55 protein-coding genes (1 of these 55 running past the window's edge) are annotated in these 57,671 nt (G+C 46.8%); 35 read left to right on the top strand and 20 right to left on the bottom strand.

Annotated features, from left to right (window positions below; genetic code table 11):
- Positions 1–195: 195 nt before the first annotated feature.
- Genes hemG through EX191_RS17190 form a run of 3 tightly spaced genes read right to left on the bottom strand, consistent with a single transcriptional unit; the run spans position 196 to position 2,860 of the window.
- Positions 196–723 carry a menaquinone-dependent protoporphyrinogen IX dehydrogenase gene (hemG, locus tag EX191_RS17180; RefSeq protein WP_193448135.1) on the bottom strand — a complete coding sequence of 176 codons (528 nt, stop codon included), beginning with the start codon at positions 721–723 and terminating at the stop codon, positions 196–198.
- A 9-nt stretch (positions 724–732) separates the two neighbouring features.
- On the bottom strand, positions 733–2,190 hold the full coding sequence (locus tag EX191_RS17185; protein WP_006743175.1) for a TrkH family potassium uptake protein: 1,458 nt from the start codon (positions 2,188–2,190) through the stop codon (positions 733–735).
- Positions 2,191–2,236: 46 nt separating this feature from the next.
- A complete protein-coding gene (locus EX191_RS17190) occupies positions 2,237–2,860 on the bottom strand; it encodes a YigZ family protein (RefSeq protein WP_193448136.1) in 624 nt (207 codons plus the stop codon).
- A 261-nt stretch (positions 2,861–3,121) separates the two neighbouring features.
- On the opposite strand from EX191_RS17190, the gene fadB reads away from it, so the two are divergent.
- The 3 genes from fadB to acuI all read left to right on the top strand — a co-directional run bounded on the left by fadB (position 3,122) and on the right by acuI (position 7,745).
- Positions 3,122–5,293, top strand: a complete 2,172-nt coding sequence (gene fadB, locus EX191_RS17195; RefSeq protein WP_193448137.1) for a fatty acid oxidation complex subunit alpha FadB — start codon at positions 3,122–3,124, stop codon at positions 5,291–5,293.
- Positions 5,294–5,307: 14 nt separating this feature from the next.
- The gene (fadA, locus tag EX191_RS17200) at positions 5,308–6,483 is read left to right on the top strand and encodes an acetyl-CoA C-acyltransferase FadA (protein ID WP_006743176.1); all 1,176 of its coding nucleotides are present in this window, start codon (positions 5,308–5,310) and stop codon (positions 6,481–6,483) included.
- 281 nt (positions 6,484–6,764) lie between these two features.
- On the top strand, positions 6,765–7,745 hold the full coding sequence (acuI, locus tag EX191_RS17205) for an acrylyl-CoA reductase (NADPH) (protein WP_085344399.1): 981 nt from the start codon (positions 6,765–6,767) through the stop codon (positions 7,743–7,745).
- Between the two features lie 51 nt (positions 7,746–7,796).
- On the opposite strand, the gene EX191_RS17210 is transcribed toward acuI, so the two are convergent.
- On the bottom strand, positions 7,797–8,741 hold the full coding sequence (locus EX191_RS17210) for a LysR family transcriptional regulator (protein ID WP_005378881.1): 945 nt from the start codon (positions 8,739–8,741) through the stop codon (positions 7,797–7,799).
- A 166-nt stretch (positions 8,742–8,907) separates the two neighbouring features.
- Positions 8,908–9,090: a hypothetical protein gene (locus EX191_RS17215; protein ID WP_005394131.1), complete on the bottom strand. Its 183-nt coding sequence runs from the start codon at positions 9,088–9,090 to the stop codon at positions 8,908–8,910.
- A 133-nt stretch (positions 9,091–9,223) separates the two neighbouring features.
- On the opposite strand from EX191_RS17215, the gene tusA reads away from it, so the two are divergent.
- Positions 9,224–9,472 (top strand): sulfurtransferase TusA, encoded by a 249-nt coding sequence (tusA, locus tag EX191_RS17220; RefSeq protein WP_005394130.1) that lies wholly within the window; start codon positions 9,224–9,226, stop codon positions 9,470–9,472.
- 42 nt (positions 9,473–9,514) lie between these two features.
- Here tusA and EX191_RS17225 read toward each other — a convergent pair whose 3' ends face one another.
- Positions 9,515–9,775 (bottom strand): hypothetical protein, encoded by a 261-nt coding sequence (locus EX191_RS17225; protein ID WP_031780377.1) that lies wholly within the window; start codon positions 9,773–9,775, stop codon positions 9,515–9,517.
- Positions 9,776–9,981: 206 nt separating this feature from the next.
- The gene (locus tag EX191_RS17230; protein ID WP_012841256.1) at positions 9,982–10,536 is read right to left on the bottom strand and encodes a TMEM165/GDT1 family protein; all 555 of its coding nucleotides are present in this window, start codon (positions 10,534–10,536) and stop codon (positions 9,982–9,984) included.
- A gap of 162 nt (positions 10,537–10,698) precedes the next feature.
- Here EX191_RS17230 and EX191_RS17235 point away from each other — a divergent pair, with 162 nt between their 5' ends.
- The 5 genes from EX191_RS17235 (at position 10,699) to EX191_RS17255 (ending at position 17,795) form a co-directional block, all read left to right on the top strand.
- Positions 10,699–10,842, top strand: a complete 144-nt coding sequence (locus tag EX191_RS17235; RefSeq protein WP_012841258.1) for a hypothetical protein — start codon at positions 10,699–10,701, stop codon at positions 10,840–10,842.
- Between the two features lie 178 nt (positions 10,843–11,020).
- A complete protein-coding gene (gene glyQ / locus EX191_RS17240; RefSeq protein ID WP_006743179.1) occupies positions 11,021–11,938 on the top strand; it encodes a glycine--tRNA ligase subunit alpha in 918 nt (305 codons plus the stop codon).
- Positions 11,939–11,950: 12 nt separating this feature from the next.
- A complete protein-coding gene (gene glyS, locus EX191_RS17245; RefSeq protein ID WP_193448138.1) occupies positions 11,951–14,017 on the top strand; it encodes a glycine--tRNA ligase subunit beta in 2,067 nt (688 codons plus the stop codon).
- 218 nt (positions 14,018–14,235) lie between these two features.
- Positions 14,236–16,320, top strand: a complete 2,085-nt coding sequence (locus tag EX191_RS17250) for an alpha-amylase (RefSeq protein WP_193448139.1) — start codon at positions 14,236–14,238, stop codon at positions 16,318–16,320.
- A 221-nt stretch (positions 16,321–16,541) separates the two neighbouring features.
- Positions 16,542–17,795: a valine--pyruvate transaminase gene (locus EX191_RS17255; RefSeq protein ID WP_114324064.1), complete on the top strand. Its 1,254-nt coding sequence runs from the start codon at positions 16,542–16,544 to the stop codon at positions 17,793–17,795.
- 83 nt (positions 17,796–17,878) lie between these two features.
- Here EX191_RS17255 and EX191_RS17260 read toward each other — a convergent pair whose 3' ends face one another.
- The 6 genes from EX191_RS17260 to dnaA form a co-directional block, all read right to left on the bottom strand.
- Positions 17,879–18,316 (bottom strand): Hsp20 family protein, encoded by a 438-nt coding sequence (locus EX191_RS17260; RefSeq protein WP_005394114.1) that lies wholly within the window; start codon positions 18,314–18,316, stop codon positions 17,879–17,881.
- 533 nt (positions 18,317–18,849) lie between these two features.
- A complete protein-coding gene (locus tag EX191_RS17265) occupies positions 18,850–19,266 on the bottom strand; it encodes a GreA/GreB family elongation factor (RefSeq protein WP_005394112.1) in 417 nt (138 codons plus the stop codon).
- A 346-nt stretch (positions 19,267–19,612) separates the two neighbouring features.
- Complete coding sequence (gyrB, locus tag EX191_RS17270) at positions 19,613–22,030, bottom strand: DNA topoisomerase (ATP-hydrolyzing) subunit B (RefSeq protein ID WP_005394109.1); 2,418 nt, start codon at positions 22,028–22,030, stop codon at positions 19,613–19,615.
- A gap of 13 nt (positions 22,031–22,043) precedes the next feature.
- Positions 22,044–23,123 carry a DNA replication/repair protein RecF gene (gene recF, locus EX191_RS17275; protein WP_005394107.1) on the bottom strand — a complete coding sequence of 360 codons (1,080 nt, stop codon included), beginning with the start codon at positions 23,121–23,123 and terminating at the stop codon, positions 22,044–22,046.
- A gap of 9 nt (positions 23,124–23,132) precedes the next feature.
- Positions 23,133–24,233 carry a DNA polymerase III subunit beta gene (gene dnaN / locus EX191_RS17280; RefSeq protein ID WP_005394106.1) on the bottom strand — a complete coding sequence of 367 codons (1,101 nt, stop codon included), beginning with the start codon at positions 24,231–24,233 and terminating at the stop codon, positions 23,133–23,135.
- Between the two features lie 63 nt (positions 24,234–24,296).
- Positions 24,297–25,703, bottom strand: a complete 1,407-nt coding sequence (dnaA, locus tag EX191_RS17285; protein ID WP_005378835.1) for a chromosomal replication initiator protein DnaA — start codon at positions 25,701–25,703, stop codon at positions 24,297–24,299.
- Between the two features lie 412 nt (positions 25,704–26,115).
- On the opposite strand from dnaA, the gene EX191_RS17290 reads away from it, so the two are divergent.
- The 23 genes from EX191_RS17290 to glmU all read left to right on the top strand — a co-directional run bounded on the left by EX191_RS17290 (position 26,116) and on the right by glmU (position 46,352).
- Positions 26,116–26,862, top strand: coding sequence for an amino acid ABC transporter substrate-binding protein (locus tag EX191_RS17290; RefSeq protein ID WP_193448140.1), 747 nt, complete (start codon positions 26,116–26,118; stop codon positions 26,860–26,862).
- Between the two features lie 114 nt (positions 26,863–26,976).
- Positions 26,977–27,648 (top strand): amino acid ABC transporter permease, encoded by a 672-nt coding sequence (locus EX191_RS17295; protein WP_182037148.1) that lies wholly within the window; start codon positions 26,977–26,979, stop codon positions 27,646–27,648.
- Entirely contained in the window at positions 27,645–28,382 is a 738-nt protein-coding gene (locus EX191_RS17300; protein WP_193448141.1) for an amino acid ABC transporter ATP-binding protein, read from the top strand. Before EX191_RS17295 ends, EX191_RS17300 begins: the two co-directional genes overlap by 4 nt.
- 242 nt (positions 28,383–28,624) lie before the next feature.
- Complete coding sequence (gene rpmH, locus EX191_RS17305; RefSeq protein WP_005378825.1) at positions 28,625–28,759, top strand: 50S ribosomal protein L34; 135 nt, start codon at positions 28,625–28,627, stop codon at positions 28,757–28,759.
- A gap of 46 nt (positions 28,760–28,805) precedes the next feature.
- Positions 28,806–29,129: a ribonuclease P protein component gene (gene rnpA / locus EX191_RS17310; RefSeq protein WP_005394102.1), complete on the top strand. Its 324-nt coding sequence runs from the start codon at positions 28,806–28,808 to the stop codon at positions 29,127–29,129.
- Positions 29,096–29,353 (top strand): membrane protein insertion efficiency factor YidD, encoded by a 258-nt coding sequence (gene yidD, locus EX191_RS17315; RefSeq protein ID WP_005378822.1) that lies wholly within the window; start codon positions 29,096–29,098, stop codon positions 29,351–29,353. Before rnpA ends, yidD begins: the two co-directional genes overlap by 34 nt.
- Before the next feature lie 2 nt (positions 29,354–29,355).
- Positions 29,356–30,978, top strand: a complete 1,623-nt coding sequence (gene yidC, locus EX191_RS17320) for a membrane protein insertase YidC (RefSeq protein ID WP_005383834.1) — start codon at positions 29,356–29,358, stop codon at positions 30,976–30,978.
- Positions 30,979–31,095: 117 nt separating this feature from the next.
- Positions 31,096–32,457, top strand: a complete 1,362-nt coding sequence (gene mnmE, locus EX191_RS17325; protein ID WP_193448142.1) for a tRNA uridine-5-carboxymethylaminomethyl(34) synthesis GTPase MnmE — start codon at positions 31,096–31,098, stop codon at positions 32,455–32,457.
- A gap of 100 nt (positions 32,458–32,557) precedes the next feature.
- Positions 32,558–32,992, top strand: coding sequence for an FMN-binding protein MioC (gene mioC, locus EX191_RS17330; protein ID WP_005394096.1), 435 nt, complete (start codon positions 32,558–32,560; stop codon positions 32,990–32,992).
- 477 nt (positions 32,993–33,469) lie between these two features.
- Complete coding sequence (mnmG, locus tag EX191_RS17335) at positions 33,470–35,365, top strand: tRNA uridine-5-carboxymethylaminomethyl(34) synthesis enzyme MnmG (protein ID WP_193448143.1); 1,896 nt, start codon at positions 33,470–33,472, stop codon at positions 35,363–35,365.
- The gene (gene rsmG, locus EX191_RS17340; RefSeq protein ID WP_005394093.1) at positions 35,365–36,000 is read left to right on the top strand and encodes a 16S rRNA (guanine(527)-N(7))-methyltransferase RsmG; all 636 of its coding nucleotides are present in this window, start codon (positions 35,365–35,367) and stop codon (positions 35,998–36,000) included. Before mnmG ends, rsmG begins: the two co-directional genes overlap by 1 nt.
- Positions 36,001–36,010: 10 nt before the next feature.
- Positions 36,011–36,784 carry a ParA family protein gene (locus EX191_RS17345; RefSeq protein WP_005383838.1) on the top strand — a complete coding sequence of 258 codons (774 nt, stop codon included), beginning with the start codon at positions 36,011–36,013 and terminating at the stop codon, positions 36,782–36,784.
- 24 nt (positions 36,785–36,808) lie between these two features.
- Positions 36,809–37,690, top strand: a complete 882-nt coding sequence (locus tag EX191_RS17350; protein WP_164667034.1) for a ParB/RepB/Spo0J family partition protein — start codon at positions 36,809–36,811, stop codon at positions 37,688–37,690.
- 189 nt (positions 37,691–37,879) lie between these two features.
- Positions 37,880–38,269 (top strand): F0F1 ATP synthase subunit I, encoded by a 390-nt coding sequence (locus EX191_RS17355; protein WP_005378921.1) that lies wholly within the window; start codon positions 37,880–37,882, stop codon positions 38,267–38,269.
- Positions 38,270–38,277: 8 nt separating this feature from the next.
- Positions 38,278–39,090: a F0F1 ATP synthase subunit A gene (atpB, locus tag EX191_RS17360; RefSeq protein ID WP_005378922.1), complete on the top strand. Its 813-nt coding sequence runs from the start codon at positions 38,278–38,280 to the stop codon at positions 39,088–39,090.
- Between the two features lie 57 nt (positions 39,091–39,147).
- On the top strand, positions 39,148–39,402 hold the full coding sequence (gene atpE / locus EX191_RS17365; protein ID WP_002540812.1) for a F0F1 ATP synthase subunit C: 255 nt from the start codon (positions 39,148–39,150) through the stop codon (positions 39,400–39,402).
- Between the two features lie 74 nt (positions 39,403–39,476).
- The gene (gene atpF, locus EX191_RS17370; protein ID WP_031780375.1) at positions 39,477–39,947 is read left to right on the top strand and encodes a F0F1 ATP synthase subunit B; all 471 of its coding nucleotides are present in this window, start codon (positions 39,477–39,479) and stop codon (positions 39,945–39,947) included.
- Positions 39,948–39,961: 14 nt separating this feature from the next.
- A complete protein-coding gene (gene atpH, locus EX191_RS17375; protein ID WP_005394085.1) occupies positions 39,962–40,495 on the top strand; it encodes a F0F1 ATP synthase subunit delta in 534 nt (177 codons plus the stop codon).
- A gap of 13 nt (positions 40,496–40,508) precedes the next feature.
- Positions 40,509–42,050 (top strand): F0F1 ATP synthase subunit alpha, encoded by a 1,542-nt coding sequence (atpA, locus tag EX191_RS17380; RefSeq protein WP_005394084.1) that lies wholly within the window; start codon positions 40,509–40,511, stop codon positions 42,048–42,050.
- Positions 42,051–42,094: 44 nt separating this feature from the next.
- On the top strand, positions 42,095–42,961 hold the full coding sequence (gene atpG / locus EX191_RS17385; protein ID WP_005394082.1) for a F0F1 ATP synthase subunit gamma: 867 nt from the start codon (positions 42,095–42,097) through the stop codon (positions 42,959–42,961).
- A gap of 35 nt (positions 42,962–42,996) precedes the next feature.
- Positions 42,997–44,400 (top strand): F0F1 ATP synthase subunit beta, encoded by a 1,404-nt coding sequence (gene atpD, locus EX191_RS17390; protein WP_005383849.1) that lies wholly within the window; start codon positions 42,997–42,999, stop codon positions 44,398–44,400.
- An 18-nt stretch (positions 44,401–44,418) separates the two neighbouring features.
- On the top strand, positions 44,419–44,841 hold the full coding sequence (locus tag EX191_RS17395; RefSeq protein WP_005378937.1) for a F0F1 ATP synthase subunit epsilon: 423 nt from the start codon (positions 44,419–44,421) through the stop codon (positions 44,839–44,841).
- 149 nt (positions 44,842–44,990) lie between these two features.
- A complete protein-coding gene (gene glmU, locus EX191_RS17400; protein WP_005394079.1) occupies positions 44,991–46,352 on the top strand; it encodes a bifunctional UDP-N-acetylglucosamine diphosphorylase/glucosamine-1-phosphate N-acetyltransferase GlmU in 1,362 nt (453 codons plus the stop codon).
- Positions 46,353–46,433: 81 nt separating this feature from the next.
- On the opposite strand, the gene EX191_RS17405 is transcribed toward glmU, so the two are convergent.
- Positions 46,434–47,174, bottom strand: a complete 741-nt coding sequence (locus EX191_RS17405) for an amino acid ABC transporter permease (protein ID WP_031780374.1) — start codon at positions 47,172–47,174, stop codon at positions 46,434–46,436.
- 114 nt (positions 47,175–47,288) lie between these two features.
- Between EX191_RS17405 and EX191_RS17410 the strand changes: the two genes are divergently transcribed.
- Positions 47,289–48,065, top strand: coding sequence for a transporter substrate-binding domain-containing protein (locus EX191_RS17410; RefSeq protein ID WP_047010280.1), 777 nt, complete (start codon positions 47,289–47,291; stop codon positions 48,063–48,065).
- 45 nt (positions 48,066–48,110) lie between these two features.
- Here the strand turns inward: EX191_RS17410 and punC are convergent, their stop codons facing one another.
- The gene (gene punC, locus EX191_RS17415; protein ID WP_193448144.1) at positions 48,111–49,316 is read right to left on the bottom strand and encodes a purine nucleoside transporter PunC; all 1,206 of its coding nucleotides are present in this window, start codon (positions 49,314–49,316) and stop codon (positions 48,111–48,113) included.
- A gap of 152 nt (positions 49,317–49,468) precedes the next feature.
- Here punC and punR point away from each other — a divergent pair, with 152 nt between their 5' ends.
- Entirely contained in the window at positions 49,469–50,371 is a 903-nt protein-coding gene (punR, locus tag EX191_RS17420; RefSeq protein ID WP_193448145.1) for a DNA-binding transcriptional activator PunR, read from the top strand.
- A 55-nt stretch (positions 50,372–50,426) separates the two neighbouring features.
- Here punR and ilvA read toward each other — a convergent pair whose 3' ends face one another.
- From ilvA to ilvG, 5 genes are read right to left on the bottom strand one after another with little or no spacing between them, the layout of a single operon-like run.
- The gene (ilvA, locus tag EX191_RS17425) at positions 50,427–51,974 is read right to left on the bottom strand and encodes a threonine ammonia-lyase, biosynthetic (protein WP_104971093.1); all 1,548 of its coding nucleotides are present in this window, start codon (positions 51,972–51,974) and stop codon (positions 50,427–50,429) included.
- Between the two features lie 2 nt (positions 51,975–51,976).
- Positions 51,977–53,818, bottom strand: coding sequence for a dihydroxy-acid dehydratase (gene ilvD, locus EX191_RS17430; RefSeq protein ID WP_193448146.1), 1,842 nt, complete (start codon positions 53,816–53,818; stop codon positions 51,977–51,979).
- Between the two features lie 14 nt (positions 53,819–53,832).
- Positions 53,833–54,771, bottom strand: coding sequence for a branched-chain-amino-acid transaminase (ilvE, locus tag EX191_RS17435; RefSeq protein WP_005378953.1), 939 nt, complete (start codon positions 54,769–54,771; stop codon positions 53,833–53,835).
- Positions 54,772–54,783: 12 nt separating this feature from the next.
- Positions 54,784–55,068, bottom strand: coding sequence for an acetolactate synthase 2 small subunit (ilvM, locus tag EX191_RS17440; RefSeq protein ID WP_005378958.1), 285 nt, complete (start codon positions 55,066–55,068; stop codon positions 54,784–54,786).
- A gap of 11 nt (positions 55,069–55,079) precedes the next feature.
- The gene (gene ilvG / locus EX191_RS17445; protein ID WP_104971091.1) at positions 55,080–56,726 is read right to left on the bottom strand and encodes an acetolactate synthase 2 catalytic subunit; all 1,647 of its coding nucleotides are present in this window, start codon (positions 56,724–56,726) and stop codon (positions 55,080–55,082) included.
- Positions 56,727–57,190: 464 nt separating this feature from the next.
- Here ilvG and EX191_RS17450 point away from each other — a divergent pair, with 464 nt between their 5' ends.
- A protein-coding gene (locus tag EX191_RS17450; RefSeq protein ID WP_193448147.1) for a YifB family Mg chelatase-like AAA ATPase crosses the window boundary here: on the top strand, positions 57,191–57,671 show its 5' end (the start). Its footprint extends 1,043 nt past the window's final position; 481 of the gene's 1,524 nt are visible here — the first part of the coding sequence; it begins with the start codon at positions 57,191–57,193; its stop codon lies off the right edge, out of view.

The raw sequence follows: 57,671 nt of genomic DNA on the forward strand, positions 1-57,671 counted from the left end.
ACTTTCTTCAAGCGTTTCCGCTTGGCTAATTTGGCTTGCTAACCTCGACTTCGTTTCTTTCGAAGCGTTGCCGTGTCAGCGAGGTGGCATTATAGAGATTGCGATCACATTGGCAAGCCCTTTTTCACGTTTTTTTTGATTTTTTTATCGTTCGGATAAATTTGCATCAAAAGCGGTCAAAAGAGCACGTTATTTCTACAGTTCTCTGAATTTATCTGCGAAAAGAGCCACTTTTTCCCAATTGGTGTATTCCACTTCTTTGGTCGTATCGGTTTCGCCACCTGTCATCGACATAATGAACCTAATCATAGTTCTGTCGAACCAGCCGTAACGTGGGTAATAAAGTGCACCAGCAAAAACACCGATTAGCGTTGGTTTCCAAGGCGACTTAATTAGGAACTTGCGAATGTAGGCACTACCTTCAGGTGTATCCTTTCCTTGGTCCTCTTTACGAGCGGTTAGGTTTACGCAGAAAAATGCCACTTTATTTTGCTCCAATTGATTGAGGTTTCGCTCAATAAACTGGTATAGCTTTTTATTAAGATGGCCATAGCGAATAGAGGCGCCTATCAATACTCTGTCGTATTGGCTGAAGTCAATCGTCTCGACATTATGTAAATCCAACAGCTCACAATCGAAGTCTGGAAGTTGTTCATCTATATAGTGAAGAATTTTTTTAGTCTGCCCTTCGCGGGAAGAGTATAGAAATAATGCTTTTGCCACGATTTCCCCTTAGCTACGCCAAAACGTCGGCGTAAGTAGAATAAGTAAGGTAAAGATTTCCAAACGACCAAACAACATAGAAACAATCAATACCCATTTTGCTTTGTCGTTAACATCACCAAAGTGAAGCGCCACTTCTCCCAAGCCAGGACCGAGGTTGTTCAGAGTCGCAGCCACCGCCGAGAACGCACTTAACTCGTCCATCCCTGTAGCAATCAAGCCCAACATACAAACCACAAATACCAATGCGTATGCGGAGAAGAAGCCCCAAACCGCATCAACAACACGTTGCGGTAGGGCACTGCCACCTACTTTGATGGTGTAAACCGCGCGTGGATGGACTAAACGTTTTAGTTCACGCGCACCTTGTAAGGTAAGAAGCAGGATACGGATCACTTTCATGCCGCCGCCTGTTGAACCAGCACAACCACCTATAAAGGAAGAGAACAATAACAGCACAGGTAAGAAGAGCGGCCAATCCGCAAAACCTGTTGTCGTAAAGCCCGCTGTTGTGGATATTGATACGGTTTGGAACAGAGCCTGATCGAAAGCATCGTATGTCGATGTGTAAGAGTGATGTTTCAGTAATAATAGAAAGCAAATGACAAAGAGCAGCACTTGAATAAACAAGAAGGCGCGAAACTCAGGATCTTTCCAGTAATACTTGGGATGTACACCACCTGATGCAAATGCAGCAAAGTGCAGCGTGTAGTTACATGCAGATATAAGCAGAAAAACCACCGTAATCAGGTTAATCGCGTAACTATCAAAGTATCCAATGCTGGCATCGTGGGTAGAGAAGCCACCAATGGCAATGGTGGAAAAGCTGTGACTGATGGCGTCAAATGGCGTCATACCAGCTAACCAAAAAGCCGAAGCACAGGCGATAGTCAGGCTCAAATAGATGTACCAAAGCGCCTTAGCAGTTTCTGCTATGCGCGGAGTCACTTTAGTGTCCTTGACTGGACCAGGGATCTCGGCGCGGTAAAGCTGCATACCACCAATGCCAAGTACTGGCAAAATCGCCACTGCTAATACGATGATTCCCATACCGCCAAACCACTGCAATAACTGTCGATAGAATAGAATTGCTTTAGGTAACTCATCCAAACCAACAATAACGGTCGCCCCAGTCGTAGTGAGAGCAGAAAATGATTCAAAAAACGCATCCGTGACTGAAACGTTCGGGTTGTCAGCTATTAGAAAGGGGATCGAGCCTGCGCTGCCAAGTACTGTCCAGAACAGAACGACAATAAGAAAGCCATCGCGAGCTTTAAGCTCGTGCTTATACCTGCGGTTTGGGTACCAACAAACGGCCCCGCAAAACAGCAGAACAAAAAATGTCGTGACAAAAGGCACACCTGCACCATCTCGATAAATCAGCGCAACGAGTGCTGGCGCAAGCATAGTGACACTAAAAAGTGCGAGCAGTAGCCCGACGATTCGAATAATTGAACGAAATTGCATGGATAAATTGACTAGCGAAGCTGTCCCTGTTGCTTCCTGTTTTTCATTATTGTCCGTCTAGCGGAGTGACAATTGCCTTTGCCCCGCTTTTATTGATGATTGCTTGGGTAAACGCGCTCACTTCTCGAAGCTCAATTTCCACCACTAATACGACCTGATCGCTGTATTCAGCCTCGACTTCTACCGCACCAAATTGCGGCATGATTGACTGTGCGATCGGCATAAACCCATAGTCTAACGTTAGTCTGAGCTTTGTGGTTATTTTTTTCTCAATAGTTTGAAGCAGCTTGAGCGCTTGTTGTACCCCACCCCCATACGCTTTAACCAAGCCGCCTGTACCTAACTTGATTCCACCAGAGTATCGCGTGACCACTGCCGTGATTTCCCCCACCCCAGAGCCAGACAGCTGCGCCAGGATCGGTTTGCCTGCAGTTCCGGACGGCTCCCCATCATCACTAAAGCCCCATTTCATTGAATCTTCCGGGCGACCAGCAACAAAGCCCCAACAGTTATGTCTGGCATCAGCGTGTTTAGCTTTGATTTGATCAACAAATGCTTTTGCAGCTTCGATACTTGGCGTGTGTGCCAAATAAGTAATGAAGACGCTCTTTTTAATTTCTTCTTCAAATTGAGCGGGCTCTGCTGGAATCAGATAAGGCTTGTCATTCATAGGATTATGGATTCAGGTCTATTTGCCTGAAGTCTATCACGAGTGTGATTTACCCGTCGCATAAGATCTGCCACAGCGCACAATGTTAAACACTTGTTTAAAAAATGTATTGAAATTAGACAATCCACGATCCAAACTAACTTTACTGGTCAAACCAGAACAAAAATAAAACGACTTCCTCGATACCTATTTGCCGAGGTACACGGCGTCGTTGAAATAGGTATACAGACAATCCACGATTGTATGTCATGGAGATAGACAATGATTTACCAAGCCGAAACCCTACAGGTAAAGGAAATACAAGATGGTATTGCAGAGCTAAGCTTCTGCTCTCCAAAATCCGTCAACAAACTCGACCTAGCGACATTAGAATCGCTAGATAAAGCTCTTGATGCGCTCATTGCCCATCAAGGCCTCAAGGGGTTGTTGCTCACTTCAGATAAAGACGCATTCATTGTAGGCGCAGACATTACCGAGTTTTTAGGTTTGTTTGCTAAAACGGATGCCGAGCTCGACCAATGGCTGCAATTTGCTAACAGCATCTTTAACAAACTAGAAGACTTACCCGTTCCGACCATCTCAGTGATCAAAGGCCACGCTCTTGGTGGCGGTTGTGAATGTGTGCTAGCAACAGACATGCGTATTGGTGACAAAACCACCAGCATCGGCCTACCAGAAACGAAACTGGGAATCATGCCGGGCTTTGGTGGTTGTGTACGCTTACCTCGCGTTATTGGCGCAGACAGCGCAATGGAAATCATCACCCAAGGCAAAGCATGCCGAGCTGATGAAGCATTGAAAATTGGCTTACTCGATGCTGTTGTAGAGACTGATGCTTTATACGAATCAGCACTACAAACTCTTAACTCTGCAATTAATGAAAAACTTGACTGGCAAGCACGCCGAGCACAGAAAACATCTCCGCTAACGCTGAGTAAGCTAGAATCGATGATGAGCTTCACCATGGCGAAAGGTCTAGTAGCACAGAAAGCTGGTCCTCACTACCCTGCCCCAATGACAGCCGTTATCACGATTGAAGAAGGTGCTCGCTTTGCACGTAATGAAGCGTTAGACATTGAACGTAAGCACTTCGTGAAATTGGCTAAATCGGAAGAAGCAAAATCACTGGTTGGCCTATTCCTTAACGATCAATACATCAAAGGCATTGCGAAAAAAGCAGCGAAGTCAGCAAGTAAAGACACGCAACGTGCAGCCGTATTAGGTGCAGGTATCATGGGTGGCGGCATTGCTTACCAATCAGCGCTAAAAGGTGTGCCTGTCTTAATGAAAGACATCGCACAAGCGTCGCTCGACCTAGGCATGACTGAAGCATCTAAGCTGCTGAATAAACGCTTATCTCGCGGTCGCATTGATGGCTTTAAGATGGCGGGTATTTTAGCGTCAATCACACCGAGCCTACATTACGCAGGTATTGAAAACTCTGATGTGATTGTTGAAGCTGTCGTTGAAAATCCGAAAGTAAAAGCGGCGGTTTTGAGTGAAGTCGAATCCCATGTCGGTGACGACACCGTTATCACCTCAAACACCTCGACGATTCCTATCAACCTATTGGCAAAATCACTAAAACGCCCAGAAAACTTCTGTGGTATGCACTTCTTCAACCCAGTGCATCGTATGCCTCTTGTTGAGATCATCCGTGGTGAGCACACCTCTGATGAAACCATCAATCGTGTTGTGGCGTATGCTGCGAAAATGGGCAAATCACCAATTGTCGTTAATGACTGCCCAGGGTTCTTCGTTAACCGCGTATTGTTCCCATACTTTGGCGGCTTCAGCATGCTACTTCGTGATGGTGCTGACTTTACGAAAATCGACAAAGTCATGGAGCGTAAGTTTGGCTGGCCGATGGGACCGGCGTACTTGCTTGACGTAGTCGGCATTGATACCGCGCACCACGCACAAGCTGTGATGGCAGAGGGTTTCCCTGAGCGTATGGGTAAACAAGGTCGTGATGCGATTGATGCACTATTCGAAGCAGACAAATATGGTCAGAAGAATGGTAATGGCTTCTACAGCTACACCATAGATAAAAAAGGTAAGCCGAAGAAAACCTTCTCTGAAGCGATCTTACCAGTACTTGCTGACGTTTGTGCCGATAAGCAGGACTTTGACGATGAGACCATCATTCAACGTATGATGATTCCAATGATCAACGAAGTTGTGCTGTGCCTTCAAGAAGGCATCATCGCTACTCCGCAGGAAGCAGACATGGCATTGGTTTATGGTCTTGGTTTCCCTCCATTCCGCGGTGGCGTATTCCGCTACCTAGACAGCGTGGGTATTGCTGAATACGTTGAAATGGCAAAACAACACGCCGAGCTAGGTGCGATGTACCAAGTACCGCAAATGCTGATTGATATGGCGGCGAAAGGTGAAAGCTTTTACGGTGCACAACAGCAAGGTTCTATCTAAGGAGGGATTCTAAAATGACTAATCAAACAAGAAATGTTGTCGTAGTCGATTGTCTACGTACTCCAATGGGTCGCTCTAAAGGTGGTGCTTTCCGTCATACACGAGCAGAAGATCTATCCGCGCGCCTAATGAAAGGCATTCTTGCGCGTAACCCACAAGTGAACCCAAGCGAGATTGAAGACATCTACTGGGGCTGTGTACAACAAACACTAGAGCAAGGCTTTAACGTTGCACGTAATGCCGCGCTACTCGCGGGCCTGCCGATTGAAATTGGCGCTGTAACGGTTAACCGTTTGTGTGGCTCATCCATGCAAGCGCTGCATGACGGTACACGTGCCATCATGACTGGCGATGCTGAAATCTGCCTAATTGGTGGCGTTGAGCACATGGGGCATGTGCCAATGAACCACGGTGTAGACTTCCACCCAGGTATGTCAAAGAACGTAGCAAAAGCTGCGGGCATGATGGGCTTAACGGCTGAAATGCTTGGTAAATTACATGGCATTAGCCGTGAGCAACAAGACGAGTTTGCTGCACGTTCTCACGCTCGTGCGCACGCAGCAACCGTAGAGGGTCGTTTTAAAAACGAAATTCTACCAATTGAAGGCCACGCAGCAGACGGCACACTGTTCACTCTGGATTACGACGAAGTGATTCGCCCTGAAACATCCGTTGAAGGTCTGTCTCAGCTTCGCCCTGTTTTCGATCCAGCAAACGGTACAGTAACAGCCGGTACATCATCGGCTCTGTCTGATGGTGCATCAGCGATGTTGATCATGAGCGAAGAGAAAGCCAACGAGCTTGGCTTGAAGATTCGTGCACGTATCAAAGGCATGGCCATTGCGGGCTGCGATCCATCCATCATGGGTTACGGTCCGGTACCGGCGACGAAAAAAGCGCTCAAGCGTGCCGGTCTTTCAATTGAAGACATGGATGTGGTTGAGCTAAACGAAGCATTTGCAGCGCAGTCTCTGCCGTGTGCTAAAGACTTAGGTCTGCTTGATGTGATGGATGAGAAGGTCAACCTTAACGGTGGTGCGATAGCATTGGGTCATCCACTAGGCTGTTCTGGTTCACGCATCTCAACAACGTTGATCAACCTAATGGAAGCGAAAGATGCGAAATATGGTCTGGCCACTATGTGTATCGGTTTGGGTCAGGGTATAGCGACCGTATTTGAGAGGCCTTAACGCTTGAGGTGAAGTAGGCTCAAAACGACGATGGTCGTAGTGATCTACTCAACAACCAGCATGAAATGAATAAATACTAAAATAATTTAGTATTACACTTAAGGGCGACATCAGATGTCGCCCTTTGTTTTACGCCAAACACAGTAAATATGCATACAAAGCATACATAAAATGAGTAACTTTCATTTTATTCATAGATAGAGAAGACATAGACTTATAGACAGTTAATATCTTGCTGTATGTGGCAACTGAGTCACGCTAACGCAATTTCGGAGAACCTTATGTTTAATGCTCTAGTTCTAAACCAAGAAGACAAACGCACTATCGCTAGTATCGAGCAAATCGATGAAACACAACTGCCGGAAGGTGACGTTCTGGTTGAAGTCGATTACTCATCGTTGAATTACAAAGATGGTTTGGCGATCACAGGTAAAGGTAAAATCATCCGTAACTTCCCGATGGTACCTGGCATTGATCTAGCGGGTACGGTTGTAAGTTCTGAAGATTCGCGTTACCAAGCTGGTGACAAAGTGGTCTTAACTGGCTGGGGCGTGGGTGAAAACCATTGGGGTGGCATGGCTCAACGTGCTCGTCTAAAAGCGGATTGGCTAGTGCCACTACCAAAAGGTCTAGACAGCAAAAAAGCAATGATGGTTGGTACTGCTGGCTTCACTGGTATGCTATGTGTTCAAGCACTGCTTGATGCAGGCATCAAACCTGAAGCTGGTGAAATCCTAGTAACGGGCGCAAGTGGCGGCGTAGGCTCGGTTGCAGTAACGCTCCTAGCACAGCTTGGCTACAAAGTTGCTGCAGTGACAGGACGTGTAGAGACAAACGGCCCGCTACTTGAAAAACTAGGTGCTAGCCGCATCATCGACCGTACTGAATTTGAGGAACCAGCACGTCCACTTGAAAAGCAAGTATGGGCAGGTGCGGTAGATACCGTCGGCAGCAAAGTACTAGCAAAAGTACTGGCGCAAATGGATTACAACAGTGCAGTCGCCGCTTGTGGTCTTGCAGGTGGTTTTGATCTACCAACTACAGTGATGCCGTTCATCCTACGTAACGTTCGTCTACAAGGTGTGGACTCAGTAATGTGTCCAACAGAGAAACGCATCGCAGCATGGGAAAAACTGGTTGAACTACTACCAGACAGCTATTTCGAGCAAGCGTGTACTGAAGTAGAACTAGCAGAAGCACCAAAATACGCAGAAGACATCACCAACGGTCAAGTAACAGGTCGTGTGGTTATCAAGCTATAAACACTGACTCAGCGTAAACAAACGAAGAGCCGGCATTGCTGGCTCTTTTTGTTAGCAGTTTAGTCCCATATCTTCGATACGCTTAGCTATTAGACGGCTACATTCTTCACGCACAATCGTTCTTAACCATTCTTGAGCAGGAGAATGCTCGCAACGCGCATGCCAAATCATCGAATACTCAAATGGAGTAAATTGGAATGGTAATGGTTTCACCACCAAGTCATAACGCTCGGCAACCAGATACGCCAAGTCCGCTGGCACTGTGATGATAATTGGCAAGGTATCCATGATCGCCAATGCGGCTTCTAAATGATAAGCCCGCAGAACCATTTTACGCTTAGGTTTCTCCATCAAAGCTTGTTCGATCAGTGCCTTAACACCATCACTGATGGCGATCATGGCATGTGGATGACTCAGATAATCATCCAAGCTCATTTCTTTATCCGCTAATGGATGCTGTTTTGAAAGCATACACAGCACCCCCACTCGCCCCAACACTTCACTGCGTAGCGGCTCCACCGGACCTGTCGGGCGACAAATCGCTAAGTCTGCACCTTCATAAGTGAGCTGATCTGATAAACGGTCGTGTTGCAGTGGTAAGAAGTTAAAAGACACGTTTGGCGCTTCTTGGTAAATTCTCGGCAAAGCAAACGGCAGAATGGTTTGCATGGCATAGTCGGTGGTCACGATGTTAAAAGTCTGTACGCATTGCAATGGGTCAAACTCAACCGGAGATAACAACTGACGTAAAGACTCTAATGGCTCGCCTAATGAGCGATCGATCTCTAACGCTTTCTGAGTTGGGATCAAATGCTGCCCCTGACGAGTAAACAGCGGGTCTCCCAATAAGTCACGCAGACGACCAAGCACACGACTCATTGCCGATTGACTCAAATTCAGACGTGTTGCCGCCTTACTGACACTGTTTTCTTCTATCAGTACTCGCAACGCAACCAGTAAATTTAAATCTCGGCGATAGATGTCTTCCAGTTCCACGAATTAGCCACTTATTTTGTATGTGTTTGGGTAAATTGTACTCTTCAGGCAAAAAAAATCCCGCCTTTCAGCGGGGAAGCCCAAGAAAAATGGGGATAGTGTCGGAATGAAGTGTCGGTAAAAATAGGTGAGCGTTATTAAAGTATTCTGATCGAAGCAAAAAGCGCTAATTTTCTTGCTCAGATGCACCTGACCATTTGCGCATCTCGATCCAAATCCCAATAATAGTGGCAACCATGCCTACAAGAGGCATCAAAGAGGTGTCAGCTGGCGTTCTGAGTACCAAAGCACAAAACGAGATAAAACAAAGTACGGAGTAAATCGTAAGTCTGTCTAACGCTGTTAACATTGCCTCTCCCTTACCAGTTGTTACCAAATTGTTAATTTAAGGTAAAACAAAAAATTCCGTTTGCCAAGTGGTTATTGAATATTTTTTCAACGAACGTAGAATTCACCGCTAAGTTAGTTACGAGAATCACACTATGAGCTTTAATCCTGAACTGGCAACAAAGACATTAGAGGCGGAAGGACTGCGCTGCCCAGAGCCAGTGATGATGGTCAGGAAGACAATTCGCAACATGCAAGATGGTGAGATTTTGCTGGTCAAAGCAGATGACCCATCCACAACTCGAGACATTCCGAGTTTCTGCCGTTTTATGGATCACCAATTAATTGCAGCACAAACGGAGCAAGTTCCGTATCAGTACCTGATCAAGAAAGGATTGGAATAATCTGGTCGAATTAAAAACGGCAGCCGATTGGCTGCCGTTTGTTTATTCATCGTATTCGAGTGTGCGAACTTCTGATTGGAGCTTGTTGAGTTGTTTTTTCATTGCCCGCATCTCTTCATGCATAGGAATGATGTGGGCTACGCGAATCCACGCCTCTACTGTTAATCCAGTAAGAACGAACGATCCTGCCACAATCGGCAACCACATATCAGTCAGTACCATCGCTAACAAGCAAAGCGCCAAACCAAAGGTGAATAAATAACTCTGACTCTTTGGGGTCATCCCCATGTAACGTGTAAGCATAAACTTGCCCTCTCGCTATCATTCACACCATTAAACTACCATGACAAGTATGACACTAATATGTCATCCGTCACGCTACGGAGCGATTTTAAGTCAGAGTTTGAGCTACGCCACTAATTCGCTAGTTATTGATTATTTGCATCATTTTAACGATTGTTCGCGGATAACATTTTCCATTTTCAGGCTGCGTTATCCGCCTAAAAACATTAAAAGAAGGCCGCACCAATCGCCAACAACACGAACAAAATAGCGGTGACTTTACGAATCAAACCCAGGGGCATCTTGTCTGCTGAAAGCTTACCAATTAATACCACAGGCACGTTAGCCAACAACATACCAATGGTCGTGCCAAGTATGACCCAACTCAGCGCATCCGCGTATTGCGCGCCTAGGATAGAAGTGGCGATCTGAGTTTTATCACCGATTTCAGCCACAAAGAAAGCAATAAAGCTGGCAATGAAAGGACCTCGGTTTGAAATCTGTTCGTCATCATCCAACTTATCAGGAATCAACACCCAAGCCGCCATCGCGACAAAACTGACCACCAGCACCCACTTTAAAATATCAGGTGATAAATAGTCAGCAACAACCACACCTAACCATGCAGCCAAAGCGTGGTTGGCAATGGTTGCCAAAAAGATTGCTGCAATAATTGGTATTGGTTTGCGGTAACGACTTGCGAGTAATAGAGATAGCAATTGGGTCTTATCGCCAATTTCTGCTAACGCTACAGTAGTAATTGAAATAGCTAAAACGCTCACGACATGCTCATTGGGGCAGGGATTATTATATTTAACCAAAGACAAACCTCACGCCCCTACCCCGGTTCGTGATGATTTGTCTAAGGTCTTGCTAAACTTGAAAGGCTTCAAGTCTCGAACGCCATGGTGATTTTGCACCAATTATGTTGACGGACGAACCAGATGAAACAGAAACTTCATCAGGTAAGCTACTCCCCAAAGACAGGCGCAATTCTAGCCACCTTTGTTGCGCTTCTCAAGAGCCAAAGCAGGCAAAAACTCCCTTTTAAGAAAAATACAGCAGATAACGCGGTAAAAATTCATTAAAGGAGAAAATCGCCCACGAATTAATCAAGATTAGCTCTACTCCCATGCTCAATATCTGGTTATACTAGATTGTTAATTTATTCAACCGTAATTACTCTTTATCGCCGTTGTTAGAGTTGAAAAACTCGGCATAGATGACGAATTAACGAGTAACAAGAGAATCGCGCGAACCTGACTTATGCAAAAATACGATATCAAAACCTTCCAGGGAATGATCCTCGCGCTGCAGGATTATTGGGCTCAAAATGGTTGTACCATTGTTCAACCGCTAGATATGGAAGTGGGTGCGGGTACCTCTCACCCAATGACCTGTCTACGAGCGCTTGGCCCAGAGCCAATGTCGACAGCTTACGTACAACCTTCACGTCGTCCTACTGATGGCCGTTACGGTGAAAACCCTAACCGTCTTCAGCACTACTACCAATTCCAAGTAGCGCTAAAACCATCGCCTGACAATATTCAAGAGTTGTACCTTGGCTCCCTTGAAGTTCTTGGTATTGACCCTCTTGTACACGACATCCGTTTCGTAGAAGACAACTGGGAAAACCCAACACTAGGCGCATGGGGTCTAGGCTGGGAAGTTTGGCTAAACGGCATGGAAGTGACTCAGTTTACTTACTTCCAACAAGTTGGCGGCCTTGAGTGTAAACCAGTCACTGGTGAGATCACTTACGGTATCGAACGTCTAGCAATGTACATCCAAGAAGTAGACTCGGTTTACGACCTAACTTGGAACATCGCGCCAGACGGCAGCAAAGTGACTTACGGTGATATCTTCCACCAAAACGAAGTAGAGCAATCGACTTACAACTTCGAGCACGCAGACGTTGAATTCCTATTTGGTTTCTTCGAGCAGTGTGAGAAAGAGTGTAAAGAGTTGCTTGAGCTTGAAAAGCCACTGCCATTACCTGCTTACGAGCGCATCCTAAAAGCAGGTCACGCATTCAACCTACTAGACGCGCGTAAAGCGATCTCAGTAACTGAGCGTCAGCGTTACATCCTGCGCATTCGCGATCTGACTAAGTCAGTAGCAGAAGCATACTACGCATCGCGTGAAGCTCTTGGCTTCCCAATGTGTAAGAAAGAACAAGCGTAAGGGGTAGAGAACATGGCAAAAGAATTTCTAATCGAGCTAGGTACAGAAGAGCTACCACCAACGCAACTTCGTACGCTAGCTGAAGCATTCGCAGCAAACTTCGAAGCAGAACTAAAAAGCGCTGAGCTTGCTCACGAAGGCGTGAAATGGTTTGCGGCTCCTCGTCGTCTTGCACTTAAAGTCGCGGCACTAGCAGAAAGCCAGTCTGACAAAGTGGTTGAAAAGCGTGGTCCTGCGGTTTCTGCAGCGTTTGACGCGGAAGGCAACCCAACCAAAGCAGCTCAAGGCTGGGCACGCGGTTGTGGTATTTCTGTTGACCAAGCAGAGCGCATGGTTACAGACAAAGGCGAATGGCTACTGTTCAAACAAGAAGTGAAAGGTCAGCCAACGTCTGAGATCGTTGTTGAACTTGCAGCGAAAGCACTAGCAAACCTACCTATCGCAAAACCAATGCGTTGGGGTAACAAAACGACTCAATTTATCCGTCCAGTTAAGACGCTAACCATGCTAATGGGCAGCGACCTAATCGAAGGCGAGATCCTTGGTGTCGCTTCTGACCGCACTATCCGTGGTCACCGCTTCATGGGTGAGCAAGAGTTCACTATCGATTCTGCTGAGCAATACCCTGCGATTCTAGAAGAGCGCGGTAAAGTAATGGCAGATTACGAAGCGCGTAAAGCAATCATCCTAGCTGACGCACAAAAAGCGGCAGCAGCGGTTGGCGGTATCGCTGACCTAGAAGATGACCTAGTAGAAGAAGTCACGTCTCTGGTTGAATGGCCAGTAGTACTTACAGCGAAGTTTGAAGAAGAGTTCCTAAAAGTGCCTTCTGAAGCGTTGGTTTACACCATGAAAGGTGACCAGAAGTACTTCCCTGTTTATGACGAAAACAAGAAGCTACTACCTAACTTCATCTTCGTATCGAACATCGAATCAAAAGAGCCTCGTTACGTAATCGAAGGTAATGAGAAAGTGGTTCGTCCTCGTCTTGCTGACGCAGAATTCTTCTTCAACACAGACCGTAAGCGTCCGCTTATCGACCGTCTGCCTGAGCTAGAACAAGCGATCTTCCAAAAGCAACTGGGCACGATCAAAGACAAAACAGACCGCATCACAGAGCTTGCTGGCTACATTGCTGAGCAAATCGGTGCTGACGTTGAGAAATCAAAGCGTGCTGGTCTACTAGCAAAATGTGACCTAATGACCTCAATGGTATTCGAATTCACGGATACTCAAGGTGTGATGGGTATGCACTACGCTCGCCACGACGGTGAAGCAGAAGAAGTTGCAGTCGCACTGAACGAGCAATACATGCCTCGTTTCGCAGGTGATGAACTGCCATCAAACGGCGTTTCAACCGCAGTTGCAATGGCAGACAAGCTAGACACTATCGTAGGTATCTTCGGTATTGGTCAAGCGCCTAAAGGCAGCGACCCATTCGCACTACGCCGCGCATCTCTAGGTGTACTACGTATCATCGTTGAATACGGCTACAACCTAGATCTTGTTGACCTAGTAGCGAAAGCGAAGTCACTGTTTGGCGACCGCCTAACCAACGACAACGTTGAACAAGACGTTATCGAGTTCATGCTTGGTCGTTTCCGCGCTTGGTACCAAGACGAAGGCTTCAGCGTAGACATCATTCAAGCAGTTCTAGCGCGTCGCCCGACTAAACCAGCAGACTTCGACCAACGAGTTAAAGCGGTTTCTCACTTCCGTGAACTGGAAGCGGCAGAGTCTCTAGCAGCAGCGAACAAACGTGTTGGTAACATCCTAGCGAAATTCGACGGCGAACTAGCAGCAGACATCGACCTAGCACTTCTACAAGAAGACGCAGAGAAAGCACTAGCAGAAAGCGTTGAAGTAATGACGGAAGCACTAGAGCCTGCATTTGCGACCGGTAACTACCAAGAAGCCCTAAACAAGCTAGCAGATCTACGTGAGCCAGTGGATGCGTTCTTCGATAACGTAATGGTAATGGCAGACGACGAAGCACTTAAGAAGAACCGTCTGACATTGCTGAACAACCTGCGTAACCTGTTCTTACAGGTCGCAGATATCTCTGTCCTTCAAAAGTAATTCATTACTGATTCAGAAGTGATTAAGAGATAAGTAAAGGGAAGCGTCGGCTTCCCTTTTTTGTTGTCTTTAAACGGAGATAATCGGTTCTTATTATTCATTTTGTGAACAAGGCAAAAATTTGTAGGGTGAGACACGTTTAACTTGTTGGTGCAGAGCTCGGATTGTAGAGGCTCAGTTTTGCTATAACTGGACTGTTTATTCGGGGGAAGGACACAATGAAAAAAACAATTCTCGCACTCTCTATTGGACTATTGAGCGCCTGCAGCCAGATTCCAGAAAATGCTATCGTACTGAGCGTTGGAGACGATACAGCCGTCTTCGAACCAAACTCTAACGGCTTACTTGTCGCCGAGCAAAAACTCGAAAAAGGCAGCTACACCTTTACCATTGCCGACAGTAATCAAAGCTGTGGAAGTAGTTTTGCTTTGGCAGAAGAAAGCCGCATCAAATTCAATCGTCCATTAAAAATGGATAATTGCGCCACAGATGCCCAAATGCCGCTGCGCATCTTCAAAGCCAACACCTATCAATTTACGCTCAACCCAACCACTAACGAGCTAACTGTTAGGCTCAAACCCAAAAAGAATCAAGACATCACCTACTCTTGCCCTGTCGCAACCAATACGCCAAAAACCATCAACGTTGAGCAAACCTTTAATGATGGCACTGTCGTTCGCGATGCCTTAACCGGACAAGAAACTATAGTTACAGATGGCAGCGTAACCATGCAGCCGGGCCCTATGAGCCAAGGTCTGTTGTTACTAGAAGAGGTTGAGCAACAAGCAGAAAAACCTTTCAGTTGGGACAACGCGACGGTGTACTTCGTCATGACTGACCGCTTCTATAACGGCAACCCAGACAACGACAACAGCTACGGTCGCAGCAAAGACGGGAAATACGAGATTGGTACCTTCCATGGTGGTGACTTAGCGGGTCTGACGAAAAAACTCGATTACATCGAATCACTTGGTGTCAATGCTATCTGGATAACCTCACCACTGGAACAAATCCACGGCTGGGTTGGCGGCGGCGATAAAGGCGACTTTAAGCACTACGGCTACCACGGCTACTACCATCAAGACTGGACCAAGCTTGATGCCAACATGGGTACCGAAGATGAACTCAGAACCTTCGTCGATACCGCTCACAAGAAAGGCATCCGCGTGATTTGGGATGTAGTCATGAACCACACAGGTTATGCGACATTAGCAGACATGCAGGAATTCGGCTTTGGTCAGCTTTACCTAGATGACCAAGAAGCCAAAGAAGTCCTTGGTGAAAAATGGACCGACTGGCAGCCGAAATCAGGACAAAGCTGGCACAGCTTCAACGACTACATCAAATACGGTGATAGCGAAGCGTGGGATAAATGGTGGGGCAAAGATTGGATCCGCACCGACATTGGTGACTACGATGCTCCGGGCTACAACGACATCACCATGTCTTTGAACTACCTACCGGATCTAAAAACCGAATCGACTCAGAAAACCGGACTACCAAACTTCTTCCGCAATAAAGACACCAATGCGCAAGATGAGCTACAAACCCCACGTGAACATCTGATTACGTGGTTATCCGACTGGGTACGCGACTACGGCATTGATGGCTTCCGCGTTGACACGGCCAAACACGTTGAAATGGAAGCGTGGGCAGATCTGAAAGCCAGCACCACCCAAGCGCTTGCCCAGTGGAAGCAAAACAACCCAGATAAAGCCTTGGATGACCTACCTTTCTGGATGACGGGTGAAGTATGGGCGCACAGCGTGGTGAAAAGCCCGTATTTCGATAACGGTTTCGATTCGATCATCAACTTTGAGTTCCAATCCGACGTGGCACCCAAAGCGCTGAAATGCTTTGCGCAACTCGATAGCGATTATCGCCGCTACGCGGAACGTATTAACTCCGATCCTGAGTTCAACGTGTTGAGTTACCTGTCTTCGCACGATACTCAACTGTTTTGGTCGGCACGCAGCCGCAGCTTCGATGACCAAGCACGCGCTGCCAATGCACTAATGCTGACGCCGGGTGCAGTGCAAATCTATTACGGCGATGAGATTGCTCGTGATTTTGGTATTACCGGTTCCGACCCTACTCAAGGTACTCGCTCTGATATGCCATGGGATAAGATTCATGGCGAACGTGAAGACTTGCTGCAACATTGGCAAAAACTCGGCGAGTTCCGTCAACGCCACCCAGCGGTTGCGCAAGGCAAACACATCACTCGCAATCAAGAAGAGTATTACGCGTTCGAGCGCCAATACCACGACGACAAAGTGCTGATCGTCTACACTGGCGAATAGCCGATTCACTCCACCAGCAAGGGAAGCATTTCGCTTCCCTTTTTTATTCACTGCTCATATCCCCATCATCTGGTCTGATGACAAACTTTTTTCTTCTTCGAGTAAATTCACACTTTGCGTCGTAATAACATTAGGGTAAGGTCAAGTATTACTCTATAAGCTGATGTTTCATCAGCATTCAATACACATAAGCAATCACAATGAATTAGGTATCAGTCAGCATGCAGTTCTCAAAGTTTGGTGAAAAATTTAATCAGTATTCAGGTATCACGCAGTTAATGGACGATTTGAATGATGGTCTACGCACACCAGGTGCCATCATGCTCGGTGGAGGCAACCCAGCCGCCATTCCTGCCATGCTCGATTATTTTCACCAAGCCAGTGAGGAAATGCTCGCCAGTGGAGAGCTCGTCGCCGCCCTAGCCAACTACGATGGCCCACAGGGTAAAGATGCGTTCGTGAAAGCGCTGGCTCAGTTATTCCGTGAAACTTACGGTTGGGACATTTCAGAGAAGAACATCAGCCTAACTAACGGCAGCCAAAGTGGCTTCTTCTACTTGTTCAACTTACTCGCAGGTAAACAGCCTGACGGTTCGCATAAGAAGGTGCTACTGCCTATCGCGCCTGAGTACATCGGCTATGGTGATGCTGGCATTGATGAAGATATTTTTGTCTCTTACCACCCAGAAATCGAGCTGTTAGATAACGGATTGTTTAAATACCACGTCGATTTTGAACAGCTAACCGTCGACGATTCTGTTGCGGCAATCTGCGCATCTCGCCCAACCAACCCAACGGGTAACGTACTGACAGACGAAGAAGTGCGTAAACTGGACAAACTCGCACGTGAAAACAACATCCCACTGATCATCGATAACGCCTACGGCTTGCCGTTCCCGAACATCATCTTTGAAGATGTCGAACCGTTCTGGAATGAAAACACCATCTTGTGCATGAGCCTATCCAAACTTGGCTTGCCTGGCGTGCGTTGCGGGATTGTGATTGCGAGTGAAGAAATCACTCAAGCGTTAACCAATATGAACGGCATCATCAGCCTAGCACCAGGCAGTGTGGGTCCAGCGCTGGCAAACCACATCATCGCTAAAGGCGACCTGCTTAAACTGAGTTCAGAGGTGATTAAGCCGTTTTACAAGCAGAAGTCGCAACGTGCGGTTGAACTGCTGCAAGAAGCGATTACCGATGAGCGCTTCCGTATTCACAAACCGGAAGGCGCTATCTTCTTGTGGTTATGGTTTGATGAACTGCCAATAACAACAATGGAACTGTACCAACGCTTGAAAGCGCGTGGGGTATTGATAGTCCCGGGTGAATACTTCTTTATTGGCCAGAAAGACGAATGGGACCACGCTCATCAGTGCTTACGCATGAACTACGTTCAAGACGATGAGATGATGCAGAAAGGGATTGCGATTATCGCGGAAGAAGTTGAAAAGGCTTACCAACAAGGTCAGTAAAGCAAACTCCCACATCAAAGACACAAATTAAAAAGAGCGCCAACTGGCGCTCTTTCTCACTCTATAAGCAAATTACTTGCTGATTAGTTATTTTCTAGCAGGTTGTTGCTGCCGATAGCAATTTTACGTGGTTGCATTGCTTCTGGGATTTCACGAACCAAGTCAATGTGTAATAAGCCATTTTCCATTGATGCACCAGTCACTTTGACGTAATCCGCTAGCTGGAATTTACGTTCAAAGTCGCGCTCAGCAATGCCTTGGTACACGTAGTTTTTGCCTTCTTCTGCTTTGCGTTCGCCCTTCACAATCAACATGTTTTCGTTTTGAGTCAGATCGAGTTGGTCTTCAGAGAAGCCAGCAACTGCCATAGTAATACGGTAGTTATGCTCGTCTTTTTGCTCAATGTTGTACGGAGGGTAACCGCCAGAAGTATTTTTCGCTGTATTCGCTTCCATCAGGTTTAGCAGACGATCAAAGCCAATTGCATTACGGTATAGTGGTGAGAAATCTACGTTACGCATAAATCTATCCTCTTAATTAAGCAATAGTCTTAGTTCGGATGAACTTCATCCTACTGGCGTGTTTATGCAAAAACCGACGCCGAACTAAGAGATTCTTATCATTCCACTGGCCTTGGTTTGGCTCGGAGACATGATATTGAATCTAAAGGTTTAAGTTGTGTGCTAAAACGCCATATCCTCTTTTGAGCGATCTCGTTTTAGCGATTCCAGAGGGCTGTCTTCTAGTCTCTAGCAAGCCAGTCATCCTCTTCACAACTAGATATAAGGTCGTCAAAAATGACTTTCAAGGGAAAAAATAAAAAATTTTAAGTGCGCTCGCTATCTCCCCCAGAAAGGTCAGTTTACCCTCGCTTTGCGATCGGTATTAAAAAGCCCACCTTTCTGGTGGGCTCAATCTGCACTCTACTTACGGGAGGATTTACGCGCTTTTACAACGCTCTTTTCTGCCGCTTTTTCCTGTTTTAACTTACGCTTTTCTTTCAGACTCAACTGTGGTTGTTTCTTGTCTTTCTTACTCATGACTTCACCTCTATTTATTGGCACAACAGACAGCCACACAGCATTCTCTGCGCTGGTGGCTGCGATTGATGAACAATTTCAGTAATCACAAAGCAGCGTCGCTGATTAAAAATTTCCACTTCGAGCGCATCATTTTTAGCTCGACCTAACAATCGAGACCCCAAATAAGAATCGACCGCGAGCATACCTGTCATCGGTTGCCCCTTGCGCGAGCTAACTAACGTCATGCGATATTGATAGGCGCGTTCAACATCCACTAAGCGAACCGTGTCCCCAACCGCAATACGAGCTCGGTTACGGCAATGGGCCTGTTGCTCGCAGGTTTCAAATAGCGATAACAACCTTAGTGGTGATTGATAGGTTAAAAAGCGACTGGTTAACCACCAAGTTCGCAGCGCCAAACAGTACGCCGAGAACCAGCGTTCAAACATGATTATTTCCTTCTTAATGCCTTGTCTTACAAATAAATTCAGTGCATTGAACCGGAAGTGCATCACCTCCGGCTTAGTTCAGGAAAGTCATCACCATTTTCTCAACCTCCTTATTCATCAGCTCTTCAGCACTATAGCGAGCAGAAAAAAGAAAGCAAAAGCGCCCAAGCGAACAAAATGGCGAGAAAAAAAGAAAACAGAAATAAAATGGCAAGCTTGATCAGGTTATTGGCAATTAGCACCAGAAAAACCAAAGTCTTGGCAGAAAGTGGCGATTTTCATTGGTGGTTAAAACAAAAAAAAGCAGCGATTTCTCGCTGCTTTTTTCTATTAAGATAAGTTGTCGTTACACGTCTAAGTTCGCTACTTTCAGCGCGTTTTCTTCGATGAAGTTACGACGAGGTTCTACTTGGTCACCCATCAGTGTTGTGAACAATTGGTCTGCGCCTACCGCATCCTCAATCGTTACTTGCATCATGCGACGCGTTTCTGGGTCCATAGTCGTTTCCCACAGCTGATCTGGGTTCATCTCACCTAGACCTTTGTAACGCTGACGGCTCAGACCACGCATTGACTCTTTAACCAACCAATCAAGCGCTTCTGCAAAGCTTGCTACTGGCATCGTACGCTCACCACGTTTGATGTACGCACCTTCTTCCAGAAGCCCATCCAGTGCTTCTGATAGATCAGCCAACTTGCCGTACTCTTTCGAGTTTAGGAAGTCGATGCTAATTGCATGTTCGTGCGTCACGCCGTGAGTACGAACCACGATCTTAGGCAAGTTTAAGCCTAGTTCTTCGTGCTGTTCAACTTCGTAGCTGTATTGGCTCGCACCCACTTCTTTCGCATTCAGCTGCTCAATAAGCTGCTTCGTCCACGCTTCAACAACTGATGCGTCATGGCATTGCTCAGGAGTTAGACGAGGAGTGTAAATCAGCTCGTTTACCAAAGCACTTGGGTAACGACGGCTCATACGTTCCGCCAGTTTAATACCCGCATTGTACTGTTGAACAAGCTTCTCTAGTGCTTCACCTGCCAATGCTGGTGCTTCTGCGTTTACGTGTAGCGATGCATTATCCAGAGCCAATGATACTTGGTATTGGTTCATCGCTTCTTCGTCTTTGATGTACTGCTCTTGTTTGCCTTTTTTCACTTTGTAAAGTGGTGGCTGAGCGATGTACACGTAACCACGCTCGATAAGCTCTGGCATTTGACGGTAGAAGAAGGTCAATAGTAGCGTACGGATGTGCGAACCATCGACATCGGCATCGGTCATGATGATGATGTTGTGGTAACGCAGCTTGTCCGGGTTGTACTCGTCACGACCGATACCACAACCAAGTGCCGTGATCAGAGTAGCCACTTCTTGCGAAGACAGCATCTTGTCGAAACGTGCTTTTTCTACGTTAAGAATCTTACCTTTTAGCGGTAGGATGGCCTGATTCTTACGGTTACGGCCTTGTTTTGCGGAGCCGCCTGCCGAATCACCCTCCACTATGTATAGTTCAGAGAGTGCCGGATCTTTTTCCTGACAGTCTGCAAGTTTACCTGGAAGGCCAGCCAGGTCTAGTGCACCTTTACGGCGCGTCATTTCACGAGCTTTACGCGCTGCTTCACGTGCACGTGCTGCATCGATGATTTTCGAACAAACCATCTTCGCTTCTGTCGGGTTCTCAATCAGGAACTCAGACAGTTTTTCACCCATTGCAGACTCAACAGCTGATTTCACTTCAGAAGAAACCAGTTTGTCTTTAGTTTGGCTTGAGAACTTAGGATCTGGCACTTTCACCGAAACAACCGCAGTTAGACCTTCACGCGCATCGTCGCCTGAAGTCGCTGTTTTCGCTTTCTTCGAGAAACCTTCTTTATCCATAAAGCTGTTCAATGTACGTGTTAGCGCAGCACGGAAACCAGCAAGGTGAGTACCACCATCACGCTGTGGGATATTGTTGGTAAAGCAGAAGATATTCTCTTGGAAACCATCGTTCCATTGCATCGCCACTTCAACTGAAATGCCGTCTTCACGCTCAGAGTTAAAGTGGAAGATTTTTTCGATGATTGGCGTTTTGTTGGTGTTTAGGTGATCAACGAACGCTTGAATACCACCTTCATACATGAAGTGATCATGTTTGTCCGCTTCACGTTCATCAACCAATTTGATCGACACACCAGAGTTCAGGAATGACAGTTCACGCAGGCGTTTCGCCAGAATGTCATAGTGAAACTCAGTGTTAGAGAACGTCTCGGCACTTGGCCAGAAACGAATTTGTGTACCGGTTTTATCCGTATCACCCACAACGGCTAGTGGCGCTTGAGGCTCACCATGGCGGTAGGTTTGCGTATGGATATGGCCACCACGATGAATCGTCAGCTCAACTTTCTCAGATAGAGCGTTTACCACTGAAACACCTACCCCGTGAAGACCACCCGATACTTTGTATGAGTTATCGTCGAACTTACCACCCGCGTGAAGTACCGTCATGATTACTTCTGCTGCAGATACATTTTCCTCTGAGTGGATTTCTGTTGGAATGCCACGACCATCATCGCTAACGGAAACCGAGTTATCCTCATGAATTGTCACAACGATGTCTTTACAGTGACCTGCCAACGCTTCATCAATTGAGTTATCCACCACCTCGAAAACCATGTGGTGAAGGCCGGTGCCGTCGTCCGTATCGCCGATGTACATTCCTGGACGCTTACGTACCGCATCCAGACCCTTCAGTACCTTAATACTCGATGAATCGTAATTTTCAGACATGAGTTTCTCTCTTCTAGTTTGACTCTATCCTGCCATGTTCCACATGAAACAATTTACCGTTATCGTCCAACATATCGGCGATTTGGCTTTCAGTGATAGAGCTTACAAATACTTGTGCGCCCGTCTCTTTTAAGCAGTCAGCAAGACGCTTGCGACGTTGGCTATCTAATTCCGACGCAAAGTCGTCAATTAGGTAAATGCATTGTTTACCGGTCATCTCTGTCAGGTGTTGCCCTTGCGCGACACGCAATGCACACACCATGAGTTTTAATTGACCGCGTGACAGAACATCTTCAACGGGCGTTCCGTTCACTTTAATGCGCAAATCAGCTTTGTTTGGGCCACTAAAGGTGTATCCCAATGCCTGATCACGCTCAAAATTCTTTTCTAGTATCTCGTGGTATGGGGTGTCTTTATCCCAGCCACGATAATACTTCAATTGGATCTCAAATTCTGGCAAAAATGTCTGACAGATAGTTTCTGCGACGGTTTTCATCTGTTCGATGTAACTTGCTCGCCATTGGCTGATGTTTTCAGCCAACCCTGCCATTTCCTGATCCCAATAACTGAGTTCACGATAACTATTGGCGGTTTTCAACAACGCGTTGCGCTGCTTGTTCAGGCGCTTGAACCTTCCCCATGCTTGATAAAAAGCGGGCTCGGTATGAAACACGCCCCAGTCAATAAACGCACGACGATGTTTAGGGCCATCTGTCAGTAAATCAAACCCTTCTGGGTGTATCAACTGCAGAGGCAGAACTTGTGCCAACTGCGCTAATTTTTGTCCAGATTGACCGCCTATTTTAACCTCTGTTGAGCCATCACGCTGCTTATTAATGCCGATAGGTAGCTCAAATTGATCCGAGTTCAAAAAACGACCATGAACAAACAGTTCGTCACACTCATTTTGTATCACTCGTCCGGTGAGAGAACTCTTGAATGAGCGGCCATGCCCGAGCAGGTAAACCGCTTCTAAGACACTGGTTTTACCGCTGCCGTTCGGCCCGATAAGAAAGTTAAAGCCTGCTGATAACTCAATATCACAGGCTTTAATGTTTCGAAACTGCTGAATGATGAGACGAGAAAGAGGCATTCAGTTGGCTTATAGACGAATTGGCATCACCACGTACATGGCACTGTCATCGTCGGCATTTTCAATCAATGCGCTAGCGTTAGCATCCGACATCGACACACGTACATTTTCACAACGCAACGTGTTCAGAACATCAAGCACATAGCTTACGTTAAAGCCGATTTCGATGGCGTCACCTTCAAAGGTCACATCAAGCATCTCTTCCGCTTCTTCTTGTTCTGGGTTATTCGCGGTTATGCGCATTTCAGTATCAGCCAGATTCACACGCACGCCACGGAATTTTTCGTTGGAAAGAATCGCAGCACGAGAGAAGGCTTGGCGCAACTCGTCACAACTTGCTATTAGGGTCTTATTGGTGCTCTGAGGCAAGACGCGGCGGTAGTCAGGGAAACGACCATCAACCAACTTGGAGGTAAAAGTAAAGTTATTCACCTCAGCACGAACATTGGAGCTACCGATCTGAAGTACTACAGGTTGCTCTGGCGCGTCCATCAACTTCACTAATTCTTGCACACCTTTGCGTGGCACGATGATTTGCTTCTGCGCAAAATCCGCACCCAGCTGAGTTTGCGATACCGCCATACGGTGGCCGTCCGTCGCCACGCTGCGTAGCGTGGTACCGTCAATTTCAAACAACATGCCGTTGAGGTAGTAACGAACGTCTTGATTCGCCATCGAGAACTGAGTTTTGTCGATCAGCGTACGTAGATCGGCTTGGCTCAGTGATACTTCCACTTCACTTTGCCAATCTTCAATATTAGGGAAATCGTTCGCAGGAAGCGTTGCCAATGAGAAACGGCTGCGACCAGAGCGAACTTGTACGCGATCACCTTCTAATACAAATGTGATGATCGCATCGTCCGGTAAACCACGGCAGATATCGAGAAACTTACGCGAAGGAACGGTAATGCTGCCCGCTTCAAAATCACCTTCTAGCGTCACTTTGCTTACTAACTCTACTTCAAGATCGGTTGCCGTCATCGACAATACGTTCTCTTCTACTTTAAGAAGTAGGTTACCCAGGATTGGCAGAGTTGGTCGGCCACCTAAAGCGCCCGAAACCTGCTGTAGCGGTTTGATTAAATGACTACGTTCAATGGTAAATTTCATGCTTGGCTCTTTACGCTGTCAGCTCAATAAATGATTTGCTTAGAATACCGTTATTCTAACCGATTACGAGGACAGGGTGCGAATCAAGTTAGAGTAATCTTCTTTAATATCGTGGCTCTCTTCACGCAGCTGCTCAATCTTGCGACACGCATGAAGTACGGTCGTATGATCGCGGCCACCAAACGCATCACCAATTTCAGGCAGGCTGTGGTTGGTTAGCTCTTTTGCTAACGCCATGGCCAACTGACGAGGACGCGCTACAGAACGAGAGCGACGTTTGGACAGCAAGTCAGCCACTTTTATCTTGTAGTATTCCGCCACCGTCTTTTGAATGTTGTCGATAGTTACCAGCTTCTCTTGCAGAGCGAGCAGATCGCGCAGCGCTTCACGAACAAAATCAATCGTAATTGGGCGGCCAGTAAAGTTCGCGTTAGCGATAACGCGGTTCAGTGCACCTTCTAGCTCACGAACGTTCGAACGCAGACGCTTGGCAATAAAGAATGCCACTTCATCAGCAAGGTGGATTTGGTGATCTTCGGCTTTTTTCATCAAGATCGCCACACGCGTTTCAAGCTCAGGCGGCTCGATCGCAACAGTAAGACCCCAACCAAAGCGAGATTTAAGACGATCTTCAACGCCATTAATCTCTTTAGGATAACGGTCAGACGTTAAGATGATCTGCTGGTTACCTTCCAATAGTGCGTTGAAGGTATGGAAGAATTCTTCTTGCGAACGTTCTTTATTAGCAAAGAATTGGATGTCATCGATAAGGAGTGCATCCACACTGCGGTAGTAGCGTTTGAATTCTTCAATCGCATTGTTTTGCAGCGCTTTTACCATGTCTTGCACAAAACGCTCTGAGTGCATGTAGACCACTTTCGCGTTCGGGTTGTTATCCACAATCGCGTTACCCACCGCATGCAATAAGTGGGTTTTACCCAAACCCGTGCCGCCGTATAGGAATAGTGGGTTGTAAGCTGCACCTGGGTTATCCGATACCTGACGCGCCGCAGCCAAACCCAGTTGGTTCGACTTACCTTCAACAAAGTTGTCGAACTTGTGTTTTGGGTTCATGTTTGAGCGGTGATTGATCGCCGCAATCGCTTGAGCGTCGTCATCCCAGGTTTTGTGTACTGGCTTACGCGCCTGTAATTGCGCAGGCGCAGATGACTCGGCAGCCACATCTGCAGGCGTACGTGTCGGCGCTGGTTTTGGAGCAGAGACAGGTCGACTCCCCACTTCAAAGCGTAAGTTAGGAATATCGCCACCGCAGTATTCCTGCAGTAAGCGAGTAATATTGTTCAGATACTTATCACGCACCCAGTCCAACACAAAGCGGTTTGGCGCGAATAGAGTGAGAGTATTGTCATTGAGCTCCGCTTGTAGCGGACGAACCCACATGCTGAATTCTGTAGCTGGTAGCTCTTCTTGAAGCTGCTGCAAACATTGCAGCCAAAGCGAAGATGACACGGTGCCCCCACTGAGTAATTGAATTATCGGAAAAGACTGGCAATTTTACCTGTTGATAACCAAGATCGCCAGCGATTGATCGACGATCCAGTGAATAAGATCCAAGTTATTCACAATTATTTCTGCAAACTTGATGAGATCAACACACCTTGCCCCAAATTTGCCCACACAACGATCCACAATTGGGCAAAATTCACAAGATCGAGCGATTGGTGATAAGTCTGTGTATTATTTTATTCCCAATGCTGATTTTGTCGATCATTTCGCTAGGTTCAGTTCGCATTTTCGTCACATTTAACATTCTTCTTCTATTATCTAATAACTCACAGGTCTAGGTTATTGCTCTTGGTTATTTATTTAATTGAGCTAACTAACAGTAGTATTTCCAACCATAAAATTATGGAGATGTATTATGAAAAACTGGATTAAGGTTGCCGTTGCAGCCATTGCACTGTCGGCAGCAACCGTACAAGCCGCTACTGAAGTCAAAGTTGGTATGTCAGGTCGCTACTTCCCGTTTACTTTTGTAAAGCAAGATAAGCCACAAGGCTTTGAAGTCGACATGTGGGATGAAATCGGCAAACGCAACGATTACAAAATCGAATACGTAACCGCTAACTTCTCTGGTTTATTTGGTCTGCTAGAAACCGGTCGCATCGATACGATCTCCAACCAAATCACCATGACTGATGAGCGTAAAGCCAAATACCTATTTGCTGACCCTTACGTTGTAGATGGCGCACAAATTACCGTGCGTAAAGGCAACGACAGCATCAAAGGTGTTGACGATCTTGCGGGCAAAACCGTTGCTGTGAATCTAGGATCCAACTTCGAGCAACTGCTTCGTCAGTACGACAAAGATGGCAAGATCAACATCAAAACGTACGACACTGGTATCGAACATGATGTGGCACTCGGTCGTGCAGATGCATTTGTAATGGATCGTCTTTCTGCATTAGAGCTGATTAAGAAAACCGGTCTTCCTCTGGAATTGGCGGGCGAACCGTTTGAGACCATTCAAAACGCATGGCCTTTCGTGGACAACGAGAAAGGTCGTAAGCTGCAAGAAGAAGTAAACAAAGCACTGGCTGAGATGCGCGCAGATGGTACAGTAGAGAAAATTTCCGTGAAGTGGTTTGGCGCTGACATCACGAAATAAGAACTCTTTGTACTTTAAGCCGCAAAGTGGTATCACTCTCGGACTAAAATAAACTTACGTAAAGGTGGAACTTGTTTTCCACCTTTTCTTTTCTCTAGCCTTTAGGTAAGCCGTATGGGATTTGACTTTAATTACATGTTGGAACTGCTGCCGATATTGCTGAAATATCTTGGCACTACCATGGAAATGGCGACGTGGGGATTGGTGTTTTCACTGATTTTATCCGTCATTTTAGCCAATATTCGCGTATTTAAACTGCCAGTTCTGGATCAATTAAGCCAACTGTACATCAGCTTCTTCCGTGGCACCCCTCTCTTAGTTCAGCTTTTCCTGCTTTATTACGGCTTACCACAAATTTTCCCATTGATGGTGGGTATCGACGCCTTCTCAGCAGCGGTGATCGGTTTAACGCTGCACTTTGCCGCTTATATGGCGGAAAGCATTCGTGCCGCCATTATTGGTATTGATCGCAGCCAGATGGAAGCCAGCTTATCGGTGGGTATGACGACATCCCAGGCGATGCGCCGCGTCATTTTGCCTCAAGCAACGCGTGTGGCGCTGCCTTCACTGATGAACTATTTCATCGATATGATCAAGTCAACGTCTCTCGCCTTTACGCTTGGTGTGGCTGAAATCATGGCGAAAGCACAGATGGAAGCCTCATCAAGCTTCCGTTTCTTTGAGGCTTTCCTTGCGGTTGCTCTTATTTACTGGGGTGTGGTGGTGGTTCTGACTCGCGTACAAATCTGGGCAGAAGCAAAACTGAATAAGGCGTACGTACGATGATCAAATTAGAAAATATTCACAAACGTTTTGGTGAGACTGAAGTGCTGAAAGGCATTGATCTCGATATTCAGCAAGGTGAGATCATTGTGATTATCGGTTCAAGTGGCACGGGTAAATCAACCTTGCTGCGTACGGTGAACTTTCTAGAACAGGCAGATGAAGGTCGTATCACGATAGATGACGTCTCTGTTGATACTCAAAAACACACAAAAGCCGAAGTATTAGCGCTGCGTCGTCGAACTGGCTTTGTGTTCCAAAACTATGCCCTGTTTGCCCATATGAATGCGCGCCAGAATATTGCCGAAGGTCTAGTGACCGTTCGAGGATGGAAAAAAGCCGATGCTCTCAAACGAGCGCAACAAATTCTGGATGACATAGGCCTTGGGGATAAAGGCGATAGTTATCCAGCGGCATTGTCTGGCGGCCAGCAACAACGTGTGGGTATCGGCCGAGCGATGGCGCTGCAACCAGAACTGCTGTTATTTGACGAACCAACTTCGGCGTTGGATCCGGAATGGGTTGGAGAAGTTCTCTCATTAATGAAGAAGTTAGCTAATCAGCATCAAACCATGCTGGTGGTGACGCACGAGATGCAATTCGCGAAAGAAGTCGCTGATAGAGTGATCTTCATGGCAGAAGGCAATATCGTTGAGCAAGGTTCTCCACAGGATATCTTCGATAATCCACAAGATCCTCGTTTGAAAAAATTCCTTAACCAAGTAGGAATGGAGTAACGATCAAGCATCAGGATCGATTGATCCTTGAGATTTTACTCACACTACGTATAATCGCCCGGCCGGAATTTCGTACTCATTGAGTCATTGACACATTATGTGAGTGTGATTACAATTCCGCCTCTTTGTTGAGAGGCGTCGGTTGTCCTTCTCTATATAAAGAGCTTCTTTATATAAGAAAGCAAATACCCACGCCGGGTTTAACAAGAACCTAAAACTACTGATCAGTAAAGGTAATTATCATGAAACGCACTTTTCAACCTACAGTTCTAAAGCGCAAGCGTACTCACGGCTTCCGTGCTCGCATGGCAACTAAGAACGGTCGTAAAGTTATCAACGCACGTCGTGCAAAAGGCCGTGCGCGCCTATCAAAATAATCGCTAGTTTATTTTGAACACGTACGCGTTTAATCGGGAGTTACGTTTGTTAACTCCCGAGCATTATCAAAACGTCTTCCAGCAAGCTCATCGAGCTGGCTCGCCTCATTTCACCATCATTGCTCGCAATAACAAACTTTCTCATCCACGATTAGGTTTAGCGGTTCCCAAAAAGCAAATCAAAACGGCTGTCGGTCGTAACCGATTTAAGCGTTTGGCTCGTGAAAGCTTTCGTAACAATCAACATCAGCTTCCAAACAAAGATTTTGTTGTGATTGCGAAGAAAAGCGCGCAAGATTTAAGCAATGAGGAAATTTTTAAGTTGTTTGATAAGCTATGGCAACGCCTGTCTCGCCCTTCACGTGGATAGCCATTGGGCTCGTTTATCTGTATCGCTGGTTTATCAGCCCTTTGATTGGTCCTCGTTGCCGGTTCACACCAACCTGTTCCACTTACGCGCTAGAAGCTTTGAGAGCTCACGGTTTTGTAAAAGGATGTTGGTTATCAGGCAAACGTCTATTAAAATGCCACCCTTTGAATGAAGGGGGGTATGACCCCGTTCCACCAGTCCAAAAACAAGACAGAGATAACTAACGATGGATTCTCAACGTAATATCCTGCTCATCGGTTTGGCCCTGGTTTCTTTTTTGCTGTTTCAACAATGGCAAGTAGCAAAGAATCCAGAACCTCAAGCAGTTGAACAGGCTCAATCAAGCAGCACTCTACCTGCACCATCTTTTGCTGATGAACTTGACCCAGTTCCTGGCCAACAGCAAGCTTCTGCAAAAACTATCACAGTAACGACTGATGTTTTAACTCTGTCGATCGACACCGTTGGTGGCGATGTGGTACATGCCAACCTTAACGAATACTCTGCTGAGTTAGATTCATCAGATTCCTTTGTTCTGCTTAAAGACGCTCAAGGTCACCAATTTATCGCTCAAAGCGGTCTAGTGGGTCCTCAAGGTATCGACTTGAGCAGCACAAACCGCCCTCACTACAACGTAAGTGCAGACAGCTTCACAATGGCTGACGGTCAAGATGAACTTCGCGTTCCGATGACATTCACTGCAAACGGCATCGAATACACCAAAACTTACATCTTTAAACGCGGCAGCTACGCGCTTAACGTTGAATACGATGTAGTAAACAACTCAGGCAATAACGCAACATTTGGTATGTACGCTCACCTACGTCAAAACTTAATGGACGATGGTGGTAGCATCACAATGCCTACTTACCGTGGTGGCGCATACTCAACAGAAGATACGCGTTACAAGAAGTACAGCTTTGATGATATGCAGGATCGCAACCTGTCTCTTAACCTAGCCGATGGCCAAGGTTGGGCAGCAATGATTCAGCACTACTTTGCCGCAGCTTGGATCCCACGTAACGAACCAGGTACTAACCTATACACTCGTGTAATTGGCAATCTAGGCGATATCGGCGTTCGTATGCCGAACAAAACTATCGCAACAGGCGATCAGGCTAAGTTTGAAGCAACACTTTGGGTTGGTCCAAAACTGCAAGATGAAATGGCAGAAGTGGCGCCTAACCTAGACCTAGTAGTGGACTACGGCTGGTTATGGTTCATTGCGAAGCCTCTTCATATGTTGCTTTCATTCATCCAGAGCTTTGTTGGTAACTGGGGTGTGGCAATCATCTGTCTGACCTTCATCGTTCGTGGTGCAATGTACCCACTAACAAAAGCGCAATACACGTCTATGGCGAAAATGCGTATGCTTCAGCCTAAGCTGCAAGCTATGCGTGAGCGCATCGGTGATGACCGTCAGCGTATGAGCCAAGAAATGATGGAACTGTACAAGAAAGAGAAAGTAAACCCACTAGGTGGCTGTTTACCTCTTATCCTACAGATGCCTATCTTCATCGCGCTATACTGGGCGCTAATGGAATCGGTAGAGCTTCGTCACTCACCATTCTTTGGTTGGATTCACGACTTGTCAGCGCAGGACCCTTACTACATCCTGCCGCTATTGATGGGTGCGTCTATGTTCCTAATCCAGAAGATGAGCCCGACAACGGTAACGGATCCAATGCAGCAGAAGATCATGACCTTTATGCCGGTTATGTTTACCTTCTTCTTCTTGTTCTTCCCATCAGGTCTCGTTCTGTACTGGTTGGTGTCGAACATCGTAACGCTTATCCAGCAAACTCTGATCTACAAAGGGTTAGAGAAAAAAGGCTTACACAGCAAGTAACCTTTTAGGAAATGATTGAGAAAGGCGGCCAAAAGGTCGCCTTTTTGTTTTTGGCTGATTACAATTCAGCTAACTAAAGTTATGGCTCAATTTGAGCCCAGCTCAAAAGGCAAAATTATGACTACAGATACGATTGTCGCTCAAGCGACCGCGCCTGGTCGTGGCGGTGTCGGTATTATTCGAGTATCAGGCCCTAAAGCCAACCAAGTGGCGTTAGAAGTCACGGGTAAGACACTAAAGCCCCGCTATGCAGAGTACCTGCCGTTTAAGTCAGAAGGTGGCACTGTGCTTGATCAGGGCATCGCTCTGTACTTCCCTAACCCGCACTCATTTACAGGTGAAGACGTACTTGAGCTGCAAGGCCATGGCGGCCCCGTCGTGATGGATATGCTGATAAAACGCATTCTAGGTATTGATGGTATTCGAGCAGCTCGCCCTGGTGAGTTCTCTGAACGCGCGTTCCTGAACGATAAACTCGACCTCGCTCAAGCAGAAGCAATTGCAGACCTTATTGATGCAAGTTCTGAAGAAGCAGCAAAATCGGCGCTGCAATCCTTACAGGGAGCCTTTTCAGGGCGCATTAATACCTTAGTTGAGTCGCTGATTCATTTGCGTATCTATGTTGAGGCAGCCATCGACTTCCCAGAAGAAGAGATCGACTTTCTGGCCGACGGCAAAGTGGCTGGTGACCTACAAGCCATCATCGACAACCTAGATGCGGTGCGTAAAGAAGCCAACCAAGGCGCGATCATGCGTGAAGGGATGAAAGTCGTGATTGCGGGTCGTCCAAATGCGGGCAAATCAAGCCTACTGAACGCGCTATCAGGCAAAGAGTCTGCAATCGTAACCGACATCGCAGGTACCACGCGTGACGTCCTGCGCGAGCATATCCACATTGATGGTATGCCACTGCACATCATTGATACAGCAGGTTTGCGTGATGCCTCCGACGAAGTCGAGAAAATCGGTATCGAGCGCGCGTGGGATGAAATAGCTCAAGCAGACCGCGTCTTGTTCATGGTGGATGGCACGACAACCGATGCCACCGATCCGAAAGATATCTGGCCAGACTTTGTGGATCGCCTACCCGACAATATCGGCATAACCGTGATCCGAAACAAAGCGGATCAAACGGGTGAAGAAATGGGGATCTGCCACGTCAATAACCCTACCCTCATCCGCTTGTCAGCGAAAACTGGTGCAGGGGTTGAAGCTCTGCGTGAACACCTAAAAGAATGCATGGGCTTCTCAGGCAACAGTGAGGGTGGCTTTATGGCTCGCCGCCGTCACCTCGATGCGTTGGAACGCGCCGCACAGCACCTTCAAATAGGCCAGGAACAGCTTGAAGGCTATATGGCTGGTGAGATACTGGCAGAAGAGCTGCGCATCACCCAGCAGCATCTCAACGAGATTACCGGCGAGTTCAGTTCTGACGACTTACTGGGCCGAATCTTCTCTTCATTCTGTATCGGGAAGTAAATAATCGAACGCGCGGTGCTGAGCTTAACTCACACCGCGTTTCTTTTTGTACGGCAAGCCATCCATGAGCTTTAGCCGTCGCATTCAATAAGGAAGAAGTATGATCCACATTATTACAGGCAGCACGCTAGGTGGCGCAGAATACGTAGGGGATCACCTGAGTGATCTACTCAACGAGAATGGATTTGAAACAACGATCCACAACCAGCCGTCCCTCGATGAGATCGAAAATCAAGGAACGTGGTTGGTGATCACCTCAACCCATGGGGCTGGTGAGTACCCTGATAATATTCAACCTTTTATCGCGGCATTACAAAATACCCCGCCGAAAATGACCGACGTAAAGTTCGCAGTGATTGCGATTGGTGATTCAAGCTATGATACGTTCTGCGCCGCTGGTCAACACGCTTATGATTTACTAGAGGACATTGGTGCCACACCGCTCGCTGATTGTCTTAAGATTGATGTACTGAGCCATGCAGTACCCGAAGACGCCGCTGAGGCATGGTTAAAAGAGAATATCGAACGCTTTTAAGCTCCCCGCTTTCCCTTCAACAGAGTCGAAATTCGGCTCTGTTTTCCCCAATGTGAATAACTCCCGTCAAATTATTTTGTTTAACTGCTCAAAAACCAACCAAACGAGTTGTGGATAACTACGATAAGATCCAGTGGTTTTCCTTTAGTTATCCCAATAACAACTTTGATCAATTTCACCCCCTGTGTATAACTACCACTTTTGATCCCAGGTAATCCTCGATCTGATCCAATCATGATCACAAGATATGATCCAAAGAAGATCCATGATCTTGTTGATCATTTTTAGGTTATCCACAGAAATGGTCGATCCTAATAGTAGATCTAATAAAAGATCATATATATAGATCTTATATATATTTATCTTGAAGCTTAAAACGGATAAAACGAGAAAACGTTTTTCTCTGTGGCATAAAGCAGGTAAAATACTGCTCCTTTATCTGTCCATTAAATCCCTTTGAATACCTGAGGTCAGTTCATGCTTTATCACGAAAACTTTGACGTCATTGTTGTCGGTGGCGGACACGCAGGAACGGAAGCCGCGCTCGCATCTGCACGCACAGGACAAAAAACGCTTCTCCTTACCCATAACATCGATACATTAGGCCAGATGTCTTGTAACCCGGCGATTGGTGGTATTGGTAAAGGTCACTTAGTAAAAGAAGTGGATGCTATGGGCGGTTTGATGGCTGAAGCCATCGACCATGCAGGTATTCAATTCCGTACACTAAATGCCTCCAAAGGTCCTGCAGTTCGAGCGACTCGAGCTCAAGCGGATCGTGCTCTGTACAAAGCGTACGTCCGTAACGCATTAGAAAATGCACCTAACTTAACGCTGTTCCAGCAGTCAGTGGATGATCTGATTGTTGAGCAAGACCGCGCGGTTGGCGTGGTGACTCAAATGGGACTTCGCTTCCATGCGAAAGCCGTCGTACTAACGGTAGGTACGTTCCTTGGTGGTAAGATCCACATTGGCATGGAGAGCTCTTCAGGCGGACGTGCAGGGGATCCACCGTCGATCGCATTAGCGGATCGATTACGTGAACTGCCATTCCGTGTGGATCGTTTAAAAACGGGTACCCCACCGCGCATTGATGCTCGCACTGTTGATTTTTCAATGCTTGAAGCTCAGCACGGTGATAACCCTACCCCTGTATTTTCATTCATGGGTAAACGCGAACAACACCCGCGTCAGATCCCATGTTTTATTACGCACACCAATGAGCAAACGCACGACGTGATCCGTAGCAACTTGGATCGCAGTCCGATGTACGCGGGTGTGATTGAAGGTATTGGTCCGCGTTACTGCCCGTCGATTGAAGACAAAGTGATGCGTTTTGCGGATAAAAATAGCCACCAAATCTTCATTGAGCCAGAAGGTTTAACGACGCACGAGCTATACCCTAACGGTATCTCGACTAGCTTGCCATTTGATGTGCAAGTACAAATCGTTCGCTCAATGAAAGGCTTTGAAAATGCGCATATCGTTCGTCCTGGTTATGCGATTGAATACGATTTCTTCGATCCACGTGATTTGAAGCAAACGTACGAAACCAAGTTTATTCATGGTCTGTTCTTTGCTGGTCAGATTAATGGTACGACTGGCTACGAAGAAGCCGCAGCGCAAGGCTTGATGGCCGGTCTAAACGCAAGCTTGTACAGCCAAGACAAAGAAGGCTGGAGCCCACGTCGTGACCAAGCTTACATGGGCGTATTGATTGATGATTTATCGACCATGGGTACGAAAGAACCGTACCGCATGTTCACTTCTCGTGCGGAATACCGCTTGTTGCTACGTGAAGATAACGCCGATTTACGTTTAACGGAAAAAGCACGCGAGTTAGGCTTGATTGACGATGTTCGTTGGGCTCGCTTTAACGAGAAAATCAATAACATGGAAACGGAACGTCAGCGTTTGAAATCAACGTGGATGAATCCGAAATCAGAAGGCGTTGATGAGCTGAACAAGCTGCTGAAAACCCCAATGGCACGTGAAGCGAGTGGTGAGGATCTTCTGCGTCGTCCAGAGATCACTTATTCGCAACTGACGCAACTTGAAGCGTTTGCTCCTGCACTTGAAGATCAGCAAGCGGCTGAGCAAGTTGAAATTCAAGTAAAATACGATGGTTACATCAAGCGTCAGCAGGAAGAGATCGAAAAATCACTACGTCACGAAAATACCAAGTTACCTGCTGATTTGGATTACCGCGATGTAAAAGGTTTATCAAACGAAGTCGTTGCTAAACTGAGTGAAGCCAAACCAGAGAGCATCGGTATTGCATCGCGCATTTCTGGTATTACGCCTGCTGCAATTTCTATTCTACTTGTTCACTTGAAAAAGCATGGTTTGCTGAAGAAAGGTGAGGAAGAATAATGAGCGCATTGCGAACAAAACTGGATTCACTGATCGCGAAAACCGATTTAGAAGTGTCAGAGCAACAAAGAGAGCAATTGGTCGGTTACGTCGAACTGCTCGACAAATGGAACAAAGCGTACAACTTAACGTCGGTGCGCGATCCGCTTGATATGTTAGTGAAACATATTCTTGATAGCATCGTGGTGAGCACACACCTGCCCGGTGAGCGCTTCATTGATGTTGGTACTGGTCCGGGTTTACCGGGCATACCTTTGGCAATCATGAACCCTGAGAAGACCTTCTTCTTGCTCGACAGTCTTGGCAAACGCATCCGTTTTATCAAGCAGGTCGTGCACACATTAGGGCTGAAAAACGTGACACCAATTCAAAGTCGCGTCGAAGAATTCCAACCTGAAGAAAAATTTGATGGCGTTTTGAGTCGAGCTTTTGCTTCAATGACAGACATGGTGGAATGGTGCCACCATTTGCCGAAACAAGAGCATGGGGTGTTTCTAGCGCTGAAAGGACAGCACCCTAAAGATGAAATGGATCAGCTTCCTGAATGGTGCAGTGTGACAGAGATCATATCTTTAGCTGTTCCTGAGTTGGAAGGTGATCGTCATCTAGTAATCTTATCGCGCAAGGAAAATTAGCGAGGTAATCGTGGGTAAAATTGTAGCAATCGCCAACCAGAAAGGTGGGGTCGGCAAAACAACAACGTGCATTAACTTAGCGGCTTCGATGGCGGCAACAAAGCGCAAGGTTTTGGTGATCGATCTCGACCCGCAAGGCAATGCTACGATGGCCAGTGGCGTGGATAAATATATGGTCGATGCCACCGCATACGATCTTTTGGTCGAAGATACACCGTTCGATCAAGTCGTTTGTACCCAAACCACAGGGAAGTATGATTTGATCGCGGCGAACGGAGACGTAACCGCGGCAGAGATCAAATTGATGGAAGTGTTCGCTCGCGAAGTGCGTTTAAAAAATGCATTGTCGTCAGTTCGCGATAACTATGATTTCATCTTTATTGATTGTCCTCCTTCTCTAAACCTTCTTACAATCAATGCGATGGCGGCAGCTGATTCTGTGCTGGTGCCGATGCAATGTGAATACTTTGCGTTAGAAGGTTTAACTGCTCTTATGGACACAATCAGCAAGTTAGCGGCTGTGGTTAATGAAAACCTCAAAATCGAAGGTTTACTGCGTACTATGTACGACCCGCGCAACCGCCTATCGAATGAAGTGTCCGATCAACTTAAAAAACACTTTGGCAATAAAGTTTACCGTACCGTCATTCCGCGTAATGTGCGTTTGGCCGAAGCGCCAAGTCACGGTAAACCAGCGATGTACTACGATAAGTACTCTGCAGGGGCCAAAGCGTATCTTGCTCTAGCGGGCGAAATGCTCCGCCGCGAAGAAATCCCAGTTTAACTCTAACCTAAGGAATTCAATCCCATGTCTAAGCGTGGTCTCGGAAAAGGACTGGATGCATTATTGTCGACCAGTTCGTTTGCTCGTGAAAAACAGCATATTGCATCGCATAGCCAAGAATTATCGGCAGACGGTGAGTTAACCGACTTAGCGATTGGTCAATTGCAACCGGGCGTATACCAACCGCGTAAAGATATGGCGCCTGAAGCGCTAGAAGAATTAGCGGCTTCGATTCAGTCACAAGGCATTATTCAGCCAATCGTGGTTCGCCAGGTTGAAAGCGGCCAGTTTGAGATCATTGCTGGTGAGCGCCGCTGGCGTGCGGCAAGGCAGGCTGGTTTAAAACGCGTGCCGTGTTTGGTGAAGAAGGTCGAAGATCGCGCGGCGATTGCCATGGCGTTGATTGAGAACATTCAACGTGAAGACTTGAATGTGATTGAAGAAGCGCAAGCGCTTGAGCGCTTACAAGACGAATTTACGCTTACGCATCAACAAGTCGCAGAAGTGATTGGTAAGTCGAGAACGACGGTCAGTAACTTGTTACGTTTAAATCAGCTTGAGTCCGATGTGAAAAGCTTGGTTGCGGATAAATTGCTAGAAATGGGTCATGCGCGAGCGCTATTGGCCTTGCAGGGTGAACAGCAGGTTGAGGTTGCTCAACAAGTCGCGAAAAAGCAAATGACTGTTCGCCAAACCGAACAGTTAGTAAAAAAGTGCTTAGCCCCACAAAATGAGCAAAAAGGGCAACAAGAAGATACCGAAGCTGAGCAAATGTCGCATAAATTGAGTCAGCTGCTTGATGCAAAAGTTTCTCTGACCCGTTCTGCAAACGGAAAAGCGAAATTGACGATAAGTATTGATGAGCCTCACAAATTGGACCAACTAATTGCCAAGCTTGAGGCCTAGATGAGATAATTGATTTAGGTCAATTAATCTAATTAATCGAATTTTGTGCGAAAGTTGTCGTTTTGTAAACAAAACTGTAAGTTTTTGATGCAATCGAATTGCTTTACGTTGAACTGAACGTATAATTTTCGCCAATTTCCCAGCACAGAGAGTTTAGTGCGAAGTGGATATTACTAGAGGTACGAATACATGGTAGCTGCGTTAGCTAGACCAGGACGAGAGCTCGCAAGGCAATTGTTAATGATCCAGTCTGGCGCGGTTATTTTTGTGGCAGCAGGAATGGCGGTAGCCATAAATCCTGACTGGGGATTTTCAGCGCTGATTGGCGGAGGCATTTTTGTTGTTGCCAATGCAGTATTCGCGCTGTGTGCTTTCATGTTTAGTGGGGCTCGCGCTGCCAAGCGCATCGCGGCTTCCTTCTATACGGGTGAAGTACTGAAAATTCTCATCACGGTTGCACTGTTCTATGTTGCCTACATGTATATGCAGGTGGAACTTGTTCCCCTCAAACTAACCTATTTGCTGGTACTAGGTATTAATATCTGTGCACCAGTGCTATTCATTAACAACAAAAAATAGGATGAGTTATGGCTGCGCCAGGTGAAGCGCTAACATCGTCCGGTTACATTGCCCACCACCTTTCTAACCTATCGCTGTATAAGTTGGGTTTAGTAGGGTCGGAGACAAGTTTCTGGAACGTACATATCGATAGCCTGTTTTTTTCTTGGTTTACTGGTTTAATCTTCCTCGGAATTTTTTACAAAGTAGCGAAGAGAACAACAGCGGGTGTACCGGGTAAGCTTCAGTGTGCTGTAGAAATGATCGTTGAATTTGTCGCCGATAACGTCAAAGACACGTTCCATGGACGCAACCCACTGATCGCGCCTTTAGCACTGACTATCTTTTGTTGGGTATTTTTGATGAACGTGATGGACTTAGTTCCTATCGACTTCTTACCGTACCCAGCAGAACATTGGCTAGGTATCCCTTACCTTAAGGTTGTACCGTCTGCTGATGTGAATATCACCATGGCTATGGCTCTAGGCGTTTTTGCATTGATGATTTACTACAGCATCAAAGTGAAAGGTCTAGGTGGATTCGCAAAAGAACTTGCACTACATCCATTCAATCACCCACTTATGATTCCGTTTAACCTACTGATTGAAGTGGTATCGCTATTGGCGAAACCTCTATCACTTGGTATGCGTCTATTCGGTAACATGTTCGCGGGTGAGGTTGTATTCATTCTTTGTGCGGCAATGCTACCATGGTACTTACAATGGATGGGTTCACTACCGTGGGCAATCTTCCATATCTTGGTTATTACGATTCAAGCCTTCGTATTCATGATGTTGACAATTGTTTACCTGTCAATGGCACACGAAGATCCTGATCATTAATTTTTTTAAAGCTTTTTATTTGGGCACTAAGCCAACAACTATAAATTGGAGATAGTAATGGAAACTTTACTGAGCTTTTCTGCAATCGCCGTAGGTATTATCGTCGGTCTTGCTTCTCTTGGTACAGCGATTGGTTTCGCACTGCTAGGTGGTAAATTCCTAGAAGGTGCTGCACGTCAACCAGAAATGGCTCCTATGCTACAAGTTAAGATGTTCATCATCGCGGGTCTACTTGATGCGGTTCCAATGATCGGTATCGTAATCGCGCTACTATTCACTTTCGCAAACCCATTCGTTGGTCAACTAGGTTAATCACCTTTAACTCGGGACGAGCGATTAGCGCTTGTCACTGATTAACACTAAGTCCAAATAGAGGGGTAGCTGTTGTGAACATAAACGCAACTCTGCTAGGTCAAGCAATCTCGTTTGCACTATTTGTGTGGTTCTGCATGAAGTATGTATGGCCACCATTGATGAAAGCGATCGAAGAGCGTCAGAAGAAAATTGCTGATGGCCTTCAAGCAGCAGAACGTGCTGCGAAAGACTTGGATCTAGCACAAGCCAACGCTTCTGATCAATTGAAAGAAGCGAAGCGCACAGCAACTGAGATCATCGAACAAGCGAACAAGCGCAAGTCTCAAATTCTTGATGAAGCTCGCGAGGAAGCTCAGGCAGAACGCCAGAAAATCCTAGCGCAAGCAGAAGCAGAACTTGAAGCTGAACGCAATCGTGCGCGCGATGACCTGCGCAAACAAGTTGCTACTCTGGCTGTAGCTGGTGCTGAGAAAATCCTTGAGCGTTCTATCGATAAAGATGCGCAAAAAGATATTCTCGACAACATTACTGCAAAACTTTAAGTCTGGGGGCGCATATGTCTGATTTGACTACTATCGCACGCCCCTATGCTAAAGCAGCCTTCGACTTTGCTTTAGAGAAAGACCAGTTGGACCAATGGGGCCAAATGTTATCTTTTGCTGCTGAAGTGGCCAAAAACGAACAAATGAACGAACTTCTAACCGGTTCGGTTTCTGCTGATAAAATGGCAGAGATTTTTGTTGCAGTTTGCGGCGAACAAGTTGATACGCACGGTCAAAACCTTTTGAAGGTGATGGCTGAGAATGGTCGTTTAGCGGCCCTTCCTGATGTTTGCACAGAGTTTTACACTCTGAAGAAAGAGCATGAGAAAGAAATCGATGTTGAAGTCATTTCAGCAACAGAACTTTCTGATGAGCAACTTGCAAACATTGGCAGCAAACTTGAAAAGCGTCTTGAACGCAAAGTGAAGCTGAATTGCAGTGTAGATGAGACCCTACTTGGTGGGGTTATTATTCGAGCCGGAGACCTAGTCATCGATGACTCAGCGCGTGGTCGTTTGAACCGCCTGAGCGATGCATTGCAGTCTTAATGGGGATTGGAGCATGCAACTTAATTCCACGGAAATTAGCGATCTAATCAAACAACGTATCGAATCTTTCGAAGTTGTTAGTGAAGCTCGCAACGAGGGTACTATCGTATCGGTAAGCGATGGTATCATCCGCATCCACGGCCTAGCGGACGTGATGCAAGGTGAAATGATTGAATTACCGGGTGGCCGTTATGCACTGGCACTTAACCTTGAGCGTGACTCGGTTGGTGCGGTTGTAATGGGCCCATATGCTGACCTTAAGGAAGGCATGAAAGTTACAGGTACTGGCCGCATTCTTGAAGTGCCAGTTGGTCCAGAACTACTAGGCCGCGTAGTAAACACGCTGGGTGAGCCTATCGATGGTAAAGGTCCAATCGAAGCGAAAATGACTTCGCCTGTAGAAGTGATCGCACCAGGTGTAATCGACCGTAAATCGGTAGACCAACCTGTGCAAACTGGTTATAAGTCAGTTGACTCAATGATCCCTATCGGTCGTGGTCAGCGTGAGCTTATCATCGGTGACCGTCAGATTGGTAAAACAGCACTGGCGATCGACGCGATCATCAACCAGAAAGACTCTGGTATTTTCTCTATCTACGTAGCAATTGGTCAGAAAGCATCGACTATCGCTAACGTAGTTCGCAAACTAGAAGAGCACGGCGCACTACAAAACACGATCGTTGTAGTTGCATCAGCTTCTGAATCTGCAGCGCTGCAATACCTAGCGCCATACGCAGGTTGTGCGATGGGTGAATACTTCCGCGATCGCGGTGAAGACGCACTGATTGTTTACGATGACCTATCTAAGCAAGCGGTAGCTTACCGTCAGATCTCTCTACTACTTAAACGTCCACCAGGCCGTGAGGCATTCCCAGGTGACGTATTCTACTTACACTCGCGTCTACTAGAGCGTGCAGCTCGTGTAAACGAAGAGTACGTAGAGCGTTTCACTAACGGTGAAGTGAAAGGTAAGACTGGTTCATTGACTGCTCTTCCTATCATCGAAACTCAAGCAGGTGACGTTTCAGCATTCGTACCGACTAACGTAATCTCGATTACCGATGGTCAGATCTTCCTACAAACTGAGCTATTCAACGCCGGTGTTCGTCCAGCGGTTGACCCAGGTATCTCAGTATCTCGTGTAGGTGGTTCAGCTCAGACGAAAATCATCAAGAAACTATCAGGTGGTATCCGTACAGCACTAGCTGCATACCGCGAACTAGCAGCATTTGCTCAGTTCTCTTCTGACCTTGATGAAGCAACGAAGAAACAGCTAGACCATGGTCAAAAAGTAACAGAACTAATGAAGCAGAAGCAGTACGCTCCAATGTCTGTATTTGACCAAGCTCTAACTATCTTCGCGGCAGAGCGCGGTTACCTTGATGATGTAGAACTTAACAAAGTTCTAGATTTCGAGGCGGCTCTACTATCGTACGCTCGCGGTCAATACGCTGAACTAGCAGCTGAGATCGACAAGTCTGGCGCTTACAACGATGAAATCGAAGCTCAGTTGAAGAAACTGACTGACGACTTCAAAGCAACCCAAACTTGGTAATTAGGTCGGTGGCAGTTTCTGCCACCAACTAACGGAGAGTAACGATGGCCGGCGCAAAAGAGATACGTAATAAAATCGGTAGTGTTAAAAGCACGCAGAAAATTACGAAAGCGATGGAAATGGTAGCAGCTTCAAAAATGCGTCGTTCTCAAGATGCAATGGAAGCTTCTCGTCCATACGCTGAAACAATGCGTAAAGTGATCGGTCATGTGGCTAACGCAAACCTAGAGTACCGTCATCCGTACCTAGAAGAGCGTGAAGCTAAACGTGTTGGTTACATCATCGTTTCGACAGACCGTGGTCTGTGTGGTGGTTTGAACATTAACGTGTTCAAAAAAGCCGTTACAGACATGCAAGCATGGAGAGAGAAAGGTGCTGAGATTGAGCTTGCCGTTGTTGGCTCAAAAGCAACAGCTTTCTTTAAACATGGTGGCGCAAAAGTTGCGGCACAGGTTTCTGGCCTGGGTGATAACCCAAGCTTAGAAGACCTAATCGGTTCTGTTGGCGTAATGCTGAAGAAATACGATGAAGGTGAACTGGACCGTCTATACGTAGTATTCAACAAGTTTGTAAATACTATGGTTCAGCAACCAACGATCGATCAATTGCTACCTTTGCCTAAATCGGACAGCGAAGAGATGCAGCGTGAGCACTCATGGGACTACATCTATGAGCCTGAGCCAAAACCTCTACTGGATACGCTACTAGTGCGTTACGTAGAGTCTCAGGTATACCAAGGTGTGGTTGAGAACCTTGCTTGTGAACAAGCGGCTCGAATGATTGCGATGAAGGCTGCAACGGATAACGCAACCAACTTGATTGACGATTTGGAACTTGTGTACAACAAAGCCCGTCAGGCTGCGATCACACAAGAACTATCGGAAATCGTTGGTGGTGCAGCTGCGGTTTAAGCTTAGGTAAAACGAAATAGTTTAGAGGATTAACGATGGCTACAGGTAAGATCGTACAGATCATCGGTGCGGTAGTCGACGTAGAGTTCCCACAGAGCAATGTACCTAGTGTATATGACGCTCTAAACGTAACGGACTCAAAAGAGCGTCTAGTTCTTGAAGTTCAACAACAGCTAGGCGGTGGCGTAGTTCGTTGTATCGTAATGGGTAGCTCTGATGGTTTACGTCGTGGAGTTGAAGTGGTTAACACTGGCGCTCCAATTTCAGTACCAGTCGGTACTAAAACTCTAGGTCGTATCATGAACGTCCTAGGTGACGCGATTGATGAGCGTGGTGAAGTGGGCGCGGAAGAGGTTTACTCTATCCACCGCAGCGCACCAAGCTACGAAGAACAATCAAACGAGATCGCACTTCTAGAAACGGGCGTTAAAGTAATCGACCTAATTTGTCCATTCGCTAAGGGTGGTAAAATCGGTCTATTCGGTGGTGCTGGTGTAGGTAAGACCGTTAACATGATGGAACTTATCAACAACATCGCACTACAGCACTCAGGTCTATCCGTATTTGCGGGTGTTGGTGAGCGTACTCGTGAAGGTAACGATTTCTACTACGAGATGCAGGAAGCGGGCGTTGTAAACGTTGAGAAGCCTGAAGAATCTAAAGTAGCAATGGTTTACGGTCAGATGAACGAGCCACCAGGTAACCGTCTACGTGTTGCACTGACTGGTCTAACAATGGCAGAACGTTTCCGTGACGAAGGTCGTGACGTACTACTGTTCATTGATAACATCTACCGTTACACACTTGCAGGTACAGAGGTATCGGCACTGCTAGGTCGTATGCCTTCTGCGGTAGGTTACCAGCCAACTCTTGCAGAAGAGATGGGTGTACTTCAGGAGCGTATCACGTCAACGAAATCAGGTTCTATCACGTCTGTACAGGCGGTATACGTACCTGCGGATGACTTGACTGACCCGTCTCCAGCGACAACGTTCGCGCACTTGGATGCAACGGTTGTACTTAACCGTAACATCGCTGCAATGGGTCTATACCCTGCGATCGACCCACTAGATTCAACATCTCGTATGCTTGATCCACTAGTAGTTGGTCAAGATCACTACGAAGTTGCTCGTGGCGTTCAGCAGACACTTCAGCGCTACAAAGAGCTGAAAGACATCATTGCTATCCTAGGTATGGACGAGCTATCTGAAGAAGATAAGCAAGTTGTATCTCGTGCACGTAAGATTGAGCGTTTCCTAACTCAGCCTTACCACGTAGCAGAAGTATTTACAGGTGACCCTGGTATTTACGTACCTCTAAAAGAGACTCTACGTGGCTTTAAAGGTCTACTAGCTGGTGAATACGACGACATTCCTGAGCAGGCATTCATGTACTGCGGTAGCATCGACGATGCTATTGAGAATGCGAAGAAGCTATAAGGCTAACTAGGAGGCGATATGGCAGCAATAACCTTTCACCTAGACGTAGTAAGCGCTGAGAAGAAAATCTTCTCTGGTCGTGTTGAAACGTTTCAGGTGACCGGTAGCGAAGGTGAACTTGGTATTTTCCATGGTCACACACCGCTGCTGACCGCTATCAAGCCTGGTATGGTGCGTATTGTGAAACAGCACGGCCACGAAGAAATCATTTATGTTTCTGGTGGTATGGTAGAGATTCAGCCTGGTACAGCGACTGTACTGGCTGATACCGCTATCCGTGGTGAAGAGCTAGACGCAGCGAAGGCAGAAGAAGCCAAGCGCCGCGCTGAGGAGCAAATCCAGAATCAGCATGGTGACATGGACTTCGCACAAGCGGCCAGTGAACTGGCTAAAGCCATTGCTCAGCTACGAGTTATCGAGCTGACAAAAAAGCGTCGCTAAGCTCAATTAGCAACGTTGCATGACAAAAGGCGGCCAAATGGTCGCCTTTTTGATTAATTTTAGTTGGAAATTTACCTTACTCCATTAACTATTTTAAAAGAGCTGTTTAAAATAACGGCCAATTAACATAAAACGTCAATAGGTTATCAATGAAATTCAGTGCTGTGATTCTTGCTGCGGGTAAAGGTACCCGTATGCATTCGAACATGCCTAAAGTGCTACACACTTTGGCAGGGAAGCCAATGGCAAAACATGTGATTGATACATGTACTGGTCTTGGTGCACAAAATATTCACTTAGTATTTGGTCACGGTGGTGATCAAATGCAAACCACTCTTGCTGAAGAGCCAGTAAACTGGGTGCTGCAAGCGGATCAGTTGGGAACTGGCCATGCAGTTGACCAAGCATCTCCTCGCTTCGAAGACGATGAGAAAATCCTCGTGCTTTATGGTGATGTGCCATTAATTTCAGCTGAAACCATCGAGAACTTGTTGGATGCTCAACCAACTGGTGGTATTGCACTGCTTACAGTGATGCTTGATAACCCAACAGGTTATGGTCGTATTATTCGTAAAAATGGTCCTGTTGTTGCGATCGTTGAGCAAAAAGACGCAACGGAAGAACAAAAACAAATTAAAGAGATCAACACGGGCGTGATGGTTGCGACTGGTGGGGATCTTAAGCGTTGGTTGTCTGGCTTAAACAACAACAACGCGCAAGGCGAGTACTACCTAACTGACGTTATTGCAGCCGCACACGATGAAGGTCGCGCCGTTGAAGCTGTACACCCAGTCAATGCCATTGAGGTGGAAGGGGTCAACGACCGTGCTCAACTGGCTCGTCTAGAGCGTGCCTTCCAATCAATGCAAGCTCAGAAGCTACTAGAGCAAGGTGTGATGCTACGCGATCCAGCACGCTTTGATTTGCGTGGTGAGTTGCAGTGCGGTATGGACTGTGAAATTGACGTGAATGTTATCATTGAAGGTAAAGTATCACTCGGTGATAACGTGGTTATCGGTGCTGGCTGTGTACTGAAAGATTGCGAAATCGACGACAACACCATCGTTCGCCCTTACAGTGTGATTGAAGGTGCAACGGTTGGTGAAGAATGTACCGTTGGTCCATTTACTCGCCTTCGTCCTGGTGCTGAGATGCGTAACGATTCCCATGTGGGTAACTTCGTAGAAGTGAAAAATGCGCGTATCGGAGAAGGCTCAAAAGCGAACCATCTAACTTACCTTGGTGATGCTGAAATCGGTCAACGTACGAACATCGGTGCCGGTACGATTACTTGTAACTACGATGGTGCGAACAAGTTTAAAACCATCATCGGTAATGATGTTTTTGTTGGTTCTGATAGTCAACTGGTGGCGCCTGTCACTATCGCTGATGGCGCAACCATCGGTGCAGGCACGACGCTGACAAAAGATGTTGAAGAAGGTGAGTTAGTGATTACTCGCGTCAAAGAGCGCAAAATTAATGGATGGCAGCGCCCTGTAAAACAGAAATAAGCAGTATATTCACTCTGTAGATATATTGTCAAAGCCGCTCAACAAGAGCGGCTTTGTTGTTTCTAGCTAAAGGCTTCATCGTTAGTAACTGGGAATGGCGATGCGTTTTTCGAGCCAACGAACAGCTTGAGATACAAATAGGATGAGCAACAAGTACTCCAAAACGAGGAAGGTATAAATCTCTAGGGGTAAGTACTCATTCACCACCAGCTCATTGGCACGGCGAGTCAGATCGCTCAAGCCAATCACACTAACCAAAGAACTCATCTTCAGGATATACACAAATTGATTGCCCAGTGGTGGGAGAATTTGCCGAAACGCTTGAGGAAGAATTACCAAGCGCATCTTTTGCCAATAGCTTAAGCCCAAAGACTCAGCCGCTTCATGCTGGCCACGACTGATCGCTTGTATCCCACCGCGAAACACTTCCGCCATAAACGCACTCTCAGCAATGGTCAGTGCAATGACTCCTGCCCAAAAATGATTAAGCGAGACATCCAACAGTGTTGGCATACCGTAATACACCCAAAGTAGTAAGACTAAAACAGGCACTGAACGGACTACCTCGACATAAATGCGGTTGATCCACTTCAAGTAGGGAGAGTTCGACAGAGCCGGTAGGGCGATGATTAAACCTAAGGTCATGGCAAATAACATACTGAGGAGTGATACTTGGATGGTGTCACTAAATCCGGCGATTAAAAACTTCAGATTGGTGAGTCCTTGCTCCGTGGAGGGATCGAGCACATACCAGCCCCATTGATAATCTGAGCAACCTGTGAGCAACAGCAGCGAAATCAGCCATAGAGTTCGAAAGGTCACATTTACTCCCTGAATTAACTAAAAAACTTCCATTGTTGCTGCTATGTTATCAATAGAGCTTTAATAAAGTTAATCATTAAACCGCATAAGGTCATTATTTTTAAGGGAATAAAAATGAAAAAGATTTTACTAGCGCTAGGAATGTGTTTACTTGCTGCAACTCAAATTGCTCATGCTGAAAGCCGTCTTCAATCCATTTTAGACAGTGGTGTTCTCCGTGTTGGAACGACGGGAGATTGGAATCCGATGACGATGAAAGACCCTGCAACCAACAGTTATCGTGGCTTTGATATCGACGTAACGACAGAGCTTGCTAAAGATCTCGGTGTAAAAGTAGAGTATGTAGCCACGGATTGGAAGACGCTAGTCAATGGCATTACCGCCAACAAATACGATATTACTGGCAGCGCGTCCCTGAATATGTCGCGCGCGAAAGTCGCTGGATACAGTCAACCGTATTTCTACCTTGCCTTTGTACCCGTTGTGCAAAAGAAAGATCTCGCCAAATTCTCTGATTGGGCAGATTTTAATACGCCTGATGTGAAAGTCGCGGCGACACTAGGAACGGTGCAAGAAAAAATGGTGAAAGAGTTTTTCCCGCTGGCTCAACACATTGTGATTGAAGCGCCAGCGCGCGACTTCCAAGAATTACTAGCTCGCAGGGCCGATGTATCGGTGACGTCCAATGTGGAAGCAGCGACGTTGGTGGACAAGTTTAAACAACTGGCGATAGTACCAGTGGCCGCTCCGCGTAAACCGACACCAATTGCGATGCTGTTGCCGCAAGACGATCAAGTATGGATTAATTACATCAACCATTGGGTTGAGCTGAAAAAGACCCAAGGCTTTTTCAAGCTGACTGCCAAGAAGTGGGGGTTGAAAAGCTTATAAACAAAAAGAGCCGCATTACGCGGCTCTTTTTTATTATCTGAACAATTAAAGTTCGTCTTCACTCACTACACGAGCATTGTCTGGAGTCGTGAAGTGCTGAGACAATTCACGGTTAGATAAGATGTAACCCATCCAAAGACCACCCATACAGATGATGATTGCAACGCCCGTTACCATTTGAGCTTGGCTTGCCATTGCAGCAACTAATGCGCTTGATAGACTGCTCACAGTAATTTGTAAGCTGTTTTGCAGGCCTGCAGCTGTTGCAGGGCTTTGCTTAGCACTTGCCAACGCGCGGTTTACTACGATTGGGTATAGCGCACCATTGGCTACCGCAATTAAACAGAAAGGCGCTAGAATTGGCCAGATAGAAGACAGTTCCCATTGTGAGGCAATGAATATCATTATTGCCGCGACACTAAATAGGCCAATCAATTGACGTAGAACTTTTTCATCACCAAATTTACGAACGCCGACTTTACCCAAGTAACCACCAGCCATAAACGCGATAGTTTGTGGGATAAAGCTCAAACCAATATCTTTTGCTTCATAGCCTAGTTGCGCCATGATTTCTGGCATACCAGTTAGGTAAGCAAAGAATGCAGCCGAAGCCGTCGCAAACATAAACACGTTGCCAAGGTATTTTTTAGAACTCAGCAGCGCTTTGATGTCGGTAGACATACTGGTTTGTTTGATTTCTGCTTTCTCGTCTTTTTGGGCCATTGTCGCAAAGACCAAGAAGACACCAACTAGTGTCAGCGTAATAAAGATACTGTGCCAGCCGAAGTTATCTGCCAACACTACCCCTAATTGAGGTGCTAGTGCTGGTGATAGCGCGACTAACGGCATGATCGTTGCGAAAATTTGCTGACTGCTGCTTGAGTAGCGTTTAATGACCATGGCTTGCCAGATCACGGCTGGTGCACATACACCGATAGCTTGGATAAAGCGCAGTGTCAGTAGTTGCCATACTTGGTCACAGAAAGCCAAACCGAATGACGCGATAGTAAACAGCACTAACCCGGCCGCGAGTGTATTGCGGTGGCCAAATTTATCGGATGCCAATCCCCACATTAGCTGGCCAACCGCCATACCAACTAGGAATACCGTTAAAGAGAGCGCTATTTGCTCAGGGCCGGTTGCAAAGTCGATTTCCATCGCTTTGAATGCTGGCAGATACATATCGGTAGCAACGAAGCCAAGCATCGATAATGCTGCCAGATAAATGAGCTGTAGTTTTGATATTTTCATGATTCAACCAGTCAAATTATTTAATCATTTTTTAATCAACATCAGTTGGCGCCAACCCTGATTTATTTACCTTATTATTCTATTTTTCGATTTTAAGAAAATAAAACGCTAAAATTGTTGGTTATCAATCAAATTTTTTGAAAGGTTAAATCATGTTCTCTAAAGCGTCTCTGGAAATGCTGGATACAGTTGCCCGTTTAGGCAGTTTCACCGCTGCGGCTGAGGTGCTGCATAAAGTCCCTTCAGCCATCAGTTATGGAGTAAGGCTGGTCGAGCAAGATTTAGATGTGGTGCTGTTTCGACGCTTACCGAGGAAAGTGGAGTTAACTCCAGCAGGTGAACTTTTTATGGCTGAGGCGCGCTCTTTGCTGCGTCAAATGGAAGAGGTGAAAGCACAAACACGCCGAGCAGCTCAAGGATGGAAGAGCACGTTAAAGCTGACCTTAGATAACGTGGTGAAACTGGAGAAGCTAAAACCTTTGGTGGAAGATTTTTATCGCGAGTTTGAATTTGCTGAATTGCAGATCAATATGGAGGTCTTCAATGGTTCTTGGGAGGCTATAGCACAAGGACGAGCTGATATAGTCGTTGGAGCCACGTCTGCGGTTCCCGTTGGTGGGGATTTTGAAGTCAAAGATATGGGCGTATTGGATTGGGCATTTGTGATGTCTCCCGCTCATCCCTGTGTTCGCCAACAAGTGCTTACTGAAGAGTTTGTGAGTCAATTTCCGGCGATCTGCCTTGATGATACTTCGAACGTGCTGCCAAAGCGCCATACTGGCCATTACCCTCAACAACGCCGATTGTTACTACCCAACTGGTACAGTGCAATTGAATGTTTGAAAAATGGAGTTGGCGTGGGTTATATGCCACGTCATATTGCAACGCCACTGATCAATGATGGTGTGCTGGTGGAGAAGGTGATGCCAGATGATAAGCCGCTCAGTCATTGTTGCTTGGTCTGGCGCAAAGATGATAATCATAAATTGATCCAATGGATGGTGGATTACCTAGGATCGCCTAATCAGCTGCATCAAGATTGGTTACAGTCATAAAAAAACACCTCGCAATAGCGAGGTGTTTTATTTGATATGTTTGGAGTGTGGCGTTTTATGACAGGAAGAACTTGTAAGACGGGTTGTCTGTTTCGTCTTTGCATTGATAGCCAAGTTCGCGTAAATGCGCAGAAAACTGAGCTAAATCTCCTTCATCTAACTCGAAACCACATAAAACGCGTCCGTAGTCTGCGCCGTGGTTACGGTAGTTGAACAAGCTAATATTCCAATGGGTACCAAGCGTGCTTAAGAATTTCAGCAAGGCACCTGGGTACTCTGGAAATTCAAAGCTGTAGAGTCGCTCTTTGAGTTGCTTCGATGGCTTCCCGCCGATCATGTAGCGAACGTGTAGCTTCGCCATTTCATCGTCAGAAAGGTCAACCACCGGATAGCCACCTTCACGTAGATCGTGAATGATGTTTTCCAACTCTTCTTGACCGCCTTGCAGACGGACACCGACAAAGATATTAGCGAGTTCGTCATCGTTATAACGATAGTTAAACTCCGTTACGGCACGACCGCCAATCAAGTTACAGAACTCAAAGAACGCTCCTTGGCGTTCAGGGATCGTCACTGCCAATAAACCTTCACGTTTTTCACCTAACTCGCAACGTTCTGACACATAGCGTAACCCGTGGAAGTTGGTGTTTGCGCCAGACAGTACCGTGCCTAGGTTTTTGTCTTTCAGCTTGTTCTGTTCAGCAAATTTCTTCAGCCCCGCCAGAGCAAGCGCACCCGAAGGCTCAGCAATCGCACGGGTATCTTCAAAGATGTCTTTTACGGCTGCGCAGATTTCATCACTAGAGACCGCAATATGGCCATCAATGTACTTTTGACACAGACGGAAAGTCTCTTCACCAATGCGTTTTACTGCGACGCCATCGGCAAACATGCTGACTTGGTCTAGTACGACAGGTTCACCAGCATCCAGCGCGGCTTTAAGACAAGATGAGTCTTCCGGCTCTACGGCAATGACTTTGATTTCTGGCATTAACTGCTTCACTAGTACCGCAACACCAGCGGCCAAACCGCCGCCACCGACAGGAACAAAGATGTAATCAAGGTGACCATTTTGTTGCAGCATTTCCATACCGATGGTGCCTTGACCTGCGATCACCAGTGGGTGATCAAAGGGGGGCACAAAAGTATAGCCATATTGCTCTGACAAACGTTCGGCTTCTGCTTTTGCTTCATCAAAGTTGCTGCCGTGTAGTACCACATTGCCACCAAAGCTGCGTACTGCGTCGACTTTGATATCCGGCGTGGTCTTTGGCATCACGATAGTGGTTTTGATGCCCAGCTTAGTGCCAGACAGCGCCATGCCTTGAGCGTGATTACCTGCCGATGCTGCGATGACACCAGCGGCTTTTTGTGCTTCAGTTAGGCTTGCCACCATGTTGTACGCACCGCGTAATTTAAATGAGTGCACGGGTTGGCGATCTTCGCGCTTGATTTGCACATTGTTACCAATACGTGCAGACAATCGTGGCATTTCTTGCAGTGGTGTTACTGTTGCGACTTCATACACCGGAGCGCGGAGGATTTGGCGCAGATAGTCTGCGCCAGTTTGATTTACTTTCTTTTCGGGTTGAGATTCCATCATTGCTAGCCCTCTAGCTTCGACTTGTCTCGTACTGCACCCTTGTCAGCACTGGTGGCCATGCTCGCGTACGCTTTAAGTGCAAAGGAAACTTCTCTTTGACGATCAACAGGTTTCCAGCCAAGTTCGTCTTGTTTTGCACGGCGCTCTGCCAGTTCCTGTTCAGACACTTCGAGTGAAATTGAACGGTTCGGAATATCAATCGCGATCATATCGCCCGGTTTCACCAGTCCAATAGCACCGCCGTTAGCGGCTTCAGGAGAAGCATGGCCGATAGAGAGTCCTGATGTACCACCAGAGAAGCGACCGTCAGTCAGCAGTGCACATTCTTTACCAAGGCCCATCGATTTTAGGTAAGTGGTTGGGTAAAGCATTTCTTGCATGCCCGGACCACCTTTAGGGCCCTCGTAACGGATAACAACCACGTCACCTGCTTTGACTTTGCCACCCAAGATGCCTTCCACCGCATCTTCTTGGCTCTCAAATACCACAGCCGGACCAGTGAACTTAAGAATGCTCTCATCAACACCGGCTGTCTTAACGATACAGCCATCCAATGCGATGTTGCCTGATAGAACGGCTAGGCCACCTTCTTGGCTGAAGGCGTTGTCTTTCGCGCGAATACAACCTTCTGCACGGTCGTCATCAAGGCGATCCCAACGACAATCTTGCGAGAACGCTTGGGTGGTACGAATACCAGCCGGACCGGCACGGTAGAATTTAAGTACTTCTTGGTCTTCCGTTTGGATGATGTCGTATTTTGCCAACTGCTCTTTCATTGAAAGACCCAGTACGGTGCGAGCATCATTGTGCAGTAGACCAGCACGATCTAACTCACCAAGAATCGCCATTACACCACCAGCGCGGTGTACGTCTTCCATATGATATTTCTGAGTGGATGGTGCCACTTTACATAGGTGTGGCACTTGGCGAGACAGGCGATCGATATCTTCCATATCGAAATCCACTTCACCTTCTTGCGCTGCAGCTAACAGGTGCAAAATGGTGTTGGTTGAACCACCCATGGCAATATCCAGTGCCATTGCATTTTCGAAGGCATCATAAGTTGCGATGTTGCGTGGCAACGCGGATTCGTCATCTTGCTCGTAGTAACGACGAGTCAGTTCAACAATGCGTCTGCCCGCGTTAAGGAATAGCTGTTCACGATCAGCGTGAGTCGCCAACATAGAACCGTTGCCCGGCTGAGAAAGACCCAGTGCTTCTGTTAGGCAGTTCATCGAGTTTGCCGTGAACATGCCTGAACACGATCCACAGGTTGGACATGCGCTGCGTTCGATCTGCTCGCTTTGCTCATCAGATACTTTTGGATCCGCGCCTTGGATCATTGCATCAACAAGGTCTAGTTTGATGATCTGATCAGAAAGCTTTGTTTTACCCGCTTCCATCGGGCCACCAGAAACAAAGATAACCGGGATGTTGAGACGCATGGATGCCATCAACATTCCCGGAGTGATTTTGTCACAGTTAGAGATACACACCATGGCATCGGCACAGTGCGCATTCACCATGTACTCTACTGAGTCTGCGATTAGTTCGCGTGAAGGCAGTGAGTACAGCATGCCGCCGTGACCCATTGCGATACCATCATCAACCGCGATGGTGTTGAATTCTTTCGCGATGCCGCCTGATTTTTCAATTTCACGTGCGACAAGCTGGCCCATGTCTTTAAGATGTACGTGACCCGGAACAAATTGAGTAAACGAGTTCACCACGGCGATGATTGGTTTACCGAAGTCTTCTTCTTTCACACCCGTTGCACGCCACAGCGCGCGTGCACCCGCCATGTTACGACCATGTGTGGTGGTAGCTGATCTATATTTTGGCATTTCTTAAATCCTTCTTACTTCTGTTCTGGGTACACATAGTCTAACCAGCCCCACTTATCTTCCGTGGTGCCGTCAAATAGGCCAAAGTAGGCTGCTTGTAGTTCTTTAGTGATTGGGCCGCGTTTACCTGTGCCCACTTCAATTTTGTCGATGGTTGCCACTGGCACAATTTCAGCTGCAGTACCTGTCATGAAGACTTCATCGGCAAGGTAAAGCGCTTCACGTGCAATGTTGGCTTCACGTACTTCGTAGCCTTTATCGCGTGCAATCGTCATTATCGAATCACGCGTGATGCCCGGAAGAATCGCGCTAGTTGCTGGTGGTGTGGTGATCACGCCATCTTTGATAACGAAGATGTTTTCGCCAGCCCCTTCAGATAGGTAACCATCAACGCTCAGTGCGATACCTTCGTCGTATCCGTGACGACGGGCTTCACCACCAACCAGTAGTGAAGATAGGTAGTTACCGCCGGCCTTAGCTGCTGTCGGGATGGTGTTTGGTGCCGCGCGGTTCCAGCTTGAAATCATCGCATCCACGCCTTTCTCTAGCGCTTCTTCGCCTAAGTAAGAGCCCCAAGGGAATGCCGCAATGATTAGATCCATTTCAGTGCCAACTGGTGGGCACACGCCCAAACCGACATTACCGACAAAACCTAATGGGCGAATGTAGGCGCTATCGAGTTTGTTTTGGCGCAGTGTTTCGCGGGTCGCTTCCATGATTTCTTCTACAGAAAAAGGGATCGGGAAACGGTAAATCTTGGCGGAATCTTTTAAACGTTGTGCATGCTCACGGTGACGGAAGACAATTGGACCTTTTGGTGTGTTATAACAGCGCACGCCTTCAAACACGGATGTACCATAATGCATTGCGTGAGTTAGAACGTGCACGTTCGCCTCTGCCCATGGAACCATCTCACCATTAAACCAAATGAAATCTGCAGTTTTCGTTGCCATTTGTTGCCTTCCTTATGCACTTACGTGTTGTTGTAAGTTGTGATTTGGCAGTTCATCGTTGCGGATTTTTAGCACCTCAACCTTACGAACGTCCCACAACTTCTCTATTTGATTGATCAAAAACGAGATTGGTCGATCGCTGTCGACGATGATCTCGACGCTGGCTACTTTGCTTTCGTGGTTTTGCGTAGCAGCGACTTGTTTGATCACGAAGCCTCGGTGACGAATCACACGTAGAACGCGCTCCAACAGTACCGGTTTGTCATCGGCTTTGATGTCGAGTAAATATCTGTCCATGCGATTGTCTCCTATGTATTTTCCAACATATCACTGTTTGATGCGCCAGGTGGCACCAATGGCCACACGTTTTCTTCTTCATCAATCAAAACGTGAAGCATGTAAGAAGTTTCACTCGCTAGCATCTCTTTCAGCGCTGGCTCCACTTCTTCTTTCTTGGTGATGGTCTTGCCCGGGATATCGAACGCTTTTGCTAGCATCACGAAATCTGGGTTGTCATCAAGAATGGTTTCACTGTGGCGACCGTCGAAAAACAGCGATTGCCATTGGCGAACCATGCCAAGACGTTGGTTATTAAGAAGGACAATCTTCACAGGGATCTGACGACGCTTCAGCGTGCCCAATTCCTGTACGTTCATCATAAATGAACCGTCACCTGTAATAAGGATAGACTGATCATCAGGACGTGCGACTGCTGCACCCATCGCAGCTGGCAAGCCAAAGCCCATGGTGCCAAGGCCAGCAGAAGTGATGAAATTTTGTGGTTCGCGTGGCTGGATATGTTGCGCTGCCCACATCTGGTGCTGACCTACATCAGTCGAGACAATTGAGCTGTCTGGCATCATGTCTGACAGTTGTTTAAGCAATAGCGGTGCGTAGATTAACTCGCCCGGGTGGTCGTAACGCCACTTAAAGCCGCTGCGCAGACTTTCACTGTGATGAACCCACGGTGAGATATCTTGAGTCAGCTCTAGCTGAGGAAGAATGGTGTTGATGTCGCCACGTAATGGTGCGTTGGCGTGGCGCAGTTTATGAATCTCCGCAGCATCAATGTCGATGTGAATCACTTTCGCATTTGGTGCAAACGTGTCGAGCTTACCCGTCACACGGTCATCAAAACGCGCACCAACCACAATCAATAGATCGGCTTCTTGAACCACTAGGTTAGCGGCTTTGGTGCCGTGCATGCCCAACATACCAAGATAGTGAGGGTCATGGCGTTCAATGGTACCGAGGCCTTTTAGTGTGCTAACTGCTGGCATTGGGTTTAAGCGAAGGAATTCGCGTACTGCATCGGTTGCTTTCGCGAGTTGCACGCCACCACCAACATACAACACTGGGCGAGTTGATGCTGCCAGTACATCTTGCGCACGTTTGATATCTTCAGCGCTGACATCTTCGATTGCAGGCGCTACGTATGGAGGCAGTAGATCTGTTGGGGTTTGAGACAGTTGAACGTCTTTGGCGATATCGACAATGACTGGACCCGGACGACCCGTTTTGGCCACTTCAAACGCTTCGGCTAGCGTTGGCGCCAGGTCTTCAATTTCGGTCACGAGATAGCTGTGCTTAGTACAGGCTAGGGACATTCCGATCACATCCATTTCTTGGAATGCATCGGTACCGATATGAGAGCTAGCAACCTGGCCTGTGATGGCAACTAGAGGTACGGAGTCAAGGAAAGCGTCGGCAAGGCCGGTAACAAGGTTAGTGGCCCCTGGGCCGGAAGTTGCCATGCATACAGCAACGTCTTGAGTGGAACGAGCCATACCAATTGCGGCCATGGCGGCCCCTTGCTCATGACGGCATAGGATGTGCTCCACCCCTCCGTCATACAAAGCATCGTAGATTGGCATGATGGCCCCGCCAGGGTAGCCAAAAACGGTTTCGATGCCTTGCTGTCTTAAAGCGGCTACGACAAGTTGTGCACCAGTCATCGTAAACCTCCTTTGCTACGTTGTGGCTCGTAGCGATTGCCATATTTATTGCACTTCATGTGCACTCCCATTCTTCCCGTTAAACTGTCCGAGGGTTAGACAGATGACAACTTGTAGTTGTAAAAAAACCCCCGGACTTTTCAGTGCGGGGGTTTTTTGTAATTTGTGGTTACCTTTCGCCCACAATACCCCGCGCGGTGCCAATAATGACCACGATAATCAGGGCTAGCAGTGCGTTGATATGAGCGAAAAGGTTCATCTGTCTGTCGTTCTTTTTTCGTTAAAAAATGTTGTGTAATGTTCTACGAAATTGTTTGCGTCATTAGTGGTATCACACAATTCCGCTGCATGACAAGCAAAAAGTCATTCTTTTTTCACATTAACTCTCAATTGGGACGCGGTATATAACATAACCAACTAGATAAAACATTTGTTTACAGAGTGTTCAATAAATTGAGGAACGTATGGGGCTGGCAATCATTCATAGTCGAGCAAGCGTCGGGGTGCAAGCGCCATCGGTTAGTGTAGAAGTTCATATTAGCAATGGTATGCCCGGGTTTACCTTGGTAGGGCTGCCAGAGACGACGGTAAAAGAGTCCAAAGATCGCGTTCGTAGCGCGATCATTAATTCTAATTTTCAGTTTCCAGCTAAGCGGATCACCGTTAATTTAGCTCCAGCAGATTTGCCCAAAGAGGGAGGGCGTTTTGATCTTCCTATCGCATTGGGGATTTTGGCCGCTTCGGAGCAAATCGCGACAGATAAGCTTAAAAACTACGAATTTGTTGGCGAGTTAGCGCTATCTGGTGGTCTGAGACCTGTAAAAGGTGTGCTGCCTGCTGCGCTGGAAGCCAGTAAGATTCAACGTCATTTAGTGGTCCCACATGTGAATGGCGATCAGGCGGCGCTGGTGGGGAAGGAACAACATAAATCGGCCCAATCATTAC

Origin of the sequence: Vibrio chemaguriensis (assembly GCF_012275705.1) — a bacterium.
GTDB lineage: Bacteria > Pseudomonadota > Gammaproteobacteria > Enterobacterales > Vibrionaceae > Vibrio > Vibrio diabolicus.

Excerpts from the sequence above, each read along its gene's own strand:
- EX191_RS17185 (WP_006743175.1), bottom strand. The coding sequence starts at position 2,190 with ATGCAATTTCGTTCAATTATTCGAATCGTCGGGCTACTGCTCGCACTT.
- EX191_RS17190 (WP_193448136.1), bottom strand. The coding sequence starts at position 2,860 with ATGAATGACAAGCCTTATCTGATTCCAGCAGAGCCCGCTCAATTTGAA.
- fadB (WP_193448137.1), top strand. The coding sequence starts at position 3,122 with ATGATTTACCAAGCCGAAACCCTACAGGTAAAGGAAATACAAGATGGT.
- fadA (WP_006743176.1), top strand. The coding sequence starts at position 5,308 with ATGACTAATCAAACAAGAAATGTTGTCGTAGTCGATTGTCTACGTACT.
- acuI (WP_085344399.1), top strand. The coding sequence starts at position 6,765 with ATGTTTAATGCTCTAGTTCTAAACCAAGAAGACAAACGCACTATCGCT.
- EX191_RS17215 (WP_005394131.1), bottom strand. The coding sequence starts at position 9,090 with ATGTTAACAGCGTTAGACAGACTTACGATTTACTCCGTACTTTGTTTT.
- tusA (WP_005394130.1), top strand. The coding sequence starts at position 9,224 with ATGAGCTTTAATCCTGAACTGGCAACAAAGACATTAGAGGCGGAAGGA.
- EX191_RS17225 (WP_031780377.1), bottom strand. The coding sequence starts at position 9,775 with ATGCTTACACGTTACATGGGGATGACCCCAAAGAGTCAGAGTTATTTA.
- EX191_RS17235 (WP_012841258.1), top strand. The coding sequence starts at position 10,699 with ATGAAACAGAAACTTCATCAGGTAAGCTACTCCCCAAAGACAGGCGCA.
- glyQ (WP_006743179.1), top strand. The coding sequence starts at position 11,021 with ATGCAAAAATACGATATCAAAACCTTCCAGGGAATGATCCTCGCGCTG.
- glyS (WP_193448138.1), top strand. The coding sequence starts at position 11,951 with ATGGCAAAAGAATTTCTAATCGAGCTAGGTACAGAAGAGCTACCACCA.
- EX191_RS17250 (WP_193448139.1), top strand. The coding sequence starts at position 14,236 with ATGAAAAAAACAATTCTCGCACTCTCTATTGGACTATTGAGCGCCTGC.
- EX191_RS17255 (WP_114324064.1), top strand. The coding sequence starts at position 16,542 with ATGCAGTTCTCAAAGTTTGGTGAAAAATTTAATCAGTATTCAGGTATC.
- EX191_RS17260 (WP_005394114.1), bottom strand. The coding sequence starts at position 18,316 with ATGCGTAACGTAGATTTCTCACCACTATACCGTAATGCAATTGGCTTT.
- EX191_RS17265 (WP_005394112.1), bottom strand. The coding sequence starts at position 19,266 with ATGTTTGAACGCTGGTTCTCGGCGTACTGTTTGGCGCTGCGAACTTGG.
- gyrB (WP_005394109.1), bottom strand. The coding sequence starts at position 22,030 with ATGTCTGAAAATTACGATTCATCGAGTATTAAGGTACTGAAGGGTCTG.
- recF (WP_005394107.1), bottom strand. The coding sequence starts at position 23,123 with ATGCCTCTTTCTCGTCTCATCATTCAGCAGTTTCGAAACATTAAAGCC.
- dnaN (WP_005394106.1), bottom strand. The coding sequence starts at position 24,233 with ATGAAATTTACCATTGAACGTAGTCATTTAATCAAACCGCTACAGCAG.
- EX191_RS17290 (WP_193448140.1), top strand. The coding sequence starts at position 26,116 with ATGAAAAACTGGATTAAGGTTGCCGTTGCAGCCATTGCACTGTCGGCA.
- EX191_RS17295 (WP_182037148.1), top strand. The coding sequence starts at position 26,977 with ATGGGATTTGACTTTAATTACATGTTGGAACTGCTGCCGATATTGCTG.
- EX191_RS17300 (WP_193448141.1), top strand. The coding sequence starts at position 27,645 with ATGATCAAATTAGAAAATATTCACAAACGTTTTGGTGAGACTGAAGTG.
- rpmH (WP_005378825.1), top strand. The coding sequence starts at position 28,625 with ATGAAACGCACTTTTCAACCTACAGTTCTAAAGCGCAAGCGTACTCAC.
- yidD (WP_005378822.1), top strand. The coding sequence starts at position 29,096 with ATGGCAACGCCTGTCTCGCCCTTCACGTGGATAGCCATTGGGCTCGTT.
- yidC (WP_005383834.1), top strand. The coding sequence starts at position 29,356 with ATGGATTCTCAACGTAATATCCTGCTCATCGGTTTGGCCCTGGTTTCT.
- mnmE (WP_193448142.1), top strand. The coding sequence starts at position 31,096 with ATGACTACAGATACGATTGTCGCTCAAGCGACCGCGCCTGGTCGTGGC.
- mioC (WP_005394096.1), top strand. The coding sequence starts at position 32,558 with ATGATCCACATTATTACAGGCAGCACGCTAGGTGGCGCAGAATACGTA.
- mnmG (WP_193448143.1), top strand. The coding sequence starts at position 33,470 with ATGCTTTATCACGAAAACTTTGACGTCATTGTTGTCGGTGGCGGACAC.
- rsmG (WP_005394093.1), top strand. The coding sequence starts at position 35,365 with ATGAGCGCATTGCGAACAAAACTGGATTCACTGATCGCGAAAACCGAT.
- EX191_RS17350 (WP_164667034.1), top strand. The coding sequence starts at position 36,809 with ATGTCTAAGCGTGGTCTCGGAAAAGGACTGGATGCATTATTGTCGACC.
- EX191_RS17355 (WP_005378921.1), top strand. The coding sequence starts at position 37,880 with ATGGTAGCTGCGTTAGCTAGACCAGGACGAGAGCTCGCAAGGCAATTG.
- atpB (WP_005378922.1), top strand. The coding sequence starts at position 38,278 with ATGGCTGCGCCAGGTGAAGCGCTAACATCGTCCGGTTACATTGCCCAC.
- atpE (WP_002540812.1), top strand. The coding sequence starts at position 39,148 with ATGGAAACTTTACTGAGCTTTTCTGCAATCGCCGTAGGTATTATCGTC.
- atpH (WP_005394085.1), top strand. The coding sequence starts at position 39,962 with ATGTCTGATTTGACTACTATCGCACGCCCCTATGCTAAAGCAGCCTTC.
- atpA (WP_005394084.1), top strand. The coding sequence starts at position 40,509 with ATGCAACTTAATTCCACGGAAATTAGCGATCTAATCAAACAACGTATC.
- atpG (WP_005394082.1), top strand. The coding sequence starts at position 42,095 with ATGGCCGGCGCAAAAGAGATACGTAATAAAATCGGTAGTGTTAAAAGC.
- atpD (WP_005383849.1), top strand. The coding sequence starts at position 42,997 with ATGGCTACAGGTAAGATCGTACAGATCATCGGTGCGGTAGTCGACGTA.
- EX191_RS17395 (WP_005378937.1), top strand. The coding sequence starts at position 44,419 with ATGGCAGCAATAACCTTTCACCTAGACGTAGTAAGCGCTGAGAAGAAA.
- glmU (WP_005394079.1), top strand. The coding sequence starts at position 44,991 with ATGAAATTCAGTGCTGTGATTCTTGCTGCGGGTAAAGGTACCCGTATG.
- EX191_RS17410 (WP_047010280.1), top strand. The coding sequence starts at position 47,289 with ATGAAAAAGATTTTACTAGCGCTAGGAATGTGTTTACTTGCTGCAACT.
- punC (WP_193448144.1), bottom strand. The coding sequence starts at position 49,316 with ATGAAAATATCAAAACTACAGCTCATTTATCTGGCAGCATTATCGATG.
- punR (WP_193448145.1), top strand. The coding sequence starts at position 49,469 with ATGTTCTCTAAAGCGTCTCTGGAAATGCTGGATACAGTTGCCCGTTTA.
- ilvA (WP_104971093.1), bottom strand. The coding sequence starts at position 51,974 with ATGATGGAATCTCAACCCGAAAAGAAAGTAAATCAAACTGGCGCAGAC.
- ilvD (WP_193448146.1), bottom strand. The coding sequence starts at position 53,818 with ATGCCAAAATATAGATCAGCTACCACCACACATGGTCGTAACATGGCG.
- ilvE (WP_005378953.1), bottom strand. The coding sequence starts at position 54,771 with ATGGCAACGAAAACTGCAGATTTCATTTGGTTTAATGGTGAGATGGTT.
- ilvM (WP_005378958.1), bottom strand. The coding sequence starts at position 55,068 with ATGGACAGATATTTACTCGACATCAAAGCCGATGACAAACCGGTACTG.
- ilvG (WP_104971091.1), bottom strand. The coding sequence starts at position 56,726 with ATGACTGGTGCACAACTTGTCGTAGCCGCTTTAAGACAGCAAGGCATC.